Source organism: Bradyrhizobium sp. Pha-3 (assembly GCF_042258615.1).
Taxonomy (GTDB): Bacteria; Pseudomonadota; Alphaproteobacteria; order Rhizobiales; family Xanthobacteraceae; genus Bradyrhizobium.
Window position 1 is genome coordinate 4,203,559 of record NZ_CP170152.1, and the last position, 57,671, is coordinate 4,261,229.

Annotated in this window: 47 protein-coding genes (2 of these 47 only partly in view); 36 read left to right on the forward strand and 11 right to left on the reverse strand. The window is 65.1% G+C overall.

The features are described from left to right. The 5 genes from ACE10Z_RS19880 to ACE10Z_RS19900 all read left to right on the forward strand — a co-directional run. Positions 1–760: the 3' portion of an IclR family transcriptional regulator gene (locus ACE10Z_RS19880; protein WP_375789416.1), read on the forward strand. It extends 83 nt beyond the left edge of the window; only the last 760 of its 843 coding nucleotides appear in the window; its start codon lies off the left edge, out of view; the stop codon is at positions 758–760. 191 nt (positions 761–951) lie between these two features. Continuing rightward, entirely contained in the window at positions 952–2,739 is a 1,788-nt protein-coding gene (gcl, locus tag ACE10Z_RS19885) for a glyoxylate carboligase (protein ID WP_375789417.1), read from the forward strand. Between the two features lie 39 nt (positions 2,740–2,778). Continuing rightward, positions 2,779–3,564, forward strand: a complete 786-nt coding sequence (gene hyi / locus ACE10Z_RS19890; RefSeq protein ID WP_375789418.1) for a hydroxypyruvate isomerase — start codon at positions 2,779–2,781, stop codon at positions 3,562–3,564. A gap of 125 nt (positions 3,565–3,689) precedes the next feature. After that, positions 3,690–4,577 carry a 2-hydroxy-3-oxopropionate reductase gene (locus ACE10Z_RS19895; RefSeq protein WP_375789419.1) on the forward strand — a complete coding sequence of 296 codons (888 nt, stop codon included), beginning with the start codon at positions 3,690–3,692 and terminating at the stop codon, positions 4,575–4,577. A gap of 151 nt (positions 4,578–4,728) precedes the next feature. Next, a complete protein-coding gene (locus tag ACE10Z_RS19900; protein WP_375789420.1) occupies positions 4,729–6,321 on the forward strand; it encodes a gamma-glutamyltransferase family protein in 1,593 nt (530 codons plus the stop codon). Positions 6,322–6,371: 50 nt separating this feature from the next. Here the strand turns inward: ACE10Z_RS19900 and ACE10Z_RS19905 are convergent, their stop codons facing one another. From ACE10Z_RS19905 to ACE10Z_RS19915, 3 genes are all read right to left on the reverse strand, one after another. Continuing rightward, positions 6,372–7,109 (reverse strand): TetR/AcrR family transcriptional regulator, encoded by a 738-nt coding sequence (locus ACE10Z_RS19905; protein WP_375789421.1) that lies wholly within the window; start codon positions 7,107–7,109, stop codon positions 6,372–6,374. A 142-nt stretch (positions 7,110–7,251) separates the two neighbouring features. Further along, a complete protein-coding gene (locus ACE10Z_RS19910; protein WP_375789422.1) occupies positions 7,252–8,472 on the reverse strand; it encodes an amidohydrolase family protein in 1,221 nt (406 codons plus the stop codon). Between the two features lie 17 nt (positions 8,473–8,489). After that, on the reverse strand, positions 8,490–9,473 hold the full coding sequence (locus ACE10Z_RS19915; protein ID WP_375789423.1) for a polysaccharide deacetylase family protein: 984 nt from the start codon (positions 9,471–9,473) through the stop codon (positions 8,490–8,492). A gap of 142 nt (positions 9,474–9,615) precedes the next feature. Between ACE10Z_RS19915 and ACE10Z_RS19920 the strand changes: the two genes are divergently transcribed. The 15 genes from ACE10Z_RS19920 to ACE10Z_RS19990 all read left to right on the forward strand — a co-directional run bounded on the left by ACE10Z_RS19920 (position 9,616) and on the right by ACE10Z_RS19990 (position 28,164). Then, positions 9,616–10,818 (forward strand): ABC transporter substrate-binding protein, encoded by a 1,203-nt coding sequence (locus tag ACE10Z_RS19920; RefSeq protein WP_375789424.1) that lies wholly within the window; start codon positions 9,616–9,618, stop codon positions 10,816–10,818. Between the two features lie 40 nt (positions 10,819–10,858). Next, positions 10,859–11,734 (forward strand): branched-chain amino acid ABC transporter permease, encoded by an 876-nt coding sequence (locus ACE10Z_RS19925; RefSeq protein WP_375789425.1) that lies wholly within the window; start codon positions 10,859–10,861, stop codon positions 11,732–11,734. Continuing rightward, a complete protein-coding gene (locus ACE10Z_RS19930; RefSeq protein ID WP_375789426.1) occupies positions 11,731–14,265 on the forward strand; it encodes an ATP-binding cassette domain-containing protein in 2,535 nt (844 codons plus the stop codon). The genes ACE10Z_RS19925 and ACE10Z_RS19930 overlap by 4 nt, the downstream gene beginning before the upstream one ends. Positions 14,266–14,443: 178 nt before the next feature. Further along, positions 14,444–15,223 (forward strand): DUF2877 domain-containing protein, encoded by a 780-nt coding sequence (locus tag ACE10Z_RS19935; RefSeq protein ID WP_375789427.1) that lies wholly within the window; start codon positions 14,444–14,446, stop codon positions 15,221–15,223. Between the two features lie 205 nt (positions 15,224–15,428). Then, entirely contained in the window at positions 15,429–15,617 is a 189-nt protein-coding gene (locus ACE10Z_RS19940) for a hypothetical protein (protein ID WP_050404632.1), read from the forward strand. Between the two features lie 10 nt (positions 15,618–15,627). Then, a complete protein-coding gene (locus ACE10Z_RS19945; protein ID WP_375789428.1) occupies positions 15,628–16,878 on the forward strand; it encodes a DUF1116 domain-containing protein in 1,251 nt (416 codons plus the stop codon). Further along, complete coding sequence (gene fdrA / locus ACE10Z_RS19950) at positions 16,875–18,383, forward strand: acyl-CoA synthetase FdrA (protein WP_375789429.1); 1,509 nt, start codon at positions 16,875–16,877, stop codon at positions 18,381–18,383. The genes ACE10Z_RS19945 and fdrA (ACE10Z_RS19950) overlap by 4 nt, the downstream gene beginning before the upstream one ends. A gap of 4 nt (positions 18,384–18,387) precedes the next feature. Beyond that, positions 18,388–19,347: a carbamate kinase gene (gene arcC, locus ACE10Z_RS19955; RefSeq protein WP_375789430.1), complete on the forward strand. Its 960-nt coding sequence runs from the start codon at positions 18,388–18,390 to the stop codon at positions 19,345–19,347. A gap of 230 nt (positions 19,348–19,577) precedes the next feature. Further along, positions 19,578–21,176, forward strand: a complete 1,599-nt coding sequence (gene fdrA / locus ACE10Z_RS19960; protein WP_375789431.1) for an acyl-CoA synthetase FdrA — start codon at positions 19,578–19,580, stop codon at positions 21,174–21,176. Next, positions 21,176–22,621: a DUF1116 domain-containing protein gene (locus ACE10Z_RS19965; protein ID WP_375789432.1), complete on the forward strand. Its 1,446-nt coding sequence runs from the start codon at positions 21,176–21,178 to the stop codon at positions 22,619–22,621. The genes fdrA (ACE10Z_RS19960) and ACE10Z_RS19965 overlap by 1 nt, the downstream gene beginning before the upstream one ends. Positions 22,622–22,722: 101 nt before the next feature. Further along, positions 22,723–23,712, forward strand: coding sequence for a BMP family protein (locus tag ACE10Z_RS19970; protein ID WP_375789433.1), 990 nt, complete (start codon positions 22,723–22,725; stop codon positions 23,710–23,712). 2 nt (positions 23,713–23,714) lie between these two features. Beyond that, on the forward strand, positions 23,715–25,268 hold the full coding sequence (locus ACE10Z_RS19975) for an ABC transporter ATP-binding protein (protein WP_375789434.1): 1,554 nt from the start codon (positions 23,715–23,717) through the stop codon (positions 25,266–25,268). A 13-nt stretch (positions 25,269–25,281) separates the two neighbouring features. After that, entirely contained in the window at positions 25,282–26,370 is a 1,089-nt protein-coding gene (locus ACE10Z_RS19980) for an ABC transporter permease (protein ID WP_375789435.1), read from the forward strand. Beyond that, entirely contained in the window at positions 26,367–27,290 is a 924-nt protein-coding gene (locus tag ACE10Z_RS19985) for an ABC transporter permease (protein WP_097674258.1), read from the forward strand. Before ACE10Z_RS19980 ends, ACE10Z_RS19985 begins: the two co-directional genes overlap by 4 nt. 58 nt (positions 27,291–27,348) lie before the next feature. Then, positions 27,349–28,164, forward strand: coding sequence for a cysteine hydrolase family protein (locus ACE10Z_RS19990; RefSeq protein WP_375789436.1), 816 nt, complete (start codon positions 27,349–27,351; stop codon positions 28,162–28,164). 90 nt (positions 28,165–28,254) lie between these two features. Here ACE10Z_RS19990 and plsY read toward each other — a convergent pair whose 3' ends face one another. Further along, positions 28,255–28,935: a glycerol-3-phosphate 1-O-acyltransferase PlsY gene (plsY, locus tag ACE10Z_RS19995; RefSeq protein WP_375789437.1), complete on the reverse strand. Its 681-nt coding sequence runs from the start codon at positions 28,933–28,935 to the stop codon at positions 28,255–28,257. 186 nt (positions 28,936–29,121) lie between these two features. Between plsY and ACE10Z_RS20000 the strand changes: the two genes are divergently transcribed. The 3 genes from ACE10Z_RS20000 (at position 29,122) to ACE10Z_RS20010 (ending at position 30,472) form a co-directional block, all read left to right on the forward strand. After that, positions 29,122–29,637: a GNAT family N-acetyltransferase gene (locus ACE10Z_RS20000; protein ID WP_375789438.1), complete on the forward strand. Its 516-nt coding sequence runs from the start codon at positions 29,122–29,124 to the stop codon at positions 29,635–29,637. A gap of 107 nt (positions 29,638–29,744) precedes the next feature. Then, the gene (locus tag ACE10Z_RS20005) at positions 29,745–30,200 is read left to right on the forward strand and encodes a cupin domain-containing protein (RefSeq protein WP_375789439.1); all 456 of its coding nucleotides are present in this window, start codon (positions 29,745–29,747) and stop codon (positions 30,198–30,200) included. 89 nt (positions 30,201–30,289) lie between these two features. Next, entirely contained in the window at positions 30,290–30,472 is a 183-nt protein-coding gene (locus ACE10Z_RS20010; protein ID WP_231168917.1) for a hypothetical protein, read from the forward strand. 16 nt (positions 30,473–30,488) lie between these two features. Here the strand turns inward: ACE10Z_RS20010 and ACE10Z_RS20015 are convergent, their stop codons facing one another. Both ACE10Z_RS20015 and ACE10Z_RS20020 read right to left on the reverse strand, forming a co-directional pair. Beyond that, the gene (locus ACE10Z_RS20015) at positions 30,489–31,421 is read right to left on the reverse strand and encodes a sugar kinase (protein ID WP_375789440.1); all 933 of its coding nucleotides are present in this window, start codon (positions 31,419–31,421) and stop codon (positions 30,489–30,491) included. Further along, positions 31,405–32,448 carry an SPFH domain-containing protein gene (locus ACE10Z_RS20020; RefSeq protein WP_375789441.1) on the reverse strand — a complete coding sequence of 348 codons (1,044 nt, stop codon included), beginning with the start codon at positions 32,446–32,448 and terminating at the stop codon, positions 31,405–31,407. The genes ACE10Z_RS20015 and ACE10Z_RS20020 overlap by 17 nt, the downstream gene beginning before the upstream one ends. A gap of 120 nt (positions 32,449–32,568) precedes the next feature. Between ACE10Z_RS20020 and ACE10Z_RS20025 the strand changes: the two genes are divergently transcribed. Then, positions 32,569–33,276: an NUDIX domain-containing protein gene (locus tag ACE10Z_RS20025; RefSeq protein WP_375789442.1), complete on the forward strand. Its 708-nt coding sequence runs from the start codon at positions 32,569–32,571 to the stop codon at positions 33,274–33,276. A gap of 3 nt (positions 33,277–33,279) precedes the next feature. Here the strand turns inward: ACE10Z_RS20025 and ACE10Z_RS20030 are convergent, their stop codons facing one another. After that, positions 33,280–34,275 carry a phosphotransferase gene (locus tag ACE10Z_RS20030; RefSeq protein ID WP_375789443.1) on the reverse strand — a complete coding sequence of 332 codons (996 nt, stop codon included), beginning with the start codon at positions 34,273–34,275 and terminating at the stop codon, positions 33,280–33,282. 127 nt (positions 34,276–34,402) lie between these two features. On the opposite strand from ACE10Z_RS20030, the gene ACE10Z_RS20035 reads away from it, so the two are divergent. The 4 genes from ACE10Z_RS20035 to ACE10Z_RS20050 all read left to right on the forward strand — a co-directional run bounded on the left by ACE10Z_RS20035 (position 34,403) and on the right by ACE10Z_RS20050 (position 38,061). Continuing rightward, entirely contained in the window at positions 34,403–34,888 is a 486-nt protein-coding gene (locus tag ACE10Z_RS20035; protein ID WP_375789444.1) for a copper chaperone PCu(A)C, read from the forward strand. A gap of 155 nt (positions 34,889–35,043) precedes the next feature. After that, positions 35,044–36,816 carry a PQQ-dependent dehydrogenase, methanol/ethanol family gene (locus tag ACE10Z_RS20040; protein ID WP_375789445.1) on the forward strand — a complete coding sequence of 591 codons (1,773 nt, stop codon included), beginning with the start codon at positions 35,044–35,046 and terminating at the stop codon, positions 36,814–36,816. A 79-nt stretch (positions 36,817–36,895) separates the two neighbouring features. Further along, a complete protein-coding gene (locus ACE10Z_RS20045; protein WP_375789446.1) occupies positions 36,896–37,438 on the forward strand; it encodes a c-type cytochrome in 543 nt (180 codons plus the stop codon). After that, the gene (locus ACE10Z_RS20050; RefSeq protein ID WP_375789447.1) at positions 37,435–38,061 is read left to right on the forward strand and encodes a hypothetical protein; all 627 of its coding nucleotides are present in this window, start codon (positions 37,435–37,437) and stop codon (positions 38,059–38,061) included. Before ACE10Z_RS20045 ends, ACE10Z_RS20050 begins: the two co-directional genes overlap by 4 nt. A gap of 92 nt (positions 38,062–38,153) precedes the next feature. Here the strand turns inward: ACE10Z_RS20050 and ACE10Z_RS20055 are convergent, their stop codons facing one another. After that, on the reverse strand, positions 38,154–39,092 hold the full coding sequence (locus tag ACE10Z_RS20055; protein WP_375789448.1) for an IclR family transcriptional regulator: 939 nt from the start codon (positions 39,090–39,092) through the stop codon (positions 38,154–38,156). Between the two features lie 313 nt (positions 39,093–39,405). Here ACE10Z_RS20055 and ACE10Z_RS20060 point away from each other — a divergent pair, with 313 nt between their 5' ends. Both ACE10Z_RS20060 and ACE10Z_RS20065 read left to right on the forward strand, forming a co-directional pair. Continuing rightward, positions 39,406–41,175 carry an acyl-CoA dehydrogenase family protein gene (locus ACE10Z_RS20060; protein WP_375789883.1) on the forward strand — a complete coding sequence of 590 codons (1,770 nt, stop codon included), beginning with the start codon at positions 39,406–39,408 and terminating at the stop codon, positions 41,173–41,175. Between the two features lie 35 nt (positions 41,176–41,210). Next, positions 41,211–42,431, forward strand: coding sequence for an ABC transporter substrate-binding protein (locus tag ACE10Z_RS20065; RefSeq protein WP_375789449.1), 1,221 nt, complete (start codon positions 41,211–41,213; stop codon positions 42,429–42,431). Between the two features lie 17 nt (positions 42,432–42,448). Here the strand turns inward: ACE10Z_RS20065 and ACE10Z_RS20070 are convergent, their stop codons facing one another. From ACE10Z_RS20070 to ACE10Z_RS20080, 3 genes are all read right to left on the reverse strand, one after another. After that, positions 42,449–44,176: a protein kinase gene (locus ACE10Z_RS20070; protein ID WP_375789450.1), complete on the reverse strand. Its 1,728-nt coding sequence runs from the start codon at positions 44,174–44,176 to the stop codon at positions 42,449–42,451. 127 nt (positions 44,177–44,303) lie between these two features. After that, on the reverse strand, positions 44,304–45,614 hold the full coding sequence (locus ACE10Z_RS20075) for a nitrate/nitrite transporter (RefSeq protein WP_375789451.1): 1,311 nt from the start codon (positions 45,612–45,614) through the stop codon (positions 44,304–44,306). A gap of 270 nt (positions 45,615–45,884) precedes the next feature. After that, positions 45,885–46,085, reverse strand: a complete 201-nt coding sequence (locus ACE10Z_RS20080; protein WP_375789452.1) for a hypothetical protein — start codon at positions 46,083–46,085, stop codon at positions 45,885–45,887. 114 nt (positions 46,086–46,199) lie between these two features. Here ACE10Z_RS20080 and nirB point away from each other — a divergent pair, with 114 nt between their 5' ends. The 6 genes from nirB to ACE10Z_RS20110 all read left to right on the forward strand — a co-directional run. Then, positions 46,200–48,659 carry a nitrite reductase large subunit NirB gene (gene nirB, locus ACE10Z_RS20085; RefSeq protein ID WP_375789453.1) on the forward strand — a complete coding sequence of 820 codons (2,460 nt, stop codon included), beginning with the start codon at positions 46,200–46,202 and terminating at the stop codon, positions 48,657–48,659. After that, positions 48,656–48,985 carry a nitrite reductase small subunit NirD gene (gene nirD, locus ACE10Z_RS20090; RefSeq protein ID WP_375789454.1) on the forward strand — a complete coding sequence of 110 codons (330 nt, stop codon included), beginning with the start codon at positions 48,656–48,658 and terminating at the stop codon, positions 48,983–48,985. The genes nirB and nirD overlap by 4 nt, the downstream gene beginning before the upstream one ends. A gap of 21 nt (positions 48,986–49,006) precedes the next feature. After that, the gene (locus ACE10Z_RS20095) at positions 49,007–51,670 is read left to right on the forward strand and encodes a molybdopterin-dependent oxidoreductase (protein ID WP_375789455.1); all 2,664 of its coding nucleotides are present in this window, start codon (positions 49,007–49,009) and stop codon (positions 51,668–51,670) included. Positions 51,671–52,077: 407 nt separating this feature from the next. After that, a complete protein-coding gene (locus tag ACE10Z_RS20100; RefSeq protein WP_375789456.1) occupies positions 52,078–55,407 on the forward strand; it encodes an AAA family ATPase in 3,330 nt (1,109 codons plus the stop codon). A 13-nt stretch (positions 55,408–55,420) separates the two neighbouring features. Continuing rightward, positions 55,421–56,950 (forward strand): flavin monoamine oxidase family protein, encoded by a 1,530-nt coding sequence (locus tag ACE10Z_RS20105; RefSeq protein ID WP_375789457.1) that lies wholly within the window; start codon positions 55,421–55,423, stop codon positions 56,948–56,950. After that, positions 56,947–57,671, forward strand: partial view of a thiamine pyrophosphate-binding protein gene (locus tag ACE10Z_RS20110; RefSeq protein ID WP_375789458.1) — the 5' portion only. The gene runs 1,024 nt beyond the window's last position; only the first 725 of its 1,749 coding nucleotides appear in the window; the start codon lies at positions 56,947–56,949; the stop codon falls past the right edge of the window. Before ACE10Z_RS20105 ends, ACE10Z_RS20110 begins: the two co-directional genes overlap by 4 nt.

Here is a 57,671-nt window from a genome sequence, read left to right on the forward strand (position 1 = left end):
TCAATCGGTCGATCGCGCGCTGCAAATCATCGAAGCGCTTGCCGAGGATGACGAAGGCTATCGGCTGACCGATCTTGCGATCCGCATCGGCCTGCCGCCGTCGACGGCTCATCGGCTGCTGACGACGCTGGAGAACCGCAGGTTCGTGCAGTTCGACCGCGAGGAGTCCAAATGGCACATCGGTGCGCAAAGCTTCGTGGTCGGCTCGACCTTCATGCGGCGGCGCAATTTTTCCGCGCGGGCATTGCCCTATCTGCGCAAGCTGCGCGACCAGACCAGGGAAACCGCCAATCTTGCAGTGGTCGATGATGACTCCATCATCGTCGTATCCCGCATCGAAAGCCGCGAGATCATGCGTTCGCTGACAAAGGTCGGCGGACGCGTGGCGTTGATCGCGTCGGGCGTGGGGAAGGCGGTGCTGGCCGCGTATTCCGATGCCGACATCAACGCGATCATCCGCCGCCGCGGCATGCCGCGCCTGACGGAGAAGTCGATCATTCGGCCGGGCGAACTGTTTCGAGAATTGGAGACCGTGCGGCGCCAGGGCTATGCGGTGGACGACGAAGAGGCGCGGCTCGGCCTGCGCTGCGTGGCCGCGGTCGTGTTCAACGATTGCAGCGAGCCGTTCGCCGCGGTTTCGGTGTCGGGCATGGCGGATCGGCTGACGGACGAGCGCTTGCCGGAGATCGGCGCCATCGTGCACCAGATCGCAGCCGAGCTCTCCGCAGAGCTTCGCGGCAGCAGCCGCACGCAACCGTAGCAGGCACACGGCCTGCTGTCGTTCTCGTCCTTGCCGGTTTCCACGCTTGTGTGCGTGCTAATCACTTGGAGACACGCGTGAAATCGCGAGCGCTGCCACTGTGCGGAAAATCTAATCGATTGCGTTGAGATCGATGATCGCGGGCCTGATGATCATGCTCAGGCCAACTCATAGCGAAGCGGGATCATCAGATGAAGATGCGAGCAATCGATGCAGCAGTGCGCATTCTCCAGCGCGAGGGGATCACCTGCGCTTTCGGCGTTCCCGGCGCCGCGATCAACCCGCTTTACTCCGCGCTGAAGCGCAACGGCTCGATCCGGCACATTCTGGCGCGCCACGTCGAAGGCGCCTCGCATATGGCGGAGGGCTATACCAGGGCGAAGGCGGGCAATATCGGCGTTTGCATTGGCACATCGGGCCCTGCCGGAACCGACATGATCACCGGGCTCTATTCGGCGATCGCGGATTCGATTCCGATCCTCTGCATCACCGGTCAGGCGCCGCGGGCGCGGCTCTACAAGGAAGATTTCCAGGCCGTCGACATCGAGGCGATCGCAAAGCCGGTGACGAAATGGGCCGTCACCGTGCGCGAGCCGGCGCTGGTGCCCCGCGTCTTCAGCCAGGCTTTCCATATCATGCGTTCGGGCCGGCCGGGGCCGGTGCTGATCGATCTTCCGCTTGATGTGCAACTGGCCGAGATCGAGTTCGACGACGAGACCTATTCGCCGCTGCCGGTCTACAAGCCGACGGCGACACGCAAGCAGATCGAGAAGGCGCTCGAAATGCTCAACGCCGCGGAGCGGCCGCTGATCGTGGCCGGTGGCGGCGTGATCAACGCCGATGCATCCGAGTTGCTGGTCGCATTCGCCGAAGCGGTCAACGTTCCGGTCGTCCCGACGCTGATGGCGTGGGGCGCCATTCCGGACGATCACGCGCTGATGGCCGGCATGGTCGGCTTGCAGACCAGCCATCGCTACGCCAACGCCACGATGCTCGAATCCGATTTCGTGCTCGGTATCGGAAACCGTTGGGCCAACCGGCATACCGGTTCGGTCGAGACCTACACCAAGGGCCGCAAATTCGTCCATGTCGACATCGAGCCGACCCAGATCGGACGGGTCTTCAATCCGGACCTCGGTATCGTGTCGGACGCCAAGGCCGCATTGGAGATGTTCGTGACCGTCGCCCGGGAGTGGCGGAAGTCCGGCAAGCTGCGCGATCGGCAGGCCTGGCCGGCAGCCTGTCGCGACCGCAAGCGCTCGATGCTGCGCAAGAGCCATTTCGACAACGTCCCGATCAAGCCGCAGCGCGTCTACGAGGAGATGAACAAGGCGTTCGGCCGCGACACCTGCTACGTGACGGTGATCGGATTGTCGCAGATCGCGGGTGCCCAGTTCCTCAACGTCTATCAGCCGCGCAACTGGATCAACGCCGGGCAGGCCGGTCCGCTCGGTTGGACACTGCCCGCCGCGCTCGGCGTGCGCGCCGCCGATCCCGACCGCGACATCGTCGCGCTGTCGGGTGATTACGACTTCCAGTTCCTGATCGAGGAACTCGCCGTCGGGGCGCAGTTCAATCTGCCCTACATCCACGTCGTCGTGAACAATTCATATCTCGGGCTGATCCGGCAGGCGCAGCGCGGCTTCGACATGGATTATCACGTCCAGCTCTCGTTCGAGAACATCAACGCGCCCGAGATCGGCGCCTACGGTGTCGACCATGTGACGGTCGCGGAGGGGCTCGGCTGCAAGGCGATCCGTGTGACGGATCCGAACGACGCACAGGCCGCGTTCGCGACCGCGCGCGAGCTGATGGCGAAGCACCGGGTGCCCGTGGTGGTGGAGTTCATTCTCGAGCGGGTCACCAATATCGCGATGGGAACGGAGATCGACAACATCGTCGAATTCGAGGAGGTGCTCGATCTCCCGCTCGATGACGTGCCGAGCGCACAACGATCCGGCACGCTGTTGCCGGCCTGACCACATCATTCAGCGCTGCCTCAAGCGGAGATACCACCCGTGCCTCAATTTGCCGCCAACCTCACCATGCTCTTCAACGAGCTGCCGTTCCTCGATCGGTTCGCCGCCGCCAAGGCCGCCGGCTTCAACGCAGTCGAATATCTTTTTCCCTATGACTTCGAAAAGGGCGCGTTGCGCGAGGAGTTGGCGCGCTGCGGGTTGACCCAGGTGCTACACAACCTTCCGGCCGGCAATTGGGCCGCCGGCGAGCGGGGCATCGCGATCCTGCGCAATCGGGTCGATGAATTTCGCGACGGCGTGACGCGCGCGATCGACTATGCGAAGGCGCTGGATTGCCGGCAACTGAACTGCCTCGTCGGCATCGCTCCTGCCGGCGCGGACGCGGCAGACCTGCGCGAGACCCTGGTGTCCAATCTGCGTTTCGCCGCCGCAGCCCTCGGCCAGCATGGCATCAAGCTCCTGATCGAGCCGATCAACACACTCGATATTCCCGGCTTCTTCCTGAGCGGGACGGAACAGGCAGTGCAGCTCATGTCCGACGTGGGCTCATCCAACCTGTTCATCCAGTACGACATCTATCACATGCAGATCATGGAAGGTGATCTGGCGCGAACCCTGCAAAAGCATCTCGACCGGATCGCGCATGTCCAGCTCGCCGACAATCCTGGCCGTTACGAGCCGGGGACCGGCGAGATCAACTATCCCTATTTGTTCAAGCATCTCGACAGCATCGGATATCGCGGCTGGATCGGATGCGAATACAAGCCGCGGACGACCACGCTCGAGAGCCTCGCCTGGCACGCCGCGCAGACCTTCGTGACCTAGAGCTCTTCCGTTCCGATCGAATCGGAACCGAGCTCTCGATTTTGTTTTTGACGCGTTTTCTTCATGCGAAGCGGTATCCGCTTCGCTGGAAAACATCCTAATCCGGCTGACAGGAGCGACGACACATGAAAGACATAGGATTCATCGGGCTCGGCACCATGGGACGTCCGATGGCGAGCCACCTCCTGGCTGCGGGCTATCGCCTGTTCCTGCACGACGTCGCACCTCTTCCGCCGGACCTGATTACGGCCGGCGGCATCGCTTGCGAGTCCGCGAGGCAAGTGGCGCAGGAAGCGGACGCCGTGATCATCATGGTGCCGGATACGCCGCATGTGGAAGCCGTCCTGTTCGGTCAGGGCGGCGTCGCGGAGGGCGTCTCCAAAGGCATGATCGTGGTCGATATGAGCTCGATCTCGCCGCTGGCGACGAAGGAGTTTGCACGCAAGATCGATGCGCTCGGAGCCGACTATCTCGACGCGCCGGTTTCCGGCGGCGAGGTGGGCGCAAAGGTGGCAAGCCTGACCATCATGGTTGGCGGGCGAGAGCGGGCATTCAACGCGATGAAGCCTCTGTTCGACGCGATGGGGAAGAATGTCACGCATGTCGGCGGCAATGGCGACGGCCAGACCACCAAGGTTGCGAACCAGATCATCGTGGCACTGACCATCGAGGCGGTGAGCGAAGCCCTGCTGTTCGCGTCCAAGGCGGGCGCCGATCCTGCGCTGGTGCGCAAGGCGCTGATGGGCGGCTTTGCCTCGTCCCGGATCCTTGAAGTGCACGGCGAGCGCATGCTGAAGCGCAATTTCGATCCGGGCTTTCGCATCGAGCTGCATCAAAAGGATCTCAACCTCGCACTGGAAGGCGCGCGGGCGCTCGGCTTGTCGCTGCCGGGGACAGCAGCAGCCCAGCAGCTGTTCAACGCCTGCACCGCCCTCGGCGGCAAGGCCTGGGACCATTCCGCAATTCTGAGGGCGCTGGAAGTCATGGCGGGCCACGAGGTGGCGGCTGCCTGAGCTTCATGCAATGATCACGGTGCCGAACTTCAATGGCCAGCCCTGATGACGAGGTCGACGGCCCGGCACGCGTATCTCAAAGACCGATCTCTGGTGCCTTGACACGGTAAGTAAAAATATTATTACATACCGTGCTTGGGAGAGACGGCTGATGTTACAGACAAAACGAAGCTATGGCGGCATGGTGACCGCGCCGCACCACCTGGCGGCGCAGGCTGGACTCGCGGTCCTGTCGGAAGGTGGCAATGCCATTGAGGCGATGATCGCCGCGGCCGCGACGATTGCCGTGGCCTATCCGCACATGAACGGCCTCGGTGGCGACAGCTTCTGGCTGGTCGGCCGCGCCGGCTCGAAGCCGGTCGGGATTCAGGCTTGCGGACGTTCTGCGATGGCCGCGGATCGCGGCTGGTATCGTGAGCGTGGCTGCAGCAGCATTCCCGGCCGCGGCCCGCTCGCCGCGCTCACCGTCGCCGGTACCGTCGACGGCTGGCAGAAGGCCTATGAACTCAGCCGCGATCGTCATGACGGGCGGCTGCCGATGGCGCGGCTGCTCGAGCCCGCAATCCGGCATGCCGAAGAGGGCGTGGCCGTCACCAGCACGCTGCATGAGAACATCAGCAAGAAGCGTCATGAACTCGAAAACGTGCCCGGCTATGCCGAAGTTTATCTGCCGCAAGGCACCCCGCTCGCGGTCGGTGCGCGGCTGCGGCAGCCGCGTGTCGCCGAGACGTTGCGGCGTCTGGCCAAGGCCGGGCTGTCTGATTTCTATCGTGGCGAACTGGCGCGCTCGATGGCGGCCGACCTCGAGCGGGCCGGGAGCCCGCTGCGATTGGCAGATTTGGAGCGGCATCAGGCATCGCTGGTGACGCCGCTGTCGGTCGAGGTGTCCGGACACAAGGTCTTCAACATGCCCCCGCCGACGCAGGGGCTGGCCTCGCTGCTGATCCTGGCGCTTTATGCCCGGCGCATGGCCGAGGAAGCCGATGGCGTCGATCATCTGCACAGGCTCGTCGAATGCACGAAAGCTGCGTTCCGTATCCGCAATGGCCATGTGACCGATCCCGACTACATGAAGCGGCCGGCCGCCGAGTTCCTGTCGGAGGAATCGCTGGCTGCGCTTCACGAAACAGTATCCAACGGCCGCGCCACGCCGTGGCCCGATCCGTCCAAGCAGGGCGATACGGTGTGGCTTGCTGCGACCGATCGCAGCGGGCTCAGCGTCAGCTTCATTCAAAGCGTCTACTGGGAGTTTGGTTCGGGCGTCATCCTCCCCGAGAGCGGCGTCACCTGGCAAAATCGTGGAACGAGCTTCAGCCTCGGCGAGACCGATACCAATCGGCTGGATCCGGGACGGCTGCCGTTCCACACGATCCAGCCGGCGATGGCCGAACTCGGCGATGGGCGGCTGATATCCTTCGGCACGATGGGCGGAGAGGGCCAGCCGCAGACCCAGGCCGCCATCTTCAGCCGCTACGCCATGCACGGCCAGGAACTGCAGTCCGCGATTACGGCGCCGCGCTGGTTGCTCGGCCGCACCTGGGGCGAGGAAAACAACAATTTGAAGATCGAATCCCGTTTCGATCCCGCGATCATCGATCGGCTGCGCGCGCTCGGCCACGACATTCAGGTGACCGGTCCGTTCGAGGAGATCATGGGACACGCCGGCGCGATCGTTTGGCATCCGGATGGCCTGATGGAAGGGGCCAGCGATCCGCGCAGCGACGGCGTCGTTGCGACCCGCTGAGGCATTCCCGGCGCATGATCCGCACGATACCGCGTCGTGCGGCTGACCTCTTAGCGGGACGGCTTGCCGAGCCGCGCCGTCGCCTTCGATGCTGCTGACTTGTCCTTGCGTGCCCCGGCAGGGGCCGTCAGCCAGGTCAGGATCATGTCCTGCGCATGCTCGCGGCGCCGCTCAAGCCAGTCCGATGCGCCGAGATCCTTGTCGAACATCGCCGACAATGTGTACCGATTGGAGACGTGGAAATAGCTCATCGCAGTGATTGAGACGTAGAGCTGGATGGGATCGACGTCAGCGCGAAACAGGCCCGCCGCCATGCCGCGCCGCAGAATGCTTTCGATGCTTGCGACCAGCGGCAAAGTGAGATCGGCAATCTTGCGCGACTTGCGCATATTGCGCCCGCGCTGAAGGTTCTCGGTGTTGATCAGCGCGATGTAGTTCTGGTGCTGCCCGAAGAACGTGAACGTGAAATCGATCAGCCCGCTCATTGCGGCGATCGGTTCGAGATCATCCAGTTTCAGCCGCTGTTCGGCCGCGCGAATTTCGGTGTAGACGTCCTCGAGGACCGCGATGTAGAGCCCGTTCTTGTCGCCGAAATAGGCGTAGAGCAGGCGCATGTTGGCCTTGGCGCGCTGCGCAATCGCCTCGACGCGTGCGCCGCCGAGGCCATTGTGGCAAAACTCGAAGGTCGCGGCGCGCAGGATCGCTTCCTTGGTGAGCGCGGAGTCGCGAGGCCGCTTTCCGCGCGTGGTGGTGCGGGTCGGGCTGGTCTGTGCTGTCGTCTCTGTCACGGCGTCAACCTTGCCTGGGCTCGGGTATTCACGCAAGGCACGTCCGCATCAGGCCTCATCGGGCAGCGGACCGGTTCCCGGCGCAAGCAGCTGGGATTGAGATCGGCATTACGACTGTTCGTCAAGTGCGATTCCTCCATGTTCACTGCTTCCGGGCACCGGCCGCAACCATCACGCCACCCTGCGCGACGAGTCGGCCGGCCTTGTAGACATCGCGTGGCTTGGGACGAGCGACCACGGCTTCCTGGACATGCCGCGCGTCCAGCACGACGAAATCCGCCGTTCCGCCGACGGTGAGGCCGTAATCCTTGAGGCCAAGCGCGCGCGCTGCGTTGGTCGTCACCATGTCAAAGGCCGCGGCCAATTGATCGTCCGTGTTGAACCCGGAGCGGTAGCCGACCATCATTGCGCGTTCGAGCAGGTCGCCGTCGCCGTAAGGCCACCAGGAATCGCGGATGTTGTCGTTGCCGGAAAACACGGTGACGCCGGCATCGCGAAGCAGCAACACGGGCGGAAATGAGCGCGCGCCCGGGGCATTGGTGAGAATGGCGACGCCGGCTTCGGCAAGTTGCTGCGCAGTACGTTGAGCCACGTCAACAGCCACTTCGCCGAGCGCATAGGCATGACTGATCGTGACCTTGCCGCCAAGGCCCGACGCTTTGGTCCGCCGCGCGATCTCCTCGATCTCCGAGATGCCCTGCAGGCCGCCGTCATGCAGGTGAATGTCGATGCCGACGCCGTGCCGCTCGGCGATCCCGAAGATGACGTCGAGATGCCCGGCGACGTCACCGTCATGGCCTGCGGGATCAAGTCCGCCGACCAGATCGGCGCCGGCACGAACGGCTTCCTCAAGCAATTTGGCCGTTCCGGGCGATGTCAGGATGCCGCTCTGGGGAAACGCGACGATCTGGATCGAAAGCTTGTCCCGGTGCGCCTCCCGCGCGGCGGCGATCGGTTCGAAATGTCGCAGGCCGACCTCGGCGTCGACATCCACATGGCTGCGCATGTGAGTGGTGCCCTGCGAGACGCAAAGGTCGATCAGGGCCGCTGCTCGAGCTGCGATCGGCTTGGCGCCGGCCAGGGCTTCCTTCTCGAATTTGACGCGCTCTCGGACGTCGAATCCGGCGGTGCAGGGCCGGTGTGGCTTCCAGTCGTCGCCGATGAAGCATTTGTCCAGGTGGATGTGACCTTCGACCATGCCGGGAAGCACCAGGCGCCGGCCAAGGTCGCGGCTTTCGCCGACGGCGCTGTAGCTTTGCGGGGACGACGCGATCGCCACGATCTTGCCGCCGCCCACGGCGATTTCGACCAGCTGGCCGTCGGTCAGCCGCGCGTTCTGAAAGAGTGTATCGATGGCTGTCAATTTGGCTCTCCAGTTTCTTATGTAGGCACGATGCCGTCGGGCAGGGCGCGCGAAAATGCCGCGATCTCGCCAGTAGTGGTGATCCAGATGTCCTCGCGCCGTGAGACGATCGCCTGCAGGGCGCGTCGCAGCGGCCGCAGCCGGTGGGGCTGGCCGACCAGGTACGGATGCAGCGCGATGCCCATCACCAGCGACTGCTTGGCGGACTGCGCCAGCATCTCCTCGAATGTGTCCGTGATCATGGTCGCAAACTGTTCGCCGCTGTCCTTGCGTCCGACAATCGAGGGGATGTCGTTCAGTTCCTGTGGATAGGGGACGGACAGGATCCGCCCGCCACCCCTCGTCGCGAACCACACCGGCTGATCGTCCATGCACCAGTCGAGCAGGTATTCGTAGCCCGCTTCGGCGAGAAGGTCCGGCGTCACCGCGGATTGCGAGATCCAGGGACCGAGCCAGCCGAGCGGTCGTCGTCCTTCGGCTCGCGCGATGACATCCGTCGCCTCCGCGATCAGTTGCTGCTCCTCGGCAGGTGAGAGCACGCCTTGACGTTCGGAATTGGTCCGTCCATGGCCGACGACCTCGTCGCCGCGCGCGCGAAAGGCGTCCATGACTTCCGGGCAGTAGTGATAGATGCTGCTGTTCGCGAGCACGGAGACCGGCAGTTTCAGCTGGTCGAACAGATCGATGAGCCGCCACACGCCGACCCGGTTGCCATAATCGCGCCAGGCGTAATTGAGGACGTCCGGATGTGGACCGCCCGGGCAGAGTTCGGCGCCAAGTCCGTCGCCGAAAGCGAAATGCTCGAGGTTGAGCGCGATGTAAACCGCGAGCCGCTTTCCGTTCGGCCATACGAAGTCGGGGCGGCGCGTGATCGCGCTGTAGCTGTAGCGGTCATGAGAGATGAGACCGCGCGCTGGATCCACCGCTTGCGCGGATGTTGCACCGCCGAGAATGCCATTTGAGGTGGCTCGCTCCGGTTCCGCTCCAGTCTCCCGTTGCATTGCAATCTCCACTCGGCACGCGATCAGCCGCTTGACATTCGTCAATTTGTGAAGAAAGTTTTTACTTCCGTCAAGGCCGCGGAGACGGCGGCAGCGGACCAGAGGCGGCTGCGGAGCCGTCGGAGCGGGAGGAATTGCAGAAATGAGCTACGCTTGTACCCCCATCACCGGGTTGTGCCGCCGCGTCGTCTTGCAGGGCGCGCTCGCCATTCTCATCGGCTCTGTGCCGCTTGCGGACCGGGCGCGGGCCGCCGAGCCGATCAAGATCGGCCTCGTCACCGCGCTGTCGGGCCAGTCGGCGCGCGCCGGCGAAGCGTTGACCCGCGGCGCCACGATCGCGATCGAGGAGATCAACGCGAAAGGCGGCGTGCTCGGCCGTCCGCTGGAGCTGGTGCGCCGTGACGATGAAAGCAATCCCGCGAAGGGACTGACCGCCGCGCGCGAACTGATCCAGCGCGAGAAGGTCGCGGTGCTGCTCGGCGGTCTCGATACGCCGGTCCAGCTTGCGATCGTGCCGTTCGTCAACAACGTCAAGATGCCGTTCGTCGTGCCATGGGCGGCCGGCACCAACATCACGCAGAACGGCGCCGCGTCCAACTACGTGTTCCGCGTCTCGGCGATGGACGACGAGGTCGACAAGGCGATCGTCGCGTTCGCCGGCAAGACCTTCGCCGCCAAGAAGCCGGGCCTCATCCTCGTCAACAATCCCTGGGGCGAATCGAACGAGCACGGCCTGCGCGTGGCGCTGAAGGCGGCCGGGATCGAACCGGCGGGTGTCGAGAAGTTCGAGGCGAATGATGTCGACGTGGTCGCGCAATTGTCCCGGCTCAAGCAGGCGGGTGCCGACTCCCTGTTCCTGGTTGGCAATGTCGGTCCATCCTCGCAGGTCGTGAAGTCGCTCGACCGGATGGGCTGGGCGCCGCCGATCGTGTCGCATTGGGGACCGGCCGGCGGCCGCTTCACCGAGCTCGCCGGGCCGAGTGCCGAGAGCGTCGTCTTCGTCCAGACCTACAGCTTTTTCGGCAACCTCTCGCCGGTCGGCAAGCGCGTGCTCGCCGAGCTGCAGGCGAAGTATCCGGACATCAAGGGCCCGGCGGACGTGACGCCTGCGGTCGGCTTTGCCAACGCTTATGACAGCGTCCTGGTGATCGCGGCCGCGATCCAGAAGGCCGGCAGCACTGATCCGACGGCCATCCGTGACGGCTTCTATGGAATCGACCGGCTGGAGGGTCTGATCAAGACCTATGAAAAGCCGTTCGCCCAGGACAAGCACGATGCGCTGACGGCGCAGGACTACATCTGGGCCCACTTCGAAGACAACCACATCCTGCCGTTCAAGAACTGACGGCAGCGGTCGTCCAGCAAGCAGATCGGGGTGATCATCGATGTCGTTTCTTTCGGCGATAATAACCGGAATGGCGCTGGGGAGCATGTACGGTCTGCTCGCGCTGGGCTTTCACGTCACTTACGCCGTGTCCGGCACGGTCAACTTCTCGCAGGGCAGCTCGATGACCCTGGGAGCCGTTGCCGGATACTTCTTCCTCGTCGTGTGGGGCTGGCCGGCCGCGATCGGCATCCCCGCGGTGTTGCTGGTCTGCGCGGTTTACGGCGTTCTGATTGAACGCTTCGCGGTTCGTCCGTTCGTGCTGCGCGGGTCGGACAACTGGCTGATGGCGACCGTCGCGGTCGGCATCATCGTCGACAATGTGATGCTGTTCGTGTTCGGCAAGGAGCCGCGCAGCTTCCCGTCGATGCTCGCGGCCAAGCCGATCCAGATCGTGGAGGGGGCAGGGGTCTATCCCCTGCAACTCCTGATTCCGGTGGTTGGCCTGTTGCTCGCGCTGGCGCTGCATCTGATCACTCGCCGCACGCGGCATGGCGTCGCGATGCTTGCGGTGGTGCAGAATCCCAATGCCGCGCGGCTGATGGGCATCAATGTCAGCGGCGCCATCGCCGCGAGCTACGCGGTGTCGGCCATGCTGGCGGGCGTCGCCGCGCTGCTGATCGCGCCGCTGTTCAATGTCTCGTCCGAGATGGGCACGCTGTTCGGCATCAAGGCGTTCGCCGCCGCGATCATCGGCGGTCTCGCCAGCGCCTGGGGCGTCATGCTGGCCGGATTGTGCCTTGGCCTGATCGAGGTGCTCGCGACCAACTATCTCGGCTCGGTCTACACCCAGATCATCACGTTCGCTTCCGTCATCGTCATCCTCGTCGTCATGCCGCACGGGCTGCTCGGCCGAGCTGGAGTTAAGAAGGTATGACCTCTCGCGCCTCCCTTCTCGTCGCGGTCGCAGCGTTCGCGATTGCCATCGGCTACGCCGCGGTCGCGGACAGCTATTCGGTGTTCCTGATCGCGACGATTTCGCTGACGGCGATCGGCTGTATCGGCCTCAACGTCCTGCTCGGCCTCGCGGGCCAGATCTCGCTCGGCCATATCGGCTTCATGGCGATCGGTGCGTACACCACCGTACTGCTGATGGAGAAGGCGGGCTGGCCCTACCTCGCCGCGACGGCGGGGGCCATCGTGCTGGTCAGCATCGTCGGCGGGTTGCTCGCGATGCCGGCGCTGCGCGTGCGCGGGCCGTATCTGGCGATGGTGACGATTGCCTTCGGCTTCATCGTCGAGCATGTCACGATCGAGTGGCGCGATCTCACCGGCGGCGGCAACGGCCTGATGCTGAGCGCGCCGCCCAGCGTGTTCGGCTATACGCTGTCCGAGCGTTCGCTTGCCATTGCCGGCATCGTGCTGGTGTTTGCCGGCCTCATCCTGTTCGCGCGCCTGAAGCGCAGCGGCTGGGGCTATGCCATGCGTGCCGCCCGCGACACCGAGGTCGCGACGCGCTCGCTCGGCATCGATCTGGTGCAGGTCCGCGCCGTGGCCTTCGTGATCTCGGCGGCCGCGATGGCGCTGGCCGGCGCGCTGTTTGCGCCGCTGCAGGGCTATATCAGCCCGAGCTCGTTCCCGTTCCTGCAATCAGTGCTGCTGTTGTTCGCCGTGATGGTCGGCGGCGCCGGCTCGGTGCTTGGCCCGGTGATCGGCGCAGCGCTGGTGGTGCTGCTGCCGGAGGCGCTGTCGGATCTCGCCGAGTATCGCCTGCTGGCCTTCGGCGTCCTGCTGTTCGTCGTGCTGCGCGCCGCGCCTTCCGGCATCGTCGGCCTCGTGGAGCAGCTCGCCGCAAGAGTCCTGCCGGCGCGCAAGCCGGTGGCCGAGCCCGCGATCGCCGCGGCGGAAACCAATGCGGCGATCCTCGAGACCCGCAACGCGGCGGGGCTCGACGTGACGGATCTCTCGATCTCGTTCGGCGGCGTACGCGCGGTCCAGGGCGTATCGTTCAAGGCGCTGCCCGGTGCCGTCACCAGCATCATCGGTCCCAACGGCGCCGGCAAGACCAGCGCGCTCAATCTGCTCTGCGGCTTCTACCGGCCGCAGGCGGGGACGGTGAAGCTCGGCGATCGCGATGTCACGGGCATGACGTCGCATTTGCTGGCGCGGGTCGGCGTGGCGCGCACGTTCCAGACCACGCAGCTGTTCGGCTCGCTCACGATCCTGGAGAACATCCTGCTGGCCGAGCGGGTCGGCCGTCTCGGCGGCGTTGTCTCGGCGCTGCGCAACGCCGAGACCGAGGGTTTTGCCCGGTTCCTGCTGCGCTTTACCGGTGTCGACGGCGATGTCGATCGTCTTGCGGATTCGCTGTCCCATGGCGAGAAGCGGCTGGTCGAGATCGCGCGCGCGCTGGCATTGCGGCCCCGCATCCTGCTGCTCGACGAGCCCGCGGCGGGCCTCTCGAAGGGCGACAAGCAGCGCCTGACCGCGCTGTTGCGCCGGATCGCCGACCTTGGGATCGCCGTCATCATCGTCGAGCATGACATGCCGATGATCATGTCGCTGAGCGATCTCATCGTCGTGCTCGACGGCGGCAAACGCATCGCGATCGGCGATGCGGCGGCGATCCGTAATGATCCGCTGGTCCGCAAAGCCTATCTTGGCGACGCCACGCCCGGCGAGAAGAGCCGCGCACCGCGGCCGGCGCGGCAGGGCACCGCGCTCGAGGTCAAGACGCTCGACTCGTTCTATGGCCTGTCGCGCGCCCTGAACGGGATCGATCTGGTGGTCGCTCCCGGCGAGGCGGTCGCGGTGCTCGGCGCGAACGGCGCCGGCAAGACCACCCTGATGCGGTCGATTGCCGGTCTCGAACCGCCGCGCTCCACGGGCGAAGTGCGGCTCGCCGAGACGCGCATCGACAGGATGCCCGCACATGTTCGTGCCCGCTCCGGCGTCGTGCTCGTGCCGGAAGGGCGGCAGGTGTTTCCGGAGCTGACGGTGAAGCAGAACCTGCAACTCGGCGCCTATGCGCGCAAGGGCATCGACCTCGATGCCGAGATCGAGGCGATGTTCGTGCGCTTCCCGCGGCTGAAGGAACGCATCGATCAGCGCGCCGGCCTGCTGTCGGGAGGCGAGCAGCAGATGCTCGCGGTGGCGCGCGGCCTCCTGACCGGGCCGAAGATCTACATGCTGGATGAGCCGTCGCTCGGGCTGGCGCCGCTCGTGGTCGATGAGCTGTTTGCGTCCTTCGAGCGGCTGCGGAGCGAGGGCATGACCATCATCGTGGTCGATCAGATGGCAGGCCACGCGCTCGCGCTGGCGGACCGGGCCTATCTGCTGGAGACCGGTGCGATCCTGAAGAGCGGCGCCGCCGACATCATCGCCGAGGATCCGCTGCTCGAAGCCGCCTATTTGGGCGGCGAGGCCCAGGCCGGCGCGACGCAACGGTTCGCGACCCAGGCACGTTGAGGGAGGCGAGGGGCGGATGTTGGTCGGAAGCCGCGAAGCTGACGGAAGGCAGCCGGGTCGCGTAAGCGCACAGGGCGAGCGGCGTCCCGGGCCCGCAGCGACGGTCTGTTCCGGTGTGGAAGTGGGGCTGCTTGCCGACAAGGCGCTTCGCGATCGCGCCGCGGGCCAGGTCGTCGCCGTGTTCGAACGTTCGTTCTACGCCGTGATCGACGGAATCTGGATCTGCGTTGGGCGGATCGGCATCGGATCGGGCCCGTTGCACGTGGTCGGCGACTTCCGATGGCCAGGATTGGCGGTCGGCGACCCCGTGCGGGTCGTGGACTCCATTCTGTGGATCGGAGCGACGCCGCTCGCAAATCTGGCCGAGCGGTCCATCTGGGCGCCGCCCGCTGCACCACACTGGTCGACGAGCAGCCTCAGGCGCGGCCTTGATGCCGTCGACGAGGTATGGGGCGGTGATCTGACTTCGGAAGGCCTCGCCGCGGTCGGGGCCGGACATGCTCCGGGCGAGGCGTCTGCGCTTGTTCGGGCTGCCATGCCTGGCCTTGCTGCACTGGAGCTAATCCTCGCAGGCTCGGATGACGATACGGATCGCGGGTCCGGGCTTGGCAGCCTGATCGGTCTCGGGCCGGGACTTACGCCGTCCGGCGACGATCTGATCGGCGGTGCGTTGATTGCGTTGGCGGCGCTCGGACGCATCGAAGCGCGCGACGCATTGTGGGAGCATTGCCGCGCGCTGCTCGACGGCACCAACGACATCAGCCGAATCCATTTGCGCGCGGCGGCGCTGGGTTACGGCGCGGCGGCACTGCACGCTGCCATCCACGCAACGATGAGCGGCGAGGCCGCCGGATTTCGTCGCGCCCTCACGGCTCTGACGGCGATCGGGCATACATCCGGACTGGATGCGTTTGCCGGCAGTCTGATCGTCCTGCGCCACGCCCTTCGCGAACGGTGACGCCGTTGCAGATCAAATTTCGAGTTCTCCCAGACTGCTCCGAACGAAGTTCGGAGCACTTTTTTTTAAGGCGGATTGCGCTTCGGCCGGTCCGCTGTTCGAGCGGATACGGAAATTCGCATTTTCCGGGAATTCGGTCTTGACGAAGTAAGTGTTTTCTTATTTACTCGACGCAACGAAACCGAACTCAATTAGGGCGGAGACGATGACGGATCAGGATAGGCCGCAGTATCAGCAGTTGCTGGCGCGCAAGGTCGAAGTCGTGAATGTCGGGCTTGAGGGGTTCGTGAAGGACCTTCGCGACTGCGGCATCGACGTCGTTCACGTCGACTGGAAGCCGTCGGCGGGTGGAGATCCGCAGATGGCGGCCCTGCTCGCGAAGCTCGGTGTGTGAGGGCGCACCGATGAAACTGATCGAAGACGCAAACCAGCAGGCGCTCACCCGGATACTCGAAGGGGAGCCGCGGCTGATCGACATCGTTCCCGCCCGCCAGTTGATCCCGGGCCTGCACGAACGGATGATCCTCCACGCCGGACCGCCGATCTCCTGGGACAGGATGTGCGGCCCGATGCGCGGCGCGGTCGCCGGCGCCATCGTATTCGAAGGATGGGCACAGGATCTGCCGACCGCGACCAAGCTCGCCGCCAGTGGCGAGATCGAATTTCACCCGAACCACCACTTCGGCGCAGTCGGCCCGATGACCGGCATGACGACGATGTCGATGCCGTTGTTCGTGGTCGAGAACGCGCGCTTCTCCAACCGCGCCTATTGCGCGATCAACGAGGGGCTCGGCAAGGTGATGCGCTTCGGCGGCAACGATGCGAGCGTGCTGAAGCGGCTCGCCTGGCTGCGCGACGTGTTCGGTCCAACTCTGGGCAAGGCGATCCGTGCCGCCGGCGGCATCGACCTGAAATCGATCGTCGCGCGGGGCTTGTCGATGGGCGACGAGCTGCATCAACGCAATCTCGCCTGTTCGAGCGTGTTCCTGCGCGAGATCGCGCCGTGGATGGCGCGGACTACGACCGACAACGCCGTTCTTGCCGAATGCCTCGCGTTCATCGGGCAGAACGATCAGTTCTTCCTCAACATCGCGATGGCGATGGGCAAGGCGATCACCGATCCTGCCAACGGCATTCGGGGTTCGACCATCGTCACCACCATGTGCCGCAACGGCACCGATTTCGGGATCCGTGTCAGCGGGCTCGGCGAGCAATGGTTCACCGCGCCGGTCGAAATGCCGGAGGGACTGTATTTCGCCGGCTATTCCGAGAAGGACGCCAATCCGGACATGGGCGATTCCGCGATCGTCGAGACGATCGGCCTGGGTGGATTCGCGATGGCGGCGGCACCGGCCGTCGCAGGTTTCGTGGGGGCCGGTGCGCCGTCCGAGGCCGGTAACTTCACCCGCTCGATGGGCGAGATCACGGTTGCGCAGAATCCCGAATGGACCATCGCCGCGATGGATTTCGCCGGCGTGCCGACCGGCATTGATATCCGCCTGGTCGTCGATTCCGGCGTGGTGCCCGTCATCAACACAGGCATCGCGCATCGCGAGCCCGGCATCGGCCAGGTCGGTGCCGGCGTGGTCAAGGCGCCGTTGGCGTGCTTCCAGCAGGCGATCGTCGCGATCGCCAAGGATTTGGGTGTGTCATGAACGTCGTTGTCCTGAATGAGGTCCGCAAGGGATTCTATCTCGACTCGGTCGCGCTGATGCGGCTGTCGCGCGAGGTGGCCGGCTCGCCCGGCGTGATCGAGGCGGCGCTGATGATGGGAACGCCGTCGAACGCTGCGATCATGCGCAATGCGGGACTGCTGGAGGAGGGCACTGCCGTGAAAGGCAATGACCTCGTGATCGCGGTCAAGGCCGAGTCCGAGTCCGCTGCCCGCGAAGCCCTCGACAATGCGATCAAGTCGCTCGACAAGCCGAAGACCCAGGGCGAGGCGCAGGCTGCCTGGCGGCCGCACTCGATCGCCGCTGCGGTGAAGGTCAGGCCGGAGATCAATCTTGCGCTGATCTCCGTTCCCGGCGAGTTCGCCGCCGCCGAGGCGCGCAAGGCGCTCAATCGCGGCCTGCATGTCCTGATGTTCAGCGACAACGTGTCCCTCGAGGACGAGTTGTCGCTCAAGCAGCAGGCGCGGGCGGCCGGCCTCCTGATGATGGGGCCGGATTGCGGAACGGCCGTGATCGGCGGCGCGCCGCTTGCGTTCGCCAACAAGATCAGGCGCGGCAGGATCGGAATCATCGGGGCGTCGGGGACCGGAACGCAGGAAGTCTCGTGCCTGATCTCGGAAGCCGGCGCGGGAATCTCTCACGCCATCGGGGTCGGCGGGCGCGATCTGAAGAAGGATATCGGCGGCATCACCACGCTGATGGCGATCGATGCATTCGAGTCCGATCCGGAAACCGATCATGTGGTGCTGATCTCGAAGCCGCCGCATCCTGACGTCGCCAGGTCCGTCCTTGAGCGGATCGGCAGAAGCAGGAAGTCGTACACCGTGTGTTTCATCGGTGCTTCGGAGACCGAGCTGCCGCCGAACGCGCGCTTCTCGCCGACGCTGAAGGGCGCCGCGGAGCTCGCACTGGGAGACCGGAAGATCGGCGCCGGCTTCGATGCGAACGCTGTCGCGTCACGGCTTGCGCGCAGCGGCCGAGGCGGGATCGAGGGTTTATTCGCCGGCGGAACGCTGTGTGCCGAAGCTCAGGTGATCCTCGCCGCCGCAGGCCGGAAGGTGGCGTCGAACGCCGCGATCCCCGGCGTGGTCAAGCTCGGCGTCGAGCCGAACGCCGGACGGGATCGGCTGATCGACCTCGGCGACGACGAATATACCCGTGGCCGGCCGCACCCGATGATCGACCCGTCAGTGCGCGACGATGCATTGCGTGCTGCGCTCAAGAACCGCGATCTTTCGGTGGTCCTGCTCGATCTTGTGCTCGGCTATGGCGCGCACGCCGATCCCGCCGAACATCTGACCAGGATCGTCGCCGATCGCGGGCAAGATGCGCCGGCGTTGATCGCGTCCGTCGTCGGCACGGAGCAGGACCCGCAAGGGCGCTCCGCGCAAGTCAGGAAACTGGAGCAGGCCGGAATCCTCGTTGCGCCGTCGAACGCGCAGGCATGTGAGCTTGCGGTTGCCATCGTCCAGAATGCCGGGAGGTAAGGAAATGCGTACACTCAATGACGTGCCGCGCCGCCTGGTGGTCGCGATCGGTGGCAATGCGGTTCACCCCGAGGATATCAGGGGCACTTCCCAGGAGCAGAAGTCGGTCGCGCAGATCACTGCGGAAGCGCTGCTGCCGCTCGCGCAACTCGACAATGAGCTCGTCATCACGCATGGCAACGGCCCGGTCGTCGGCAAGATCATGATGCGCCAGATGCTGACGATGAGCCGAATCCCGCCGATGGACATGGACATCTGCGTCGCGCACAGCCAGGGCGGCATCGGCTATCTCCTGATGCAGGCGATCGAGAATGCGCTGCGCGAACAGGGCAACCAGCGACATGTGGCAAGCCTGCTGACCCAGGTAGAGGTGGACAAGGACGATCCCGCATTCAAGAATCCGACGAAGTTCGTCGGACCGTTCTTCTCCGAGGACGAGGCAAAGAAGATCAGCGCGGAGCTCAATTGGGCGATGCGTGAGGATTCAGGGCGCGGCTGGCGTCATGTCGTGCCGTCGCCGAAGCCCAAGCATGTCTGCGACATCTCGCTGGTCGACGCATTGGTCAAGCGGGGGACGATCGTCATTGCGGGAGGCGGGGGCGGCGTTCCCGTGGTTCGTGATGCGAAGGGCGTGCGCACCGGCGTGCCGGCGGTCATCGACAAGGATCTGACATCCGCGCATATCGCGAATGTGCTTGGTATCGAAGAGTTGCTGATCCTGACCGCGGTCCCGCGCGTTGCGGTGAATTTCGGCAAGCCGAACAAGAAGGATCTGGATCAGGTCAGCCTTGAGGAGATCAAGGTCTACCACCGTGAGGGACATTTTCCTCCGGGAAGCATGGGACCAAAGGTCGATGCGGCGATCCGGTTTCTCGAGGGCGGCGGCAAGCGTGCGATCATCAGTCACCTCGATTGCGCCATGGCGGCGCTGCGGGGCGAGACAGGGACGCACGTCGTTCATTAGCTACCGGGATTGGCGCCTCGGCGGGACATTCGCCCGCGCCAATCTGCCTTCGAGTGCGAGCAAGATGGCCGCCCGATCTTGACGGCTGCAATGGCGCCCGCGCTCACCGAGTTGAAGCAGTTGAGGCGCGTCGGCGCCTCACTGTGATCAGGCAATCGAGCTGGCCGCTGGCTCAAGCTCAAGCTCAAGACAAACAAGCAGCCTGCGGGATTCAAGGGAACGACAAGGCGATGGCCATTCAATCCAGCATAAGGGCGAACCTGTACAAGGATTCCGTGTCGTTGATGCGGATTTCCCAGGTCACGGTCGCGCGGACCGGCGTGCAGCGGGTCACGCTGCTGATGGGAACGCGCAGCAACAAGGAGTTCCTGCAGCAGGCCGGGCTGATGAGCCCGGCGCTCGAGGGCGCCAAGCCGGGCGATATCATGATCGTTGTGGCGGACGATGCGCCCGAAAAGCTTGCAGCCGCGGAGCGCGAGATTCACTCCCTGATCGCCGGCGAAGAACCGAAGGGCGGATCGACTGAAGCCGCGGCGGAAGCGCCGCCGCGCTCGATCTCCGGAGGCGTCGCGATTGCCGATCATGCCGACCTCGCATTGATCTCGGTGCCGGGCCCCTATGCCGCGGCGGAAGCCTTGAAGGCGCTGCGCCAGGGCCTGAACGTATTGGTGTTCAGCGACAACGTGCCGATCGAACAGGAGCAGGCCATCAAGCGCGTTGCGGCGCAGAAGGGCCTGCTGGTGATGGGACCGGATTGCGGCACGGCCATCATCAATGGTGTGCCGCTTGGATTTGCCAACGTCGTTCGGCGCGGCGCGATCGGGCTCGTCGGCGCGTCGGGAACCGGCCTGCAGGAGGTGATGTGCCAGATCCATCGTCATGGCCAGGGCATCTCGCAGGCGATCGGCACCGGCAGCCACGACGTTTCAAGCGAGGTCGGCGGCATCACGATGCTGCAGGGCCTGGAACTGTTGGCCGCCGACGCGCAGACCAAGGTTGTCGCCATCGTTTCCAAGCCTCCTGCGCCCGATGTGCAGAAGCGGGTGGTCGCGCGCGCCGGCGCGATCGGAAAGCCGGTCGTGATCTGCTTCCTCGGCGGCGAGCCGGCAGCATCCGCCGGCAACGTTCACCGCACATCGTCGCTCGAGGAGACGGCGCGGCTGGCTGTCGCGTTTGCGGGAGCGCGCCAACCCGGGAGTGACGAACAGTCCGTTGAGGCGTCGGCAACGCGGGTGTGTGCGTCGCTGGCGCCTTCGCAGCGCTACCTGCGCGGTCTCTACTCCGGTGGCACGTTCTGCTCGGAAGCCCAGACCATTTGGCAGGCGGCGGGCATTCGTGCCCGATCGAACGCGCCGCTTGCAGGCGCGGAGCGTCTTGCCGACGTGGAAGCGAGCCACGGACACACGGCGATCGATCTGGGCAGTGACGAATTCACGGTCGGGCGTCCGCACCCGATGATCGACTATGGCGTGCGGATCGAACGGCTGCTGAAGGAAGCGGGCGATCCGACCGTTGCCTGCATCGTTCTGGACGTCGTGCTCGGCTACGGCAGCCACCCCAATCCGGCCGAGATCCTGGCTCCGGCGATCCGCCGGGCGAAGGCCGCGGCGCGAGCGCAGGGGCGGGAGCTTCCCGTGCTCTGTTTCGTCTGCGGCACGGATTCAGATCCGCAGCCCTACGAGACCCAGAAAGCCATGTTGGCGGATGCCGGCGCGGAGATTGTCGGCAGCAGCACGGGCGCCGCCCGTTCCGCGCAAGCTATCGCGAGCCGCATGGCCGCGGCCGACAACGCCACTGGGCGCCGCGTGATGCAAGGTGGAGAACGATGATGAACGCAGCCCCTTCCGCGCTCCAACACAAGACTTCCGTCATCAGCCTCGGCGCCTCCGGCCTCGATCGCGGTGTCGAAAGCAGCGGGGCCCCGCTGGTGCGTCTGCAGTGGCAGCCGGTCGGCGACGGAAGTCCCGAGGTCGCATGGAGCCTCGCGCAACTGGTTGGCGACGCCGGTGATGCCGACTGCCTGGGATCGCGGATCGATCGCGCCAATGCGGAAGTGCTCGAGCGCATCCTGACTGCGCAGCCGGTCTGGGTCGACGTCGCGGCGCACGCATCCGAGGTCTGGCCGGACATGGGCCGGACGCTGCTCCATGCCGGTCCGCCGATCGGCTGGAACGACATGTGCGGCCCCATGAAGGGGGCGGTCGTCGGCGCAATCCTCTACGAGAAATGGGTGGCGACCCAGGCGGAAGCCGAACAACTCGTCGCGGCAGGCGGCATCCGCTTCGCACCGTGCCATGAATTCGGCGCGGTCGGGCCGATGACCGGGATCATCTCGCCCTCGATGCCGCTCTTCGTGGTCCAGAACCAGACCACCGGCAATCGCGCCTATGCGCCGATGATGGAATCCGGCGGCGCCAAGACATTGCGGTTCGGCGCTTTCGCGCCCGAGGTGATCGAGGGCCTCAAGCTGATCGAGAACGTGCTGGCGCCATGTCTGAAGGCCGCGGTTGCCGGCATCGACGGCGGATTGCCGTTGAAGCCGCTGATGTCGCAGTCGCTGCACATGGGCGACGACGTCCACAACCGCAACACGGCGGCGACCCTGCTGCTGTATCGCGCCGTCACCGAATCGCTGCTCAAGTCCTCGATCTCGCGCGACATCGTTCACGAGACGCTGCGGACGATCGGGGCGGACGACATGTTCTTCCTCAGCCTGTCGATGGCGGCGTGCAAGGCGACCATGGATGCCGCGCACGGCGTGCCGTTCAGCAGCATCGTCACCGCGATGGCGCGCAACGGCGTGAATGTCGGGATCAGGGTCAGCGGGCTGAACGGGCAATGGTTTGTCGGTCCGGCCGATATCCCGGTCGGCTTGTTCCTGCCCGGCTTCAGCGATGCCGATGCCAATCCTGATATCGGCGACAGCGCGATCACCGAGACCGCCGGCCTCGGCGCGTTCGCGATGGCGGCGGCTCCGGCGATGGTCCAGTTCGTCGGCGGCACGCCGCAGGACGCCCTGCGTTATTCGCGCGAGATGGCGCACGTCACGATCGGCCGCAATCCGGGTTTCACCTTGCCGATGCTCGACTTCATCGGAGCGCCGGTCGGCATCGACATCCGCAAGGTCGTGGATGAGAGCATGCGGCCGGTCATCAACACCGCGACGGCGCACAAGGAGCCGGGCATGGGGATCATCGGCGCCGGCGTCGTGCAGGCTCCGATGAAGTGTTTCGTCGACGCCGTCGGAGCGCTGGCGACGACGGCGGCGAGATGACGTTGTTTCGATCTTGAGAACGACGGCGCCGTCGCGCCGCCGATACAAAAAACGCCGCAACAAACAATGCGGCAACAGCGGGAACGAACAGGAGGAAACACATGAACGGTACCCGTCGTGCATTTCTGCAAACAAGTCTGCTCTCGGCAGCCTTCATCGGTTCATCGGGCCGGCTCGCCTTCGCCGACGATGCTGCGAAGCCGCTGCGCATCGGCATCCTCATCCCGGGGTCGCGGGCCGACCATGGCTGGATGGAGTCGGCCTACAACGGCATGAAGGCGGCCGAGCAGCGCCACGGCAAGAAGGTCGTGATCACGTCGATCGAGAACGTCAAGTTCGCCGACATGGAGCAGGCGCTGGTCACGCTCGCGACCAAGAACGACATGGTGATCGGCGCCGCGGGGCAGACCCAGGCATCGGTGCTCAAGGTCGCCAAGCGATTCCCGAAGGTGAAGTTCTCCATCGTCGGCCCGACCGGACAGCCGACCGAGAACGTCGCGCAATACGACGTGCTGCAGGCCCAGATCGGCTTCATCGCCGGCGCGGTCGCCGCGATGATGTCGAAGAACGGTGCGGTGAGCTACGTCGGGGGGCTTGAAATCCCGGCCATCGTCAACACCGGAACGGAGTTCGCGAACGGCGCCAAGCACGTCAAGCCGGACACCAAATGCTTCGTGACCTACACCGGCGACTTCGACGACGTCGCCAAGGCGAAGGAAGCGACCCTTGCCGCGATCGCGCAGGGGGCCGACGTCCATTACAACATCCTCAATCTCGGCGTGCGCGGAATGGAGCAGGCGGCGCGCGAGAAGGGCACCAGGATGATTGGGAGCTATACCAACTACTGCTCCGACAACAATCCGCTCTACATCGCCTACACGGTCAGCGGCATCGGCTTCATGGTCGAATATGCCATCGACCAGGCCGTCGCCGGAACGTGGCACCCGGAGTACAAGCAGTTCGGCCTCGCCATGGGGCCACGCTCGGCCGACATCGAAATCTGCGCCGGCGCGACGCCCGAGATCCAGGCCAAGATCAAGGAGCTCAAGGACGACCTGCTGTCGAACAAGATCAAAGTCAAGGTGGGCTGACCGTGGCTCTTCTCGAACTGTCTGGCTTGACCAAGCGCTTCGGGGCTTTCACCGCGCTCGACGACATATCGCTGCTGATCGAGCGCGGCGAGGTGCACTGCCTGCTCGGCGAGAACGGCGCCGGCAAATCGACATTGTGCAATCTGGTGTTCGGGGTGTACCGGCCGGATGCCGGCACGATGATGCTGGGCGGAGAGCCGTTCGATCCGCGCGGCCCGGCGGAGGCGCTGCAGCGCGGCGTCGTGATGGTGCATCAGCACTTCAGCCTGGTGCCCAACATGAGCGTCGCCGAGAACCTGATGCTCGGCCGTGCCAGCGCGGTGCTGAAGCCGCAAGACATCATCGTGCGGATGGAGCAGCTCGCTGCGGAATACGGGCTCGAGATCGACCCGGAGGCGCGGATCGACGAGCTTTCGGTCGGCGAGCGGCAGCGGGTCGAGATCATCAAATGCCTGCTCGGCGATCCGCAGCTGCTCGTGCTCGACGAACCGACGGCCGTGCTGCAGCCCGACGAAATCGACGCGCTGCTGGCGATCTGCCGCCAGGTGGCGCTGCGCGGAAAGTCCGTGATCCTGGTGACGCACAAACTCGGCGAAATCAGCCGTGTGGCCGATCGCACGACGGTGCTGCGGCAGGGCCGGATCATCGAGACCGTCGCGATGGAGGGCGCCGACATCCGATCGCTGGTGCGCTCGATGGTCGGCCGCGACGTCCAGTCGGCAGGTTCGGTGCTCGCCGCCGCGGTCGACATCGAAGGCAAGACGCCGGCGAAACCCACAGACGCGGCCGGTCCGGTGTCGCCGGGCGAGGCGGTGCTGCAAATCTCGGACCTCGTCTATCGCGACCCGCATGGCGTGCCGCGGCTCGACGGCCTGAGCCTCACGGTCGGTACCGGTGAAATCGTCGGCATTGCGGGCGTCGAGGGCAACGGCCAGACCGAGCTCGGACTGATCCTGGCCGGGCTCGCCTCGCCAAGCGCCGGCGCGATCGTCGTCGGCGGGACACCGGTCGCCGGTTGCACGCCGCAGGAGATCACGGATGCGGGTGTCGGCATCGTTCCCGAGGATCGCCATGCGGTGGCCTGCATCAGGGAATTGTCGGTGGCCGAGAACCTGTTTCTCGGCGCGATCGGAAAGTTCAGCCGGTTCGGCCTGCTCGACAAGTCGGCGCGGCGCAAGGCGGCCGAGGCGATCATGCGCGATTTCGACGTGCGGGCGAGCAGCCCTGATGTTTCGATGGCGAGCCTCTCCGGCGGCAACCAGCAGAAGGCGGTGCTTGCACGCGAGCTTTCGCTCGATCCGCTGGTGTTCCTGCTCGCTGCGCAACCGACGCGCGGCCTCGACGTCGGTGCGATCGAGGCCGTCTACAATCGGATCCGTGCTGCGCGCGATGACGGGCTCGGGGTGCTTCTGATCTCCAGCGAGCTCGAGGAGCTGATGGCGGTGTCGGACCGGATCGCGGTGATCTACCGAGGAAAGCTGGTTGGCGAGCTCGCCGCCGGGTCGTTCAGCCGCGAGGCGATCGGAGCGATGATGTCGGGGCATGCGCATGTCTAGGTTGGCCATGGTTATGAAAAATCCGAAGCTCGCGCGGGTCGCAAAGGGCGCGAGGCTCGAGCTTGTGCCGTTGCAGGTTCTGGTTCCGGTGATATCGACCATTATCGCGCTCGGGATCGGCCTGCTCATCATCGCCGCCACGGGTGCGTCCGTCCTCGAGGCGATCGAAGCCTTCTGGGACGGCATGGCCGGAAGCGATTTCAACATCGGTGCCTCGATCAATCGCGCCATCAGCCTCGCGCTGGTCGGTCTCGGCTTCATCTTCGCCAGCCGTGCCAACCTGACCAATGTGGGCGGCGAGGGGCAGATCGCGATGGGCGGCATGTTCGCGACGGCCGCGGCCCTCCATGGCGCCGGCGACCTGCCGTTGGGACTGGCGTTCATCGTGCCGCTCGCCGTCGGGACCATCGCCGGAGCCGTCTGGGGCGGCCTGGCGGGCTTCCTCAAGGCTGCGCGCGGCACCAACGAGGTCATCAGCACATTGCTGCTCAGCTTCATTGCGCTGCCGCTGGTGTACTGGTCCGTCGAGTCCTTTCACCTGCTGCGCAAGCCGATCAGCGACGTGTCGTCGCTGCCGGAATCGGCGGAGATTCCTGACACGACCAAGCTGCCGCTGCTGTTCCCCGACAATGGATCTCCGCTCCATATCGGTCTGCTGATCGCGGCGATCGCGGTCGTCGTGGTGTGGCTGGTGCTCAAGCACAGCACGCTCGGTCTGCGCCTGCGTGCCGTCGGCTTGAATGCGACGGCCTCCCGCCGTGCGGGCATGCGGACGAGCTTCTACGTCATCCTGGCCATGACGGTCTCCGGCGGCCTGGGCGGTCTCGGCGGCGCGATCATGATTCTCGGCCAGCAGTTCTATCTGACGAGCGATTTCTCGTCCGGTTACGGATTTGACGGCCTGGTGGTCGGTCTGCTGTCGCGCGGCTCGGCCGCCGGCGTGGTGATCGGTGCGTTGCTGTTCGGCTTCCTGCGATCGGGATCGATCAACATGGAAATATCGGCGCACGTCCCGTCCGCCGTCGTTCTGATCTGCCAGGGCCTGATCGTCATTGTCATTGCAGGCTCCGCAATCCTCACCAACCGAAAGGTGACCCGATGATTGACGAACAAATGGCCGTGTTCATCGGTTCCGGACTGCGCCTCGCGGTTCCGATCATCTTCGCCGCAACCGGCGAGATGCTGAGCGAGCGCGCCGGCGTGCTCAATCTCAGCCTCGATGGCATGATGCTGATGTCGGCCTTCACCGCCGCGCTGGCCTCGTGGGCGACCGGCTCGCCGCTGCTCGGCGTGGCGGCCGGCGTCTTGGTCGCGATGGCGGTCGCCGCGGTCCAGGCGGTGCTGAGCGTGACCTTGCGCGCAAATCAACTGGTGGTGGGGATAGGGTTCAACATCCTGGCGCTTGGATCAACGACGTTCCTCTACCGGGAGATCTTCGGGCCGCTGTCGCGCGATCCGATTCCAGGCTTCGCGCAGCTCAATCTGCCGTGGCTCGCGCATATCCCGGTGATCGGACCGGCATTGGCGAACCAGACCGGTCTTGCCTATGTCAGCATCCTGATGGTCGTCGTGACGTGGTTGATCCTGAAGTACACGTCGTTCGGGCTGGCAGTACGGGCGGTCGGCGAGGATCCGCGCGCCGCGGACAAGGCCGGCATCAGCGTAGCGAAGACCCGCTATCTCGGCGTGCTTTACGCCGGCATCCTGGCTGGCCTCGGCGGCGCGTTCATGTCGGTTGCGGACAGCAACACGTTCACCGAGAACATGACCAAGGGTGCAGGCTATCTTGCGATCACGGCGGTGATCTTCGGCGGCTGGAATCCCTGGTACACGCTGGCGGCGTGCCTGCTGTTCGGCTTCGCGACCGCGCTGCAATTCCTGGTGCCGGCGCTGCAACTCGATGTGCCGGTCGCGCTGCTGTTGCTGCTGCCGTACTTGCTGGCGCTGGTCGCCATCGCGGGCTTCGTCGGAAAGAGCAGACAGCCCTCGGCCCTGACCATTCCGTTCGAGCGCGGCGGCTGATCGCAACAGACTTCAAGAAAACATAGGCAAGAAAACATAGCCAAGGGAGGACAATCCGATGACGAGTTCCAATTTAGCAAAGTCCGCGGAAGCCGCCGCGCCCAACACCGCCAATCCTCTTGGATCTGCTCCCGGCTACAAATGGCTGGTCGGCGACAACAACGTCAACATGGCGATGGCGCCGCCGCCGCCCAAGGCGGTCACGATCGACGCGCAGCCTCAGACGGTGACGGTTGATCTGCACCGCACCGTTCTCATCGTCGTCGACATGCAGAACGACTTCTGCGCGAAGGGGGGATGGGTCGACCATCTCGGCCTTGACCACACGCCGGATCGGGCGCCGATCGAGCCGCTGCAGAAGCTTCTCCCGGTGTTGCGGAACGCCGGCGTGCACGTCATCTGGCTGAATTGGGGCAATCGGCCCGATCTCAAGAACATGGCGCCCAACCAGCTCCATCTGTACAAGCCGAAGGGCGTCGGCATCGGTCTTGGCGAGCCGTTGCCGGGTAGCGGCGCGCGTGTGCTGCAGAAGGACAGTTGGGCCGCGGCCGTTGTCGATGAATTGAAGCAGGAGCCCGAAGACATTCACGTCGACAAGTACCGGATCAGCGGTTTTTGGGACACGCCGCTGGACAGCATTCTGCGCAATCTCGGAACCAAGACGATCCTGTTTGCCGGCGTCAACACCGATCAATGCGTGCTGCATTCGCTGACCGACGCGAACTTCCTGGGCTATGGCTGCGTTCTGGTCGAGGACTGCTGCGCGACGACCTCGCCGGGCTACTGCGTCGAAGCGACCTTGTTCAACGTCAAGAAATGCTTCGGCTTCGTGACGCATTCGTCGGACGTTATCGAGGCGATTTCGAAAGTATGACAGACTTGGCACTTTGCCATTGCAGCAGCGGCACGGCACCACCGGTGACGAGCCGCCGGTTGTGACGTCGGGTACCTCGGAGTGCGCAGGTTAGCCTTGCGAGGCGGCTGTCGGTTCCCGTCCGCCTGATCCCAGCCGCGGTTCGGTCCCGGCCAGCAGCCGCTGAACGTTGGCGCGATGGCGCGCGATCACGTAAAGGCCACCTGCAATGACCAGCAGCCGGTAGGGCAACGGCTGTTCCATGACGCAGACCAGCGCGATCGCGGTGAGCGCCGCCAGCATCGAACCAAGCGACACAATCCGGCAAATAGCCAGCACAACGCCAAAGACGAGTGCGGCGCCCAAACCGACCGGCCAGGATAGTGCCAGCAACACGCCGAGCCCTGCTGCGGCGGATTTGCCGCCGGTGAAATTCAACCAGATCGAGCGGCTGTGTCCCAGCAACACGGCAAGCCCGGCCAGGCAGACCGCCCAAGGCACCACGGTTTGCGGATCGGTCGGCGGCGTGACCGGCGGCAATGTCCCGAGCCAGGGATAGAACCAGCGGGCAAATGCGATTGCCCCTGCGCCCTTCAGCACATCGACCAAGAGGACCGCCAACGCGGGCCACTTGCCGAGGGTACGCAATACGTTTGTTGCCCCGGTGGATTTGGAGCCGTGCTCCCGGATGTCGATACCCCTCAGCAGTTTCCCCGCCAGATAGCCGGCGGGTATCGAACCGAGAAGATAGGCGATCGCCAATCCAGCCACACTCGCGATCCAGAATATCATGGACTTCTCCTCGATGCGCCAGTGTCAGGCAAGCGCGATCCGGAGTCTATCTCTATGCGACGGCCGAAGCCGCGGATATGAGAGGTGGATTCGCTTACCCGCTCCAATCCACTATGGAATAGGCCGGCCGCGCGATAGATATTGCGGTCGATCGGCCATGCTGCCGCGACCGAGACAGGACACGGAATGACCACGCACGCCATCGAGATTCGCCGCCTCCTGCCTGCGGACGCCGCCCTCTACCGCGACGTCCGCCTCGAGGCGCTGCGCCTGAGCCCCGAGGCGTTCGGCAGCGCGTATGAGACGGAGAGCGTTCATCCCGTCGGCTGGTTCGCGGAGAGGCTTGCGCACGGCGCGGTGATACTTGGGGCGTTTCGGAGTGATGAGCTGGCCGGCATCGTCGGCTTCTTCACGGCGGATGGGCCGAAACGGCAGCACAAGGGCATGCTGTTCGGGATGTATGTGCGGCAGCAGGCGCGGCGCGCTGGTGTCGGCCGGCTCCTGGTCGATGCCGTGCTCGCGCTCGCCGCGCAATCGGTCGAGGTGGTGCAGCTCGCTGTGGTGAAGGGCAACGAGCCTGCCTGCCGGCTCTACCAGCGCGCGGGCTTTGTCGAGTACGGGCTGGAGAACCACGCCCTGAAGATCGACGGCCGCTACTACGACGACATCCTGATGGCAAAGGACCTGCCCGGGCGCGCCTGACGTCGCACGAGGTGAAGTGTCACAATTCCGGCGGGCCGTTGCGATAGCCGCGCATCCACGCCCAACGTCACGCATTCGTTTGCTGTCATCGCCCCGGGGACGCTGCCATGCCGAAGATCGATCTGACAAAAGTGGGGGAACGCAAGGGCTCCGGCTATCCGGCCGAGTTTGCCGCACCTTGCGCGGAACGAATCCGGCAGCGTCTCGGCGACGTCGGCGGGCTCGCCGATTTCGGCGTCAATCTGATGCGGCTGCCGCCGGGCAACTGGTCGAGCCAGCGTCATTGGCATTCGGACGAGGACGAATTCGTCTATGTGCTCGCGGGCGAGGTGGTGCTGGTGGAGGACGGCGGCGAGACCGTGCTGCACGCCGGCGATTGCGCTGCATTCCCGAAGAACTCCGGCAACGGGCACCACATGATCAACAGGTCGCAGATGACGGCCACCTATCTCGAGGTCGGCTCGCGCTCGCGCGCCGACGTCATCACCTGTGCCGACATCGACATGATAAGCCTGAGCTCCGACGGCCGCTTCCTGCACAAGGATGGCCGGCCGTACGAATAGGTCCAGAACGACAGTCGGCGAAAAATCCGGCGTTGCGGATTGGCCGGCAAAGGACCAATCTTCCAGCGAGGGAGATGCGGTCGCGTGCCATGACGGAATGGTATTTCATCTGGATCGACGGCCCGCGCGGACCCGAGCCGCAGAAATGGTCGTCGGACGCGCTGTGGGGCCAGCTTGCGCGCCAGGACATCATTGTCCGCTTTCCCTTGACGGAGCGCGAAGCCGGGTTGTCGCTCGATCAGCTGGCGCGGCTGCATCCCGTGCCGCAGTGAGCTGCGCGCGGCAGTCTCACACCACCAGCCGTCCTTCGCGGTCCGCGACCGTGATCTGGGCTTCCGTTCCCGAGTTGAAGTCGAGCCGGTCGGCCTCGATGCCGTCGCTGAAGATGACGCCATTCTCAGGCATCAGCGAGCGGACGCTGAGTCGCCCGGCGCGCTCGAGGCTGCCGCAGACCAGCGTGACCTGCGAGGTGCGGCTTGGAAACGGCTCGCGCACCGCAAAGCGCAGCGCGCCGGCGTCCCAGGCCTGGGGCAGATAGGGCGCGCTGCCGGCGACGCCGAAGCTGCCTGCGATCGCGAGCGAACCGGTGACGATGCTCTTGAACCACGCGGTCGAACCGAGACCGGTCGCGACGATCAGGCCGCTCGAGGACTGCCGCTCCTTCCGGTCGGCGAGGGCGATTTCGTAGACGGCCGATGTATGCGTGCGCGCGCCGATGAAGAGATCGTTGACGGCATAGAGGGTCTGGCCGTTGGTGAGCGCGGCCTTGGCCATCGTCACCGCCTTGTAACCGCGCTTGTCGCCCGCGACCTCGCGCAGCAGGGCAGGGAGGTCGCGCGGCACGAACGGCAGCAGGATGCCGTCGTAGCGCCCGGCATCCGGATTGAGTCCGATCAGCGGATGGCCGTCGAGATATTTCATCGTGTTGGCAACGAGGCCGTCCTGACCGAGCGCCACCACGATGTCGGAAGGGCCGAAGATGAAGTTCGGCAGGAAAGCCCGGTCGATGATCTGGTAGCGGCCCCATTGCTCCAGCGCCTGCACGGTGACGCGGCGCTCGGCCTGGTAGACATCGTGCTCGCGTTGGTAGTCGGAGAAGTCGGCGCCGAGATGCTCGACATAGAAGCGCGCCTGCGCCGCCGTCAGGTATTTTGCGATCAGCTCCTCGAGCCGCGTCTTGCGGGTGACGAGGACGATCTTGCGGTCATTGTCGGCGGGCACGGGGAGCCTCCACCACGGGCCTGTCCAGCAGCGTGTTCAGCAAGTCGGGCGAGACGTTGAGCTGGCCGATCCTCTCGGCCTTTTCGGCGATGCCGCTGAAGGCCTGCGCGATCAGCTGTCCCGGCTGCATGCCGGCTGCGGCCAGCGCCTGGATCACGCGGGTGTCGACACCCTCGAAGATCTTCATCAGCGCGCCGACGCGGTAGGCCTCGGCATCGGCCAGCGTGCGGGTGTTCTCGGCGTTGAGGCCGACGAAGTCCTTGCGTTTGCTCTCCAGCGTGATGTCGGCGACCATGCCGGCCTCGCGCAGCTCGGCCTGCTTGGCCGCAACACTTGCTTCGGCATCCATCTGGGTCTCCCGGATCGAGCGCTTCTTCTGTTCGACCGCGATCTCGGTGTCGAGTTCGCTCTCGCGGATGGCGCGTTCCTGCTCCACCGCAAAGTTGCGCCGCGCGAAAATCGCCTCGTCCGCGCTCTTGAGGATCGCCTCGCGCGCTTCGGCCTCCAGCGCCTTGGCGGTGTCCGGCGTCGGCTTGACGCCGCGGATGGAGACGCCGAGGATTTCGAGGCCGAGGGCGGCGATATCGACGCGGGCGCGCAGTCCGCTCTCGATCAGTCCGGCGATGCGATCGGCGGCTTGCAGCGCCTCCTTCAAGGTCAGTTCCTTGACCGCCTGCTGCGCCAGCACCTCGACGGTCGCGAGAATCCGCTGCGGCAGCTGCTCCGGGTCGTCGGATTCATAGGTCTTGCCGTCGGCCTTGAGGGTGAAGTTGAGCATCGCGGCGGCCTTCTGCGGCTCGCTGATCCGGTAGGTGACATGGCCCTGGATGGTCAGCGCCTGAAAGTCGCGCGCGATCTGCTGGAAGATGAAGGCGGCGTCGCGGCTGCCGATCGGCACCGCGACCAGCGAGGTGACCGGCCCATAATAGAAGCCGGACAGGCCGGCGCCCTGCTGGGTCACCGTGCCGCGGCGGTACTTCATGAGATAGGTAGTCGGCTGGGCCTTGATGAAGCGGAGACCGAACATGGCGTGCACTCCTGAATAAGTGTGTCTAAGCAACTAAGTTAGTTGGACTGTACAACTTAGTATGTTATTGTCAAGGCCAGCGGCGAGAAGGTTCACGCCGGCAGGGGAAGCGGGGAGAACATGCCCGAGAAGCCGGAACTCGACTTTCCGAGGCCGCTGACGACGGTCGACGTCGTCATTTTCGCCATACGGTCAGACGCGCTTCAGGTTCTGCTGGTTCAACGCCCGAAGGCGGAAACCGAACCGTTCCCAGGGGCTTGGGCGTTGCCCGGCGGCTTCGTCGATATTGCCGGCGATCGCGACCTTGAAGCCTGCGCGGCGCGCAAGCTGAAGGACAAGACCGGCGTGGTCAGTCCGTATCTGGAGCAACTCGGCAGCTGGGGCAGCGCGTCAAGGGATCCGCGCGGCTGGTCTGCGACGCATGCCTATTTCGCATTGCTGCCGGAGCACGCCGCAGGCAGCGCGCTGGCCGCGGATGCACAGTGGTTCGCGGTCGAAGGCGAGAAGGTGAGGCCGAAGCTTGCCTTCGACCACGCCGAGATCCTGCAGGCGGCGGTGCAGCGTTTGCGCAGCAAGGTCGAGTATACCTCGCTGCCGGCCTATCTGATGCCGGTGGAATTCACCCTGCCGGAATTGCAGCGGACTTACGAGATCGTGCTCGATCGTCCGCTGGAGAAGAGTGCCTTCCGCACCCGCATGCTCGCCGCCGACCTGATCGAACCGGTCGCAAAGATGCGCAAGGGACCGAACCGGCCGGCGCAGCTCTACCGGCTGAAGAAGGCCAGGGCGCCGGTGTTCTTTGCGCGGACGTTCAATCCGCCGGGTTGACCGTCAAACCGAAAGATCGAAGCCGGGCGTCGCGACGTCGGCCAGGAACGAGGCCAGGAACATTTTTCCAAGCACGTGCTTTGCCGCCGGCGTGTCGATCCTGACCCGGCCGGCACGGGCGGCTGCTGCGAGCTCGGTCAGTGTCGGTGCCGCGAGGCTGGTGTCGGGTGCGGCGCGCGGTGCCGTCGCAGATGCGCTGAACAGCACGCCGACGTAGTAGAGCCGGGTGAGGGCGCGAACCAATCGGAGCCGGGCGCGCAGCGGCTCGTCGAGCGGGCGGCCGAGCCAGGCGCGGTGCAAAATCTCCTCCAGCTCCGGCGTCCGCGCGAAGCTGTCACCGACGATCGCGAGATCAACCAGCGGATCGGTGCGATAGGCGGATTCCCAGTCGATCATCCAGAGCCTGTTGCCGTCGAACAGGATGTTGGCGGGGAGCGAGTCGTTGTGGCTCGAGACCGAGTTCGCCTCATCCCATATATAGGCCGCGCGGATGCGCTCGAGATGGTCGTTGCACCGGTCGAGCACGCCGGGCGCAAACAGGCCGGTGCGGCAGACATGGGCCCAGAGCCGTGCCACGATCTCGGGATAGCCCACGAAGGCGGGAAAGGGCGGCGTCGCCTGCAGGCGCGCCAGCAATTCGCCGAGCGCCTTCGCCAGCGCCGGCGGCCCGCCGGGATAGCGACCGAGCGGCCGCCGTTGCACAAAGTCCATCACTGCGACGCGCGACATCTCATTGGCATAATAGAGCCGCGGCGCAATGCCTGCTTCGGAGGCAATCCGCAGCGAAGCATATTGATACGGATTGCGCAGCGGGCTCGGCACGCCCTCGATTCGTAGCAAAAAATTCTCGCCGCCTGCATCGATCCGGAACAGCCGTGCCGATGTTGCGCCGCCTGAGATAGGTGTGATGGCGTCGATCGCTGCCGTGCCGATCACCTCACGCAGTGCGGCATGCGCCGTTTCGCGCTGCACCGGCGGAAGTATGTCGAGAGCACTCATGCGCAAAAAGTTAGCATGGCGGCTATGCGTGCCGAAATTGCATTGATGCAGCGTTCTCGATCTATTGCTGGCAGCACGCGACGAAGCATGAAACAATGCCGCAAAAATCATGTCGGGAGTAAACTTGATGTCGTTCGAGCGGGGGTTGCATTGCGCCGTTGCGTGCAGGACCGTTAAGCGCAGATCGTGGATCGCGTTGCCATTATTCTGCCTGATCAGCACGTTCGGAGTGATGCATAACGCCGTCGCGAACGAATCCCTTGCGATCGTGGATGCGCGCGTACCGGCGGTCGACAAAGCGGGCGGGGACCTTCCCTTGACGATGACGATCAAGAACGAGGCCGACAGCGCCGACGCGCTGCTTCGTGTCCGCTGCCCGGTCGCGAATTTTTCCGAGCGCCACATCGTCGATCGCGGTGAAGGCGCGCCCGCCATGCGCTCGATATCCAATATACCAGTTCCGGCCAACGCGACGCTCGAGCTGAAGCGCGACGGATATCACGTCATGCTGCTGCAGTTGCGTCAGGCGCTCGCGCCGGGCGAGACCTTCAAATGCGCGGTCGTTTTTCAGAAAGCAGGCACCATCGAGACGGAGGTACAGGTCCAGAAGTGACCCAGGAAGTGACCCAAGACAAGTGAAGACAAGTGACTAAGGAAGGCGGCGGGCGGCACGGCCGATCGCCGGGACTCAAGGCTTCTCGCGCGACCGCCCGCATGTGACGGGCGATTCGATCAATGAAGAATGCTGGATCCGGAGGAAATGAACTCATGACAAGGTTGAATTGGGCTAAATCGCACATGCTCGCGGTGGCAGTAGCATCCGCCGCGACCTTCGCGGGCTCTTTCGCGCTCGCCGACGATGTCAACCAGGACCGTCTGCTCAACGCTGACAAGGAAGCAGGCAACTGGCTGCACCATCACAAGAACTATTCGGCGACCCGCTTCTCGTCGCTGGCGGATATCAACAAGGACAACGTCAAGAACCTGAAGGTCGCCTGGACCATGCATCTCGGCGGCGTCGAGGGCGGCGGCATCTGGGGACACGGCGGCCTGGAGGGAACTCCGATCGTCGAGAACGGATTCATGTACGTCACCGACGGCTGGGGCTCGGTCTACAAGATCGATGCGCATGGCGGCAAAGGCGTGCTGGTCTGGAAGATGGATCCCAAGACCGACCACGACTGGGCCGGCGCGGTCGCCTGCTGCGGCGTCGACAATCGCGGCGTCGCGCTGTGGGACAACCTCGTGATCTCGCACACGCTCGACGGCCGCCTGGTCGCGACCAACAAGGAAACCGGGCAGGTCGCCTGGCAGCGTCAGGTCGCCGATCCCGACAAGGGTGAGGTGATCACCGGCGCACCGTTGATCGTCAAGGGCATGGCGATCACGGGCGTCGCTGGCGCCGAATACGGCATTCGCGGCTGGATCGCCGCGACCGACCTGAAAAGCCAGAAGGAAGTCTGGCGTACCCACACCATCCCGGGCAAGGACGAACCTGGTTCCGAGACCTGGAAGGACGACAAGAACGCCAAGGCGAGCGGCGGCGGATCGACCTGGGTCACCGGCAGCTACGACCCGTCGACCAACACCATCGTCTGGGGCGTCGGCAATCCCGGACCGGACTGGGACAACGAATACCGGCCCGGCGACAACCTCTACACCGACTCCTCGCTCGGTCTCGATGCCGACACCGGCAAGATCAAGTGGCACTACCAGCACACGCCGAACGACCCCTACGACTATGACAGCGTGGCGGAGAACGTGCTGGTCGACGTCCCCGGCCCCAACAACACGACGCTGAAGCTCGCGCTCGAGGCCGACCGCAACGGCTTTGCCTATGCGGTCGATCGCAACAGCGGCAAGTTCGTCTGGGGTCTGCCCTTCGTCAAGAAGGTGACCTGGACCAAGGGGCTCGATCCCGAGTCCGGCAAGCCGGTGGAGTATGATCCGAAGCAGGGGGTGCAGAAGTACAACGCGTCGGTGACGCCGAGCCGCACCAACAAGGAGACGGATATCTGCCCGGGCAACATGGGCGGCAAGAACTGGCCGCCGACCGCGTACAATCCGAACCTGAAGCTCTGGTACATTCCCGTCATCGAGAGCTGCAACCACATCAAGGTTGAGGAGATGACGCCGGACAAGGTGAAGGCGCGCGAGTTCTTCACCGGCGGCGGGCCGAGCCAGAACGTCAAGATCACCGGCAGCGTCACTGCGATCGACGTCACCACCGGCAAGGTGGCGGGGAAGGCGGAGACGCAATTCCCGAATCTCGGCGGCATCCTGGCGACGCCTGACCTCGTGTTCTCTGGACAGCCGTCCGGCGAGGTGATCGCCTATGATGCGAAATCGCTGCAGCAGCTCTGGCAGTTCAACACCGGCGGTGGCGTCAATGCGCCTCCGATGACGTTCTCGGTGGACGGCAAGCAGTATGTCGCGATCCTGGTCGGCCTCGGCGGTGCCTGGGATAAGTGGTTCATCGATGCCACGCCCGAGCTGAAGCGGATGCAGCCGGGCTCGATGCTCTACGTGTTCGCGCTCTGACATCGCAAGCGCGGGAGGCTTCACTGAGAGGCCTCCCGCGTCGATCTGGCCGAGAGAAATAAGACAAGAAACAGAACAAATGAAACAAACATGGCTGGTTGGCGCGTGGCTCGGCTGCGCGCTGGTGACGGGATTTGCGAGCACGGCGCAGGCACAGTCGGCGAGCGACCCGACCGACGCCGGCAAGGCGGTGTTCAAGCGCGGCAATTGCGTCGGCTGCCACAAATGGCACGGCAATGGCGGCGGCGGCTATGGCGGCGACGCACTGTCACTGCGCAAGACCGAGCTGACCCGCGAGCAGATCATCGAGACCGTGACGTGCGGGCGGCCGGGCACCGGCATGCCGTTCTTCGTGCGCGGCTCCTATGACACCACGAAATGCTACGAGATGGCCCGGCAGGATGTCGCCGACCGCATGCCGCCCGAGGCGAATGTGTTCCTGCGGCCGAACGAGATCGAGGCGGTCGCCGATTACGTGCTCGCCCACGTCAAGGGCAAGGGTGAGCCGAACTATGACGAATGCATCGCCTTCTTCGGCGACGGCTCGCGTGTCTGCAATATCTACAAGGAGGCCGGCCACGCCGCCGCGTCGTCCGACCAGAGCGAGAAGGCAAAGCCATGAGCAAGCAGGGATCGGCAATCCGCGGGTTGGTCTTCGCCGCGTCAGTCACCGCGGCCGTGCCGGCGATGGCGACCGCGGGAGATCTGCGCGACATCAATGTCGGCATGGCAATCAGCAGCGTTCCCGACGCGGGATACATCAACCTGACCTGCGTCGGTGAGAAGACGCACCGGCTGGCGGAATGGGCGCAGTGGGCGGCTTGCCCGGCCGGGCCGGACCAGCTGCGCGGCGTCAGCTTCGAGTATGATCGCGAGACCGCGCGGGAAGGCACCATGGTCGGCGGCCATCCGGCGATCCTGACCGTCATGATCGACAAGGACGCCAGGATCGCGGCGCTGACGATCGAGACCGATCCGAAGGCGCGGCTCTATCTGCGCAAGAAGGCGTTCCTGCTCGGCCTGCAGGCGAAGTCGCGCTACGGCGAGGACGGCTGGGCCTGCTCCGAGGCGAAGCCGGGCGCCGACAAGCAGGAGGTCGGCGGCGTATTCGTCGACGAGACGTGCAGCAAGACCACCGATGGCCGGACGGTCCAGATCGAGCGTCACCTCTATCGTCAGCCGAACAAGGAGCTCAAGGACATGACCGACGAGACCCGGATCACGATCCGTCGCGCCGGGTCCTGAGCTGCCGCAAGATCGCTTCAATCTGACTTCGTGACGCTCGGAAGCGTTGCAATTCCGATCGGGCGCGTTTGCGCCGAGGAGTTCGCCTGATCTCAGGTCTCGATCGGTGGCGCGTCGATGTCGATCTGCGGCAGCAGGCCGGGCGACTGCCGCTCGACCAGCTCGCGCATCTTTCCGATGATCGCTTTGCCTTCCGCCGAGACGATCGAGCTGGGGCCGGCGACGGTGATCACAAGCGGGGGCGTCTGGTCCGACTCGGTCAGCCGCATCGCAATCGCGCTCAGGCCGGGGGTTCCCATGTCGCGCGTATAGGCGAAGCCCTGCCGGCGGATCGTCGCCAGCGCATGCTGGATATCGCCGAATCGGACTGCGGATGACGGTGCTTCCTCGGCGTTGATCCGCTGCACGATTCGCCGCGCATCCTCATCGTTCATCAGGCTGAGAAACACCCGACCCGGGGTCGAGTGGGTCAGGAGCCGCCGCGCGCCGGGCTCGAGATAATAGCGCACTGGCGTCGTCCCCTGCAGCACGCGGATATACTGGCTGTAGAGCTGGTTGCGCGCCACCACGAAGGTGGTCAGTCGCGTCGCTTCGTGCAACTCGCGCGTGATGGCGTCGAGCGTGACGCCCGGCAGCCTCTGGCTCGTGAGCCAGCCGCCGAGCAGGGCGATGCGGACCGTCGGCCGGTAGGTGCGCGCCTGCCGGTCGTGGTCGAGATAGCCGAGTTCGACGAGGCTCTTCAGCAGCGCCGACGTGCTCGACGGCGGATAATTCAGGCGGCGCGCGATCTCGGTCATCGCCGCGGGCCGTTCGATCTCGGCAAAATATTCGAAGATGCGGAGCACGCGATGCGCCGACTTGACGACGGACGGATCGGGGCTGCCGTCAGCGGCGCGAAACAATTCGTCATGCCGGTTGGCCTCGATCACCATCGCCGCGGGATCGTCCGCTTGCGTGCGCACGCGGTCGGCGACGATGCGCCTGCGGCCCCGCCTGGACGGGGGCTGGGTATCGGAGCGAACTCCCTTCATCTCTGGCCGCTCGTGTCCTTGAACGCAGCGCATGCTTGGTGCGCTGCAACATTCATCGTCGCCTTCCGCTGTCGAATGTGCAGCGAAACCAACGGAGGTCAAGAGTCCGCGGTGCGGCATGACCGGGCGTGCGATCCGCGAGTGGGCGGCATTTCTTCCACGTATCTGAAATTATTCTCGCGCGGGCGTCCGCTAGTAGACTTCGTAGCGATCGTTCCCAATGTTGCAGGCGAAGTTTGAACACCGAGCGATGACGTCGCGCACCGGCACGGCTGCTGCGACGTCATCCCGAACAAGGAGATACTCGATGCAGATGAGCGCGCGCGACCTTCGCAGCTCCGACGATGCCGCCGATCCGGCCCGCCACATCTCGCATGATTGCGCAGGCCTCAACTTCTATGATCTCGATCGGGGACTCCGCGGCCTTCTGGGGCTCTATCTGGCGCGCCAGGATCGCGAGCGGCTGGAGCCGCACTTCAAGCGTCTCGGCGAACTGGCAGGCGGCAGGCTCGACCGGCTGGCGCGGATCGCCGACAAGCATGCGCCGGTGCTCAATCCGAGGGACGCCTATGGCCGCGACGAGGACTGGATCGACTACCACCCCGCATATCGCGAGATGGAGGCGATCGCGTTCGGCGATTTTCAGTTTCATGCCATGAGCCATCGCGCCGGTGTGCTCGGCATGGATCGGCCGCTGCCGGCCGTGGCCAAATACGTGTTTCAGTACCTGTTCGTGCAGTCCGAGTTCGGGCTGATGTGCCCGATCAGCGTCACCGACACCTCGACCCATTTGATCCGCAAATTCGGCTCGGACGAACTCAAGGCCTATTTGCTGCCGAAGATGCTGTCGGACGACATGGCGACGCTGTGGAAGGGCACCCAGTTCATGACCGAGCGCGCCGGCGGCTCCGACGTCGGCGCCGTCGAGACCGTTGCGCGCCGGGATGGCGACGTCTGGCGCCTGACCGGCGACAAATGGTTCTGCTCCCACGCCGATGCCGACGTCGCGCTGATGCTGGCGCGGCCAGAGGGCGCGCCCGACGGCACCAGGGGGCTTGCGCTGTTCGCGCTGCCGCGCCGCCTCAAGGACGGTCGGCGCAACAGCTACCGGATCGTCCGCCTCAAGGACAAGCTCGGCACCAAATCGATGGCGTCGGGCGAGATCCGGCTCGACAACGCGGTTGCCTATCTCGTCGGCAATCAGGCGCAGGGCCTCAAGCAGATGATGGAGCAGGTCAATCTCTCGCGCCTGTCCCACGGCGTGCGTGCTGCCGCCATGATGCGGCGTTGCGTCAACGAGGCCATGGTCAGCGCCTCATCGCGCGTGGCGTTCGGCCAGCGCGTCATTGATTTCCCGCTGCTTCGCCGGCAGCTGATGAAGCTGATCGTGCCGACCGAGCAGGCGCTGTCGATGATGCTGGTGGCCGCGCGCGCGATGGACGATGCGAATGCCGGCTCGGCGCAGGCGAACGTTCTGCTGCGAATCCTGACGCCGTTGCTGAAATACCGCGCCTGCCGCGACAACATTCCGGTTGCGACCGGCGCGATGGAGGTGCGCGGCGGCAATGGCTATATCGAGGAATGGGTGCAGCCGCGGCTGGTGCGCGACGCCCATGTCGGCGTGCTCTGGGAGGGCACCAGCAACATCAACGCACTCGACATCATTTCGCGTGCAGTTGGCAAGAGCGGCGCGCACCGGGCGCTCGCCTCAGCGCTGCAGGCGCGTCTCGAGGAGGCGAAGCAGTTGCCCGCGCCGTTCCGCGAGCGGCTCCGGTGCGCGCTCGATCGCTCGATTGCCTTTGCCGGGCGGGTGGCAGCCGATCGCCAGTCGGAGCATTCGGCACGTCTTGCGGCTGGCGCGCTCTACCATGTGGCATCGGCCATCGTTCTGGCCTGGGAAGGGTGCCAGCCGGAGGTCGATCCGCGGCGCCTGCTGCTATCGCGCTTTGTGCTCGAGCATCGCCTGTCGACGAAGGATCCGCTGGCCCCCGCCGATGACGCGTGGGAGCGCGAAGCCATCGATCTGATGCTGAGCGAGGAGCCGGTCACATTCGGTCAAGCGGTCGGATCCCTGACGGCCTGACCATACGAAAACAAAAGACATCGAGGGGAGGTTCCATGCGATCGATTGCGGCCGCGCTCGCGGCGGTCTTGTGCCTGGCTGCGGTCGGGTCCGGGCGCGCGCAGGTGTCCGGCGACGTGGTGCGGATCGGCGTCATCAACGACATGTCGGGCCTTTATTCCGATCTTGGGGGCGAGGGCTCGGTGGAAGCGGCCCGCCTCGCGATCGAGGATTTCGGCCCGACCGTGCTCGGAAAGAAGATCGAGCTGATGTCAGCCGATCATCAGAACAAGCCGGATATCGCCTCCGGCATCGCGCGTCGTTGGATCGACGAGAACGGCGTCGATCTGATTGCCGATGGCGGCAATTCCGCGACGGCGCTGGCCATTCAGGGCATCACCCGCGAGAAGAAGCGCATCTTTGTGATTTCCGGGCCTGGCAGCTCCGATCTTACCGGAAAGCAGTGCTCGCCGTATGGGTTTCATTTCACCTACAGCACCTACGCTGAAGCCTCCGCCGTCACCAAGGCCATGCTCAAGAAGGGCTCGGATACGTGGTTCTTCCTGACCGCGGACTATGCCTTCGGTCATGCGCTGGAGCGTGACGCATCGAGCTTCATCACGACCGCGGGAAGCAAGGTCGTCGGCTCGGTTCGCCATCCGCTCGGCGCGTCGGACCTCTCGTCGTTCCTGCTTCAGGCGCAGAACTCTAAGGCGAAAGTTATCGCATTGGCGAACGCGGGCGGCGATACGGTCAACAGCCTGAAGCAGGCTGCGGAGTTCGGCATCGGAAAATCTGCCGACCAGAACATCGTCGCGCTTCTGATGCTGATTACGGATGTGCATTCGCTCGGCCTTCAGGCGGCCCAGGGCATCATCTACGCGACGTCGTTCTCGTGGACCCAGAACGAGGCAACCCGGACCTTCGGTCATCGCTTCATGGCGCGTCGGCACGGGCAGGCGCCGACCATGATCCAGGCCGGCGTCTATAGTGGCGTGATGCATTATCTGAAGGCCGTGCAGGCGGCCGGAACTGACGATGCTGACGCCGTTGCCGCCGCTATGCGCAAGCTTCCGGTCGACGATTTCATGACGCAGAATGCTCAGATCCGCGAGGATGGGCAGGTGATGCGTTCGATGTATCTGGTCCAGGCCAAATCGCCGACCGAATCGCGCGAGCCTTGGGACTATGAAAAGGTGATCGCGACGATTTCGCCGGACGAAGCCTGGCGGCCGCTCGCGGAAGGCGGCTGTCCGTTTGTGACGAAGGCTCAGTGACCTCTGCGTTCGCAGTTCTAATGTCGCGCCAGCAGCACCACGACGATCAGGACGAGGATGGCGCACAGCGCCTTCCAGAAGGTCACGGGATCGCGGTCGTGCAGCGATTTGCGGGTCGTGACGGCGGGGCCGGCCCAGGTCGCGCCGTTTTCCAGCTCGTGCGCGAACTCGATGGCGTCGCCGAAGCGTTGCGTGGGCTCGACGCTGAGCGCCTTGCCGATCACGGCATCGAGCCAGGCCGGCAGGTCCGGCCGGTAGCGTGACAGCGGCGCGGGCTTGCCGAAGCGCGGCCGCGAGAACGGCTCGATCTCGCCGAACGGATAGTTCGCGGTGAACATGCGGTAGACGGTGACGCCGAGCGCGAACAGATCGGAGGCCTCGTCGCCGGCCTTGCCGCCGAACAGTTCGGGCGCCATGTAGCTCGCGGTGCCCGGAATATCCTCGGCGGGAAAATCCTCCAGCAGCGGCACCCGTGCGACGCCGAGGTCGACGAGGCGCAATCCGCCGTCCCTCAGCAGGATCACATTGTCGGGCTTGATGTCGCGATGGATGATGCCGGCGCGGTGCAGCGCCGTGACCGCGCGCACCAGCTTGGTTGCGATCGCGATGCCCTCGGTGAGCGACAGCCGCGGCGCGTGGTTGAGCCGCTGCTCCAGCGTTTCGCCCTCGTAGAGCGGCATCGCCGAATACAGCCTGGTCTGCCGTTCCGCCGGCACCTCGATGATCTCGCCGATCCAGAGGCTGCGGACGCGCGCGGCGACCCAGGCCTCGCGCACGAAGGCGAGGCGGTACGAGCCTTCGCTGGCGACCCTCGGATGCGGAAACTTCAGCACGACCTCACGGCCGGCGCGCTTGTCGGTGGCCTTGAACAGGCGGCTGTAGCGTCCGTCGGACAGCACGTCGGAGAGCGCGAAATCGTCGATCGTGTCGCCGCTCTCCGGCAGGTCGAGGATCGGCAACGTCGCGATCGCATGCGTGAGATCGTCGCGGTCCGCCGGCGGCAGGTCGACGACGTCGAGCACCAGCGCGGTCGTGTTGTCGCTGCTGCCGGCCGCGAGCGCGGCATCGACGATGCTGCGCGCCGATTCGTCGGGCGGCGTGCGTTCCTCCAGCAGCTGCTGGAGGCGGGAATCGGAGAGCGCGCCGTGAACCCCGTCGCTGCAGATCACGAGACGATCATGCTGCCGCAGCCCGACCGAGGTGTAATCGAAGCGGGCGAACTCCTCGAAACCGATGGCGCGGTTGAGCATGTGGGCGAGGTCGCCGCGGCCGGCGATATGGTCCTGCGTCAACCGTTCCAGCCGTCCGTCGCTCAGGCGGTAGGCGCGGGTGTCGCCGATATGGATCACATGGCATTGCCGCCGCGACAGGATGGTGGCGGAGAACGCGCAGGCCATGCCGCTGCGCGCGGCATCGACGCGGCCCTGGCCGTAGATCCAGCTGTTGGCGGCTTCCAGCGCACGTGCGGCGCGGCGGCGCACGCCGAGCGTCTCGGGCAGCGAATAATAGGCGTCGATAAAGCTGCGGACCGCGACCTCTGCGGCCTCGCGTCCGCCCTTGTGGCCGCCGACGCCGTCGGCGACCGCGGCCACCACGTCGCGATGAACCGAGCCCGGCTGACCCAGGCAGGCCGCGACATAGTCCTCATTGGCGGCGCGCTTGCCGGTCTCGCTGGCAAAGCCGACGCGAACGCCGAGATCCCTTTGTAGATCTCGTTGCAAATGCCGTTGCGCGCCGTTCGCCACGTCCTAGCCCGTCCTCTCGGCACTAGAGCCCCGTTCCGATTGAATCGGAACGGGGCTCTAGACTTTTGTTTTGACGCGTTTTCTTCACGCGAACCGGCGTCCACTTCGCTCGAAAACGCTGTGCCCGTCAGACGCGCGCTCCCGACACCGCGCCCCAGGTGGTGCGCCAGCGGACCTTGACCATGGCAAGTCCGATGAAGCCAAGCAACGCCAGCGCGCCGAAGAACAGGAAGCCGGCGCCGAAACCGCCGGTCATGCCCTTGGCGAAGCCGAGCGTCTGGGCGAGGAAGAAGCCGCCGATACCGCCGGCGCAGCCGACCAGCCCGGTCATCAGGCCGATCTCGTGGCGGAAGCGCAGCGGGATCAGCTGGAACACCGCGCCATTGCCCATGCCGAGTGCCAGCACGCCGATCGAGAACAGCAGCACCGAAATCCAGGCGATGCGCGGCAATTCGGTTAGCGACCAACCGCCCGCAGCAGGCGCAGTCGGGCCCTCCGGCATGAAGGCGATCACGAGATAGGCCGCGACCACGACGCCGAACAGGATCGACAGCGAACGGATGCCGCCGATGCGGTCGGCGATCATGCCGCCGACCGGACGGAAGCCCGAGCCGAACGCGACGATCAGCGCGACCAGCATGCCGGCCGCCACGCCGGAGACGTGATACTGCACGGTGAAATAGAGTGGCAGCGCGTTGGCGAGGCCGACGAAGCCGCCGAAGGTGATGAAGTAGAAGAACATGAACCAGCGGCTGTCGGAATCCTTCAGCAGCGCGCCGTAGGCCTGCAGCGAGATCTTCTTGCGCTCGCCCGGCGCGTCCTTGGCCGCGACAGCGTAATAGGCGAGCACCATCAGCATCGGAATCAAGAGGCAGCCGAACACGGCCTGCCAGCCCCAATGTTCGGCAATGCTCGGTGCCAGCAGCGTGTCGAGCACGACGCCCATATTGCCGGCACCGGCGATCCCCATGACCACGCCCTGATATTGCGGCGGATACCATCGGCTGGCCTGGGGCAGGGCGACGGCGAACGAGGCGCCGCCGACGCCGAGCGCAAGCCCGAACAGCTCGATCGCAAGCTTGCTGGTCAGCCCGAAATGCCAGACCGACGCGGTCGCGGCGATCACAACGAGCTGGGCGATGATGCCGGTGCGCTTGGCGCCGATGATGTCGGCCAGAATGCCCATCGGCACGCGCAACAGTGCGCCGGCGAGCACGGGAATGGCGACCAGGGTGAACTTCTCGTTCACGGCCAGATTCATGTCGCGCGCGATGTAGACGATCAGCGGTCCGAGCGCGACCCACGCCATGAAACTGATGTCGAAGTAGAGGAACGCGGCGAGCAGGGTCGGCCAGTGACCTGCTTTCTTGAACTCGGCTAGCTTCATCGCAAGCGTCTCGCGGTGATGCGGCGGAGACGGCCGCACACGTGCGGTCATCTCGGGCGCAGATAAATCGAATGTGGGTGAATGGTGAGCGCGCTCGTCGTTGAGACGCACTCCGTCAACCGTTCAGGTCAGCAATTTGCGTGCCATCGAATCGACCGCGTCGCTTTGCCTTGCAGTCGCAAGATGTTGCTGCGAGATCGCGAACCGGGACCGGCGATCGGAATTGGCGTGGCGTGCGGCAAGCGCCGCCGCGCAAACGCGCACGTTGATGCTTTCTTGTGCGATGCGTCACGCGCGCGCGATGCCGCATCGATGACGGGTTCACGATTGCCATCGCGGCCGGCGATGCTGTGATGCACAAGAGATCATCGGCGTGGCTAAAAATTCGGCCAGCCGGCTGCGCGGCGCGTCATCAGGCACATTTGAGGGCGCGGAAAACCTGTTGATTTTGCAACGAGATTCGGCCGTGCCGAGTTGGCACGCGTTTTGAATATCAATCAACAACGGAACATCGGTCGTCATCGAAGACGGTCTGCGCCCGCGGCTGGGCTTCCTGCAACTCCAAACCTTTATCGGTGCCCATCAACGACGCACATCGCGTCGCTGCGCAGCGCCGTCGGAATTGAAAGGCAGACCATGCTCGACAAAGTGACCAAGCAGAAGCTCGTGGTGATCGGCAACGGGATGGCCGGCATCCGCACGGTCGAGGCGCTGCTCGAGCGCGCCCCCGATCTCTACGACATCACGGTGTTCGGCTCCGAGCCCTACGGCAATTACAACCGCATCCTGCTGTCGCCGGTGCTCGCCGGCGAGAAGACCGTCGACGACATCATGCTCAACACCGTCGACTGGTACGAGGACAACAACATCACGCTGCGCAAGGGCGAGACGGTTTCCATGATCGATCGCCGGACCTGTGAAGTCGTGACTGATGCCGGCGATCGTGTTCCCTATGACCGCCTGCTGATCGCAACCGGCTCAAATCCGATCATGCTGCCGCTGCCGGGCAAGGACCTGCCGGGCGTAATCGGCTTCCGCGACATCTATGATGTCGACCGCATGATCAAGGCCTCGACCGATTATCGCAACGCCGTCGTGATCGGCGGCGGCCTCTTGGGCCTCGAAGCCGCCAACGGGCTGATGAAGCGCGGCATGAACGTCACCGTCGTGCATCTGCTCGACACCTTGATGGAGCGCCAGCTCGATCCGGTGGCCGGCGGCCTCTTGCGCAAGTCGCTGGAAGAGCGCGGCATGGTGTTCAAGATGCCGGCGCAGACCCAGGCTATCCTGGGCGAGGATCGCGTCACCGGCGTGCGCTTCGGCGACGGCACCGAGCTGCCGGCCGATCTCGTGGTGATGGCTGTCGGCATCCGCCCGAACTTCGAGCTCGCCAAGAAGGCCGGGCTTTACTGCGAACGCGGCATCGTCGTCTCCGACACCATGCAGACCTATGACGGCCGCATCTATGCGGTCGGCGAATGCGTGCAGCACCGCCGCCAGACCTACGGTCTCGTCGCGCCGCTGTTCGATCAGGCCAAGGTCTGCGCCAACCACCTCGCGATGAAGGGCTTTGCCACCTATGACGGCTCGGTCACCTCGACCAAGCTGAAGGTCACCGGCATCGACCTGTTCTCGGCCGGCGACTTCGCGCCGGGGCCGGACAAGGAGGAGATCGTGCTGCAGGACGCCAATCGCGGCGTCTACAAGCGCATCATCCTGAAGGACAAGAAGATCGTCGGTGCCGTGCTCTATGGCGACACCATCGACGGTCCCTGGTACTTCCAGCATCTGCGCGACGGCACCGACGTCTCGCACATGCGCGAGCGCCTGGTGTTCGGCGCCGCCAATCTCGGCGACGGCGGGGTCAACGGTCAGAACTCGGTTGCCGCGATGAGCGACGAGACCGAGATCTGCGGCTGCAACGGCGTCTGCAAGGGCGCGATCGTCAAGGCGATCTCCGAGAAGAAGCTGTTCACGCTCGACGACGTCCGCGCCCACACCAAGGCGTCGTCGTCCTGCGGCTCCTGCACCGGCCTGGTCGAGCAGGTGCTGGCGTTCACGCTCGGCGGCGACTATTCGGCGGCGCCGAAGGTCAAGCCGCTGTGCAAATGCACCGATCACAGCCACGACGACGTCCGCCGCGTCATCGTTGAGCAGCAGCTCAAGACCATTCCGGCCGTCATGCGCTTCATGGAGTGGAAGACGCTCAACGGCTGTCACTCCTGCCGTCCGGCGCTCAATTACTATCTGCTCGCCACCTGGCCCGGCGAATATCGCGACGATCAGCAGTCGCGCTTCATCAACGAGCGCGTCCACGCCAACATCCAGAAGGACGGCACCTATTCGGTGGTGCCGCGGATGTGGGGCGGCGTCACCACGCCGGGCGAGCTGCGCGCCATCGCCGATGTCGCCGAGAAGTTCAACATCCCGACGGTGAAGGTCACCGGCGGCCAGCGCATCGACCTGCTCGGCGTCAAGAAGGAGGACCTTCCGGCGGTGTGGGCCGATCTCAACGACGCCGGCATGGTGTCGGGCCATGCCTACGCCAAGGGCCTGCGCACGGTGAAGACCTGCGTCGGCTCCGAATGGTGCCGCTTCGGCACCCAGGACTCCACCGGTCTCGGCGTCAAGCTCGAGAAGTTCATGTGGGGCTCGTGGACGCCGGCCAAGGTCAAGCTCGGCGTCTCCGGCTGCCCGCGCAACTGCGCGGAAGCGACCTGCAAGGACGTTGGCGTGGTCTGCGTCGATTCCGGCTACGAGATCCATTTCGCCGGTGCCGCGGGCTTGCACATCAAGGGCACCGAGTTCCTGACCAAGGTCGAGACCGAGGACGAGACGCTCGAGGTGATCGTGGCGCTGACCCAGCTCTATCGCGAGGAGGGCTGGTATCTGGAGCGCATGTACAAATGGTGCGACCGGGTTGGTCTCGAGCAGATCAGGAAGCGTGTGGTCGACGACATCGCGAACCGCAAGGCGCTGTTCGCCCGCTTTGCCCACTCGCAGCAGTTCGCGCAGACCGATCCGTGGGCCGAGCGCGCCAGCCGCGGCGTCGACCGCAACGAGTTCGCGCCTCTCGCCGAATTGGAGCTCGCATGACCAGCTGGATCGAAATCGGCGCGCTCGACGACATCCCGCGGCTCGGCTCGCGCGTGGTGCGCACGCCCAGCGGCAACATCGCGGTGTTCCGGACCGAGAGCGACGAGGTGTTTGCGCTCGACGACCGCTGCCCGCACAAGGGCGGGCCGCTGTCGCAGGGCATCGTGCACAACAAGCGCGTGACCTGTCCGCTGCACAATTTCGTCATCGAGCTGGCCAGTGGCCAGGCGGTCGCGCCTGACGAAGGCTGCACCCATACCCATCCGGCCAAAGTCGAGAACGGCGTTGTCTGGCTGTCGGTGCGGCAGGCGGCCGCGGTGAGCTGAGCGGGCAAGGATCGGCCAGCCATGTCCGTCAAGACCACGTGTCCCTATTGCGGTGTCGGCTGTGGCGTCATCGCGTCGAGGGACGCGGCGGGCGCCGTCCGGGTCGAGGGAGACAAGCAGCATCCGGCCAATTTCGGCCGGCTCTGCAGCAAGGGCTCGGCGCTCGCCGAGACCATCGATCTCGACGGGCGTCTGCTCGCGCCTGTCGTCGACGGCGCCCCGGCGGCGTGGGATGACGCGCTCGACCGTGTCGCCGATGGCTTCAGTCGCGTCATTCGCGAGCACGGGCCCGACGCGGTCGCGTTCTACGTCTCCGGCCAGCTCCTGACCGAGGACTATTACGTCATCAACAAGCTCGCCAAGGGCTTCGTCGGCACCGCCAATATCGACACCAATTCGCGGCTGTGCATGGCCTCCAGCGTCGCGGGGCACAAGCGCGCCTTCGGCAGCGACACCGTGCCGGGCTGCTACGAGGACCTCGAGCAGGCCGATCTTCTGGTGCTGGTCGGCTCCAACGCCGCCTGGTGCCATCCGATCCTGCACCAGCGCATGCTGGCGGCGAAGGAGAAGAACCCGGCGTGCAAGATCGTGGTGATCGATCCGCGCCGCACCGCGACCTGCGAGGGTGCCGATCTGCATCTGCCGCTGCGCTCCGGCAGCGACTCGGTTCTGTTCAACGGGCTGTTCGCGTTCCTCGCCGGCAGCAGCGCGGTCGATCGCAGCTTTGTCGGCAATTGCACGACGGGGATCGTCGACGCCCTCAAGCAGGTGGCGGGCCAGACTCTGGCGCAGACGGCTGCGACCTGCGGCCTGACCGAAGGCGCGGTCGGGCTGTTCTTCGACTGGTTCACCCGGACCGAGCGCGTCGTCACGCTGTATTCGCAAGGCATCAACCAGTCGTCGAGCGGCGTCGACAAGGTCAACGCCATCATCAATTGCCATCTGTTGACCGGGCGCATCGGCCGTCCCGGCATGGGGCCGTTCTCGCTCACCGGCCAGCCCAACGCGATGGGCGGCCGCGAGGTCGGCGGGCTCGCCAACCAGCTTGCCGCGCATATGGAGATCGAGAACCCGGCGCATCGCGAGCTGGTGCAGCGGTTCTGGCGCGCGCCTGTGATTGCGGAGAAGGGCGGGCTGAAGGCGGTCGACATGTTCGATGCGATCGCCGACGGCCGCATCAAGGCGGTGTGGATCATATCGACCAATCCGGTGGTGAGCCTGCCCGATGCCGACCGCGCGCGCGCCGCGCTCGATGCCTGCGAGCTCGTCGTGGTGACGGATTGCATGCGCGACACCGACACCACGCGGCATGCCGACGTGCTACTGCCGGCGCTGGCGTGGGGCGAGAAGGACGGCACCGTCACCAATTCCGAGCGCCGGATCTCGCGGCAGCGGCCGTTCCTGTCAGCGCCCGGCGAAGCGCGCGCCGACTGGCGGATCATCTGCGACGTCGCCGCCCGCATGGGATATCCGGGCTTCGATTACGCCTCGGCGGCGGAGGTGTTCCGCGAGCATGCCGAATTGTCGGGCTTCGAGAATAACGGCCAGCGCGATTTCGATATCTCGGCGCTCGCTGCGCTCGATGACGGCGCTTATGACGCGCTGGCGCCGGTGCAGTGGCCGGTGACATCGGACCATCCGGCTGGCACGCCGCGGATGTTCGAGAGCCAGAAATTCTTTACGCCCGACCGCAAGGCGCGCTTCGTGCCGGTCGCGCCGCGCGCGGCGCGGCATGCGACCAGCCGCGACTATCCGCTGGTGCTCAACACCGGCCGCGTCCGCGATCAGTGGCACACCATGACCCGGACCGGGAAAACCGGTCGGCTACTGTCGCATATCTTCGAGCCCTATGCCGAGTTTCACCCCGAGGACGCGCGGCAGGCCGGGCTGCAAAATGAAGGACTGGTGCGGCTGACGAGCCGCTGGGGCGAGATGGTCGCGCGTGTCGTGGTCAGCGCCGACCAGCGCCGCGGCTGCGTGTTCGTGCCGATGCATTGGAACGAGGAATTCGCCGGCGAGGGCCGCGTCAACGCGCTGGTCAATCCGGCGGTCGATCCGCTGTCCGGCCAGCCGGAATCGAAGCACACGCCGGTCAAGGCAGATCCCTACGCCCCGAAATGGCACGCCTTCATCCTGAGCCGTGATGCGATCAACCGTCCGGCAAGCGGCTACTGGGTTTACGGCAAGGCCGGCGATTGCACGCGGCTGGAGCTTGCGCTCGACGTCCGCCCGGAGAGCTGGCGCGACTGGGCGCGAGCGCAACTCGGCCTCGACGGCGTCGAGATCGAATGGATCGCCTATCGCGATCCGGCCGCGGGCCGTTTCCGCTACGCGGCGGTGCGCGACGGCCGGCTCGACGGCTGCGTGTTCATCGCGCCAGATCACGCGCTGCCGTCGCGGGCGTGGCTCGCCGGGTTGTTCGCGGAGCAGCAATTGTCCGCCAATGCGCGGATGGCCCTGCTGGCCGGGCGGCCGTTCGGCGCGGGCGAGGATATCGGGCCGATCGTCTGCTCCTGTTTCAGCGTCGGACGGCACCAGATCACTGCCGAGATCAGGAAGGGCGCTGGCAGCGTCGAGGCGATCGGCCGCTGCCTGAAGGCCGGCACCAATTGCGGCGGCTGCAAACCCGAGATCGGCAAGCTGATCGGCGCCACCGCGCAGCCGCGGCAGGCGATCGCGTCCTGAGGCTCGGTGCCCGCGCGAGCCGAGCGAATGAACGCATGATCCGGAAAGTGAGAAGCGGCTGTATTCATTGCGTATTGCCGGAAGACGTGCAATAGTTTCTTCAAGAAACTTCAGATAGCGTTCGTTCAGATGGAAGCCGCAATAAATACGGTTTGCAGTATCTGGCGCTGCAGTTGCGATTCCATCAGGTTTCGGCTGATTCCGTTCAAATCATTCATCAATTTTCCAGCACTTCGATCGAAGTGCCAAGTTGCGTGCGCCAATGATCTAAGGCTGAAGGCCGGCAGGTGACCGAAGGTCGGGCCGGCCTGATGAAGCTCCCGCTGCAGGCGATCGTGGAGCTACGAAGCAGCAGCGCACAATAGGATATTACTGCAAGGGATTTTGAGACCAATTGGGACGCGACCATGGATGTCGAGGGATGGTTGCAGGAGTTGGGCCTCGAACAATATGGAACGCTGTTCCGGGCGAACGAAATCGATGCCGAAGTCCTGCTTGAGCTGACCGAGATCGATCTTGAGAAGCTCGGTGTGCCGTTGGGGCACCGCAAGCGCCTCCTCAAGGCGATCACGAAATTGAGCGCCACGGAAAAGGCGGAGGTATCGCAACCGACGTCGGCCGAACCGAGCCCGCGGGACGCCGCGGAGCGTCGTCAATTGACCGTCATGTTCTGCGATTTGGTTGGCTCGACCGCACTGTCGGCGCGACTTGATCCCGAGGACATGCGCGAGGTGATGCGGTCCTATCAGGACGCGTGCTCGGGCGTCATCGCGCGCTATGAAGGTTTCGTCGCCAAATTTCTGGGCGACGGCATCGTGGCCTATTTCGGCTATCCGCTCGCGCATGAAGATGATGCCGAGCGCGCCGTGCGCGCCAGTCTCGAGATCGTTGCCGTCCTTGCCGGGCTGGAGACGCGGGCCGCCGACCCGCTTCAGATCCGCATCGGTATTGCGACCGGGGTCGTGGTGGTCGGCGACCTCATTGGGCAAGGCTCCGCGCAGGAGCATACGGTGGTCGGCGACACACCAAATCTCGCCGCGCGGTTACAGGGCGTAGCTCACCCCGGCAGTATCGTGGTGAGCGAGCAGGTGCGCCGCCTGGCCGGAGGCACATTCGATTACGAGGATCTGGGTGAGCTGACGCTCAAGGGCATCGCGCCCCCAACGCATGGCTATCGCATCCGCGGCATAAGCAAGACGGCCAGCCGCTTCGAAGCCGCCACCTCCGCGGGACTAACGGCTCTGGTGGGGCGGCACAGCGAGGTTTCGCTGTTGCAAGACCGCTGGGCCCAGGTGGTGGAAGGAACGGGGCAAGTGGTCTGCCTCAGCGGCGAGGCCGGCATCGGCAAGTCGCGCCTGGTCCACATGCTGCGCGCCCATGTGTCGGCCGATCACGCCCTGTGCTTCTCAGCCAGCGGCTCGGCATACCACCAGAACACCGCGCTACACCCGGTCATCGATCTCCTGCAAGGGCTGCTGGGATTTGAGCCCGGCGACGACGCGCCGGTACACCTGGCCAAGCTGCATCGGGGCCTCGCCTTGCATGGTCTCGGCGACGCCCGCATGGCGAGCGTGTTCGCCGCCTTGCTGTCCCTCCCCAGCGAAGCTGGCCAACCCGCCGCAACGGCCGGCACGCAAAAGGAAACGCTGGAAGCGATCCTCACTCTGTTGCTGGCGCTGGCCGCACACAAACCGGTCCTGCTTGTGGTCGAAGATCTGCATTGGCTGGATCCTTCCACGCTGGAACTCCTGGGCTTGCTGATCGATCAGGTGCCCACGGCCAACATCCTGTTGCTGACGGCGGCCCGACCCAACTTCCAGCCGCCCTGGGGTGCGCGGCCGCAGGTCAACGCGCTGCGCCTCGGCCGGTTGGCGCGCAGCGAGATCAGCCAGCTGGTGCTGCAGGTGACGGGTAGCAAGCCGCTGCCGGCGGAGGTGCTGGAGCAGATCGTCAAGAAGACGGATGGTGTGCCGCTATTCGTCGAAGAATTGACCAAGACGGTGATGGAGCTCGGTCTGCTCAGGGACCTTGGCGAGCGCTACGAACTCGTGGGGCCGCTTACCCCGCTGGCCATTCCGGCCACGGTGCATGACTCGTTGATGGCGCGCTTGGACCGTCTATCGACGGCCAAAATTGTCGCCCAACTTGGCGCCGTGCTGGGGCGCAGTTTTGCCTACGACCTGTTGCATGCGGTGGCGAAAATGGACGAGGCGACGTTGCGCCAGTCGTTGCAGCAGCTTGTCGTCGCCGAGGTGTTGCAGCAGCACGGCCTGCCACCCGGCGCCACCTACACCTTCAAGCACGCGCTGGTGCAAGACGCCGCCTATGGCTCCTTGCTGCGCAGCACGCGCCAGCTGTTTCACCAGCGCGTCGCCCAGGTACTGGTGGAAAGCTTCGCCGCCCTTACGCAAGGGCAACCCGAGGTGCTGGCCTATCACTACACCGAAGCCGGTCTGGCCGCACAGGCCATCCCGCAGTGGCAGCGCGCGGCGCAATTGTCGGTCGGGCGCGCGGCGCATCGCGAGGCAATCAGCCAGTTCAATGCGGCGCTGGGATTGTTGGCCGGCCTACCCGCCGGGACCGAGCGGTCCAGGCAGGAACTTGAGGTGAGGCTCGGTCTCGGACCGGCGCTGATGGCGGCGCGCGGCTATGCGGCGCCGGAGGTCGAGCGGACCTACGAGCGGGCACGCGAACTCGCGAACGAACTGGGCGAGGCCGAGCAGCGGTTCACCGTCTTGTTTGGGCTGTGGCGCTACTACTTGAACCGTGCCCGGCTGGCCACCTCGCGCGGTCTCGCCGAGCAACTCATCGCCTCGGCTGAGGAATCGAGTGTCGACACACAGTGGTCGATGGCGCGTTATGCGATGGGCACCACTCAGTACTACCAGGGCGAGATCGAGCCTGCCGCCGCCAACCTGGAACAAGCCGTGGCGCTGTACGACCCGCAGCAGCATATCAGTGCAGCGGCCAGCGACCCGCGCATCACCAGTCTTTCCTGTGGCGCCTGGGCGCTGTGGCATCAGGGCCTGGCCGACCAGGCCCTGATGCGCAGCGAGGAATCGGTGCGCCTGGCGCACGAGTTGTCGCATCTGCCGAGCCTCGCGCACGCCTTGTACTACGCGTCGCTGCTGCATCAGTTCAGGCGGGCCGCGGATCGGGCGCGTGATTGCCTGCAGCAGTTGATGGCCTGCTCCACCGAGCGCGGCTTCTCCTACTGGGAAGCGCGGGGCTCCGTGCTTCAGGGCTGGCTGTTGGGCGAAGAAGGCCACACGGCCGAAGGCATCCGCACCATGCTGCGCGGCATCGAGGCGGTGCAGGCGACCGGTGCCGAACTGGCCCAGCCCAACTACCTGGCTATGCTGGCCGAGCTGTATCTCAAGAACGGCGAAGCGGCCGCGGGGTTGCGCGCCGTGAACGACGCATTGGAGCGCATCGAGCACACCCTCGAGCGCCGCTGGCAACCCGAACTGCTGCGCCTGAAAGCCGAACTGCTGCTCGCCGAAGACGCCGGCGCGGCGGATGCCGCTCGGGACAGCCTGCACCAGGCGCTGGCCCTGGCGCGTCGGCAGAATAACCGGTCACTCGAGTTGCGCGCGGCGATGAGCCTCTATCGCCTGGAGCGCCGTCACCGGGGACGGTGCGACGGGCATCAACTGCAAACCGCCTGTTCCGCTTTCACCGAAGGGTATGACGAACCCGATCTACGCGAAGCCCGTACGCTGCTCCAAGCATCATAGAGGGAAATACGCCATGGAAGAGTCGCTGCTGCATGACCTGGGCGATGAGGCGCTGGACCCGATCATCAAAGAGTACGTCCAGATCGTCCAGCGGGGATTGCCGCGACCGGCGCGCCCGCAGGACGTGATCATTGTCGGCGCCGGCATGGCCGGCCTGACCGCGGCGTATCTTTTGCGCAACGCGGGCCACCACGTGCGCATTCTGGAAGCCAACACTTATGTCGGCGGCCGCGTGCACACCTTTCGCTCCTTCAGCGGCGATCTCTATGCCGAAGCAGGCGCGATGCGGATCCCGAGCCAGCATCAGCTTGTGAGCGCATTCGCCGATCTGTTCAAGCTGCCGCGTGAACCCTTCTTCAACGTCGACATCGACCCCGCGACCCGCGACGCTGCCGACCCGGTGTCGCGCAACAATGAATGGCTGTTCGTCAATGGCGTGAAGATCAGGCGTAGCGCCTACACCGCCGGCCAGTTGAACTTCCCGCTGCCGCCGGGCGAGAAAGGCCAGACCGCGCAGCAAATGCTGGACGCCGCGCTGGCGCCGCTGCGCGATTTCATCAAGGCCGATCCGGCGTCGCGATGGCCGGTGGTGATCGAACGCTTCGGCGAATTCTCGGTGCGCCGCTTCCTGAAGGAGCAGACGCTGTATTCCGAGGAGGCGATCGAGATGATCGTCGTGCTGAACAACCTGGAATCGCGATTGATGACGTCCTTCGTGCAGGCCTTCATCGAGCTTGCCATCATCAATGACAAGGTTCGTTATTGGCAAATACCCGGCGGCAACGACTTGTTGCCGCAAGCCTTCTTGCCGGCGCTGAAAGACAGCATCAGCTTTGGCCAGCGCCTGAGCGCGCTGGGCTGGGACGGTAGCGGTGTCAGTCTGCGTACGACCAGTGGCGAGACCTTCAAGGGCGACGCGGCCATCGTCGCGATCCCCTTTTCCAGCCTGCGCTTCGTGCGCACTGACCCGTTGTTTGTGCCGCAGCGCCGGCGCGCCATTCGCGAATTGCACTATGACGCCGCCACCAAGGTCTTGCTCGAATTCAGCCGCCGCTTCTGGGAGCAGGACGACGACATCTACGGCGGGGGCTCCACCACCGACCTTGCCAACCGCTACATCTACTACCCGAGCCACGACATGGGCTCCAACCGGGGCGGCGTCGTGCTTGCGAGCTACGTCTGGGGCGAGGACGCCTTGCGCTGGGACTCGCTGACGGAGCCCATGCGCCTGCAGTTCGCGTTGGACGGCGTCTGCGCATTGCACGGCGAGGGCGTGCGTAAACTGTATGTGGGTGGCACCAGCAAGAGCTGGATGCAGGATCCTTTCGCGTGCGGCGAGGCGGCCATCTTTGCGCCGGGGCAGTTCGAGATGCTGATGCCCTACCTGCTCGAGCCGGAAGGCGGCAAGGTTCACTTCGCGGGCGAGCACACCTCGCTCAAGCATGCGTGGATCGAAGGTGCCATCGAGTCCGGCGTGCGCACCGCGCTGGCTGTCAGCGAAGGACGCAAGCCGGCCGTAGCCCAACTGGGTGTAGCACGATGAACAAGTCACCCAACGCCATCGAATTCGTGCTCGGCGCGCTCAAGCAGGAAGGCATCAGCCATGTCTTCATGGTGCCCGGCGGATTGATCGACGGTTTCCTCACCGAGTTCGGCGACGTCACCGGCGTGAAAGCCATCGTCGCCGCCCATGAAGGCGGCGCGGGCTTCATGGCGGACGGCTATGCGCGGGCAAGCGGCAGGTTTGGCGTATGCCTCGGCATCGGCGGGCCGGGCGCGGCCAATCTGGTAGCAGCGCTCGCCAATGCCTATGCCGACGAGTCGCCGATCCTCGCCGTGACCGGCGAAGTGCAAAGCGACTGGGAAGGCCGCGGCTCATTCCAGGACGGCAGCGGTACGGGCATGAACGACGTCGCCCTGATGCGGCCGGTGACAGTGTTCGCTCAGGAGGTGCCGGCGATCAGTCTGCTGCCGCATCATTTGCATGTGGCCTTGCGCACCATGGTGGGGGACGCGCCGCGGCCGGTCTTCCTGAGCCTGCCGCAAGATCTGCACGAGCGGCCCGTGAACGAGGCCTACCGCCCGCTGCAATACGGCCTGGTAACGCCGCCGCGTGTGCTGGACCGGGAGACCGCGGCCGCCGTGCGAGCGTTGCTGACGTCAGGCCCGCGCATCGCCATTCTGGCCGGAAACGGCTGCGTGAGATCCGGCGCCACGGAGGACCTCGTGCGGCTTGCCGATCGCTTCGGCATTCCGATTGCCAC

Bases quoted from the DNA above. Each gene is read 5' to 3' on its own strand.
- ACE10Z_RS19945 (WP_375789428.1), top strand. From the start codon at position 15,628: ATGAAACTGATCGAAGACGCAAACCAGCAGGCGCTCACCCGGATACTC.
- ACE10Z_RS19920 (WP_375789424.1), top strand. From the start codon at position 9,616: ATGAGCTACGCTTGTACCCCCATCACCGGGTTGTGCCGCCGCGTCGTC.
- ACE10Z_RS19925 (WP_375789425.1), top strand. From the start codon at position 10,859: ATGTCGTTTCTTTCGGCGATAATAACCGGAATGGCGCTGGGGAGCATG.
- ACE10Z_RS20000 (WP_375789438.1), top strand. From the start codon at position 29,122: ATGACCACGCACGCCATCGAGATTCGCCGCCTCCTGCCTGCGGACGCC.
- ACE10Z_RS19915 (WP_375789423.1), bottom strand. From the start codon at position 9,473: ATGCAACGGGAGACTGGAGCGGAACCGGAGCGAGCCACCTCAAATGGC.
- ACE10Z_RS20010 (WP_231168917.1), top strand. From the start codon at position 30,290: ATGACGGAATGGTATTTCATCTGGATCGACGGCCCGCGCGGACCCGAG.
- fdrA (WP_375789429.1), top strand. From the start codon at position 16,875: ATGAACGTCGTTGTCCTGAATGAGGTCCGCAAGGGATTCTATCTCGAC.
- arcC (WP_375789430.1), top strand. From the start codon at position 18,388: ATGCGTACACTCAATGACGTGCCGCGCCGCCTGGTGGTCGCGATCGGT.
- ACE10Z_RS20035 (WP_375789444.1), top strand. From the start codon at position 34,403: ATGTCGTTCGAGCGGGGGTTGCATTGCGCCGTTGCGTGCAGGACCGTT.
- ACE10Z_RS20045 (WP_375789446.1), top strand. From the start codon at position 36,896: ATGAAACAAACATGGCTGGTTGGCGCGTGGCTCGGCTGCGCGCTGGTG.
- ACE10Z_RS20105 (WP_375789457.1), top strand. From the start codon at position 55,421: ATGGAAGAGTCGCTGCTGCATGACCTGGGCGATGAGGCGCTGGACCCG.
- ACE10Z_RS20050 (WP_375789447.1), top strand. From the start codon at position 37,435: ATGAGCAAGCAGGGATCGGCAATCCGCGGGTTGGTCTTCGCCGCGTCA.
- ACE10Z_RS19930 (WP_375789426.1), top strand. From the start codon at position 11,731: ATGACCTCTCGCGCCTCCCTTCTCGTCGCGGTCGCAGCGTTCGCGATT.
- ACE10Z_RS19980 (WP_375789435.1), top strand. From the start codon at position 25,282: ATGAAAAATCCGAAGCTCGCGCGGGTCGCAAAGGGCGCGAGGCTCGAG.
- ACE10Z_RS20095 (WP_375789455.1), top strand. From the start codon at position 49,007: ATGTCCGTCAAGACCACGTGTCCCTATTGCGGTGTCGGCTGTGGCGTC.
- gcl (WP_375789417.1), top strand. From the start codon at position 952: ATGAAGATGCGAGCAATCGATGCAGCAGTGCGCATTCTCCAGCGCGAG.
- ACE10Z_RS19900 (WP_375789420.1), top strand. From the start codon at position 4,729: ATGTTACAGACAAAACGAAGCTATGGCGGCATGGTGACCGCGCCGCAC.
- ACE10Z_RS19895 (WP_375789419.1), top strand. From the start codon at position 3,690: ATGAAAGACATAGGATTCATCGGGCTCGGCACCATGGGACGTCCGATG.
- ACE10Z_RS19940 (WP_050404632.1), top strand. From the start codon at position 15,429: ATGACGGATCAGGATAGGCCGCAGTATCAGCAGTTGCTGGCGCGCAAG.
- ACE10Z_RS19990 (WP_375789436.1), top strand. From the start codon at position 27,349: ATGACGAGTTCCAATTTAGCAAAGTCCGCGGAAGCCGCCGCGCCCAAC.
- ACE10Z_RS20030 (WP_375789443.1), bottom strand. From the start codon at position 34,275: ATGAGTGCTCTCGACATACTTCCGCCGGTGCAGCGCGAAACGGCGCAT.
- ACE10Z_RS20075 (WP_375789451.1), bottom strand. From the start codon at position 45,614: ATGACCGCACGTGTGCGGCCGTCTCCGCCGCATCACCGCGAGACGCTT.
- nirD (WP_375789454.1), top strand. From the start codon at position 48,656: ATGACCAGCTGGATCGAAATCGGCGCGCTCGACGACATCCCGCGGCTC.
- ACE10Z_RS20060 (WP_375789883.1), top strand. From the start codon at position 39,406: ATGAGCGCGCGCGACCTTCGCAGCTCCGACGATGCCGCCGATCCGGCC.
- ACE10Z_RS19985 (WP_097674258.1), top strand. From the start codon at position 26,367: ATGATTGACGAACAAATGGCCGTGTTCATCGGTTCCGGACTGCGCCTC.
- ACE10Z_RS20080 (WP_375789452.1), bottom strand. From the start codon at position 46,085: ATGACGACCGATGTTCCGTTGTTGATTGATATTCAAAACGCGTGCCAA.
- ACE10Z_RS20040 (WP_375789445.1), top strand. From the start codon at position 35,044: ATGACAAGGTTGAATTGGGCTAAATCGCACATGCTCGCGGTGGCAGTA.
- ACE10Z_RS19965 (WP_375789432.1), top strand. From the start codon at position 21,176: ATGAACGCAGCCCCTTCCGCGCTCCAACACAAGACTTCCGTCATCAGC.
- ACE10Z_RS20055 (WP_375789448.1), bottom strand. From the start codon at position 39,092: ATGAAGGGAGTTCGCTCCGATACCCAGCCCCCGTCCAGGCGGGGCCGC.
- ACE10Z_RS20020 (WP_375789441.1), bottom strand. From the start codon at position 32,448: ATGTTCGGTCTCCGCTTCATCAAGGCCCAGCCGACTACCTATCTCATG.
- ACE10Z_RS19970 (WP_375789433.1), top strand. From the start codon at position 22,723: ATGAACGGTACCCGTCGTGCATTTCTGCAAACAAGTCTGCTCTCGGCA.
- ACE10Z_RS20065 (WP_375789449.1), top strand. From the start codon at position 41,211: ATGCGATCGATTGCGGCCGCGCTCGCGGCGGTCTTGTGCCTGGCTGCG.
- ACE10Z_RS20005 (WP_375789439.1), top strand. From the start codon at position 29,745: ATGCCGAAGATCGATCTGACAAAAGTGGGGGAACGCAAGGGCTCCGGC.
- fdrA (WP_375789431.1), top strand. From the start codon at position 19,578: ATGGCCATTCAATCCAGCATAAGGGCGAACCTGTACAAGGATTCCGTG.
- ACE10Z_RS20100 (WP_375789456.1), top strand. From the start codon at position 52,078: ATGGATGTCGAGGGATGGTTGCAGGAGTTGGGCCTCGAACAATATGGA.
- plsY (WP_375789437.1), bottom strand. From the start codon at position 28,935: ATGATATTCTGGATCGCGAGTGTGGCTGGATTGGCGATCGCCTATCTT.
- ACE10Z_RS20025 (WP_375789442.1), top strand. From the start codon at position 32,569: ATGCCCGAGAAGCCGGAACTCGACTTTCCGAGGCCGCTGACGACGGTC.
- nirB (WP_375789453.1), top strand. From the start codon at position 46,200: ATGCTCGACAAAGTGACCAAGCAGAAGCTCGTGGTGATCGGCAACGGG.